We start from the raw sequence: 56,453 nt of genomic DNA on the forward strand, positions 1-56,453 counted from the left end.
CAAGGCCCTCGTCTTCTCGGTCAAGGGCGAGGACCTGCTGTTCCTCGACACCCCGAACGTCCACCTCGACGAGAAGCTCACCGGCGAATACCTCAAGCTGGGCCTGCCCGCCGAGCCCTTCGCGTCCGTCGGCTTCTACGCGCCGCCCACGCCGTCGGACACCACGGGGAAGCCTTACGTCACCGGGCGGACCTCGGGCGTGGGCGCGTTCTGGTGGACCATCGCGGAGTTCTGCGCCCAGGACCTGCTGCCCTACGTCTTCGCCGACGCCGAAGACGAGCGCAACCAGTACACGATGGTCATCCACCAGGTCGCGAACCGGCTGCGCCTCGACAGCACCCCGGCGGGCAAGGACGGCGCCGCGAACGTCGACGGCGTCCTGTGCCGCACCTACGCCGAGCTCGTCGACGTCATCTGCGAGCGCGTCACCGACGAGGAAACCCGCGCGAGCTGGGCGGGTGCGGTCACCGGGGCGGGCACGGTCAACGCCTTCATCCGCCGCCTGCGCTCGAGCCAGCGCGCCCTCTCCGGCCTCATCCGCGGCGACCTCGCCGACCACCCCGCGCGCCGGTTGTCCACGGAGAACCAGCAGGTGACCGTGGTGGACATCCACAACCTCGTCGAGCGCGCGCAGCGGTTCGTCGTCGGCGTGACGCTGGCCGCGGAGACCGCGCGCAAGGAGGCGGCCGGCCCGGGCGGGCTGCTGTTCACCATGCTGGACGAGCTCAACAAGTACGCGCCGCGGGAAGGCAGCAGCCCCATCAAGGAGGTGCTGCTGGACATCGCCGAGCGCGGCCGCTCCCTGGGCGTCATCCTGATCGGCGCGCAGCAGACCGCCAGCGAGGTCGAACGCCGCATCGTCAGCAACAGCTCGGTCCGCATCGTCGGGCGCCTCGACGCCGCCGAGGCTTCGCGGCCCGAGTACGGCTTCCTCCCGGCCAGCCAGCGGGTCCGCGCCACCCTGGCCACGCCGGGCACGATGTTCGTGAGCCAGCCGGAGATCCCGGTGCCGATCGCCGTCGGCTTCCCGTTCCCCGCCTGGGCCACGCGGCTTTCCGAGGCCGGGCAGATCCCCTCGGCCACGGCCACGGCCACGTCGAAGAAGAGCGATCCCTTCGCCGGCCTCCCTTCGCGGGGCAGCGATCCCTTCGGTGACGACCCGCCACCGTTCTGAGCCCACCGCGAGCCCACTGCCCACCACCCGAACGGAAGGACGAAGTGTGAAGTTCCTGCACACCTCCGACTGGCACGTCGGCAAGACGCTCAAGGGCCGCAACCGCCTCGACGAGCAGCGGGCCGTGCTCGGCGAGATCGTCCGGATCGCGCGGGAGGAGCAGTTCGACGCGATCCTCGTCGCGGGCGACCTGTACGAGACGTCGGCGCCGTCGGCGGCCGCGCAGGAACTCGTGGTGCGGGCGCTGATGGCACTGCGCGAAACCGGTGCCGAGGTCGTCGCCATCGCCGGGAACCACGACCACGCCGCGACGTTCGAGGCGTACCGGCCGCTGCTGCTGGCCGCGGGCATCCAGCTCACCGGCGATCCCCGCCCGGTCCACGACGGCGGTGTCTTCTCGTTCGACGCGCGTTCGACGGGCGAGCGCGTCAACGTCGCGGTGCTGCCCTTCCTTTCCCAGCGCTACGCGGTCCGCGTCGCGGAGCTGCTCACCGGCACCCCGGCGGACAACGTCGGTGAGTACGACCAGCGCGTGCGCGACATCCTGGAGCACCTCAAGACGGGTTTCACGCCCGGCGCGGTCAACCTCGTCATGGCGCACCTGACGGTGACCGGCGGGACGATGGGCGGCGGGGAACGCGCGGCGCAGTCCATCTTCGAGTACCACGTGCCCGCCACGGCGTTCGGCGCCGATCCGCACTACGTGGCGCTGGGCCACCTGCACCGGCGCCAGTCGCTGCCCGCCGCGTGCCCGGTGCACTACAGCGGATCGCCGTTCGCCGTCGACTTCGGCGAGCAGGACAACACGAGTGTCGTGCTGGCGGTGGAGGTGAGTCCTGCGACGCCGGCGAAGATCACCGACATCCCGCTGAAAGCGGGGCGGAAGCTGCGCACGGTCCACGGCACGGTGGCGGAACTGACCGGCCGCGCCGAGGAGTTCGGTGACGACTACCTGCGCGTCTACATCCGCGAAGCGACCAGGGCCGGCCTGCGCGAGGAGATCCAGGAAGCCCTGCCGAACGCCCTGGAAATCCGCATCGACCCGGAGTTCGCCGCGCCGGTGACGACGTCGAACGGCGACCGCGCGGTCGCGGACCGTTCGCCGGGGGAGCTGTTCGCGAGCTACTGCGCCGAACGCACGGTCGAGGACAAGCGCGTGCAGGCGCTCTTCGCGCGGCTGCACGACGAAGAGACGAGCGGGGTGTGACATGCGGCCAGTGCTGCTGGAGATGACCGGCTTCGCGTCCTTCCGCGAGAAGACCGAAGTCAGCTTCGAAGACACCGATTACTTCGCGCTCGTCGGGCCGACCGGCGCGGGCAAGAGCACGGTCATCGACGCGCTCACCTTCGCGTTGTACGGCTCGGTCGCCCGCTGGGACCACGAAGGGCTCGTCGCGCCCGCGCTCGCCCCGACGGTGAACCGCGCGACCGTGCGGCTGGTCTTCGACGCCGGCGGCGCCCGCTACCACGTGGTGCGGGAAGTCCGGCGCAGCGGCGGGAAGAAACCCACGGTCAGCGTCAAGAACGTGCGCCTGGAACGGCTGATCGACCCCGCCGCGTTCGGCGGGCCGGAGGACGACGCCGATCCCGTCGCCGCGGACTCCGAGGTCACCCCGGCGGTCGAACGCCTGCTCGGGTTGACGTTCAAGCACTTCTGCACCTGCGTGGCGCTGCCCCAGGGCGACTTCGCCGAGTTCCTGCACGCGAAGGCCGCCGACCGGCAGAAGATCCTCATCAAGCTGCTGGGCCTGGAGGTCTACGAGCGGATCGGCCGCCGGGCCGGCGTGACGGCGGAGCAGCAGAAGCAGCGCGCCGCCGTCCTCACCGAACAGCTCGGCAGCTACGCCGACGCCACCGAAGAAGCCGTCGCCGAGCTGGCCGCGCGGATGACGGCCCTGGAAGAACTGGACTCGCGGGTGAACGCGGCCCTGCCGGGGTTGACCGACGCCACCCGCGCGCACGACGAAGCCCGCCAACGCGTCGTCGCGCTCACGAGCGAGCTGGAAGTCCTCGACGGTGTAACACGCCCGGCCGGTGTCGAAGACCTCGAAACCCGGCGTCGCGCGGCAGCGGACGCGGCCACGGCCGCCCGGACCGCGCTGGAGGCGGCGGAAACGGCGGACGAAACCGCCCGGGCCGCCCTCGCCGCGGCACCCGACCGGGGCGAGCTGGAACGGATCCGGGCCGCTCGCACCGAACTCGCCGACATCGAGCAGGCCCTCCCGCGCCTCGACGAAGCGGCGAAAGCGGCGAAGCAGGCGAAGGAAGCTGCTGCCACGGCGGCGAGCGAAGCGGTGTCCGTCCTCGACGCGGCCCGGGCGAACCGGGACCGGACAGCCCGGGCGGCCGAGGACACCGCCGCCGAAGCCGCCCGCGCCCGGCAGGACCGCGACCGGCTCGCCGGCCTGCGGCCGCCGGCGGATCTCGGGGACCTGTCGGCGGAATCGGCGAAGGTGGCCCAGCGCGCGGCGGCCGCCGACGCGCGCCTGCGGACCGCGGAGGCCGCCGACGCCGAAGCACGCCAGGCCCTGGAAGCGCAGCCCGACGTCGCCCCGCTCGCGGCCGCGCGGTCCGATGCCCGCACGCTCTACACGATCTGCGACGCGCAGCGCAAAGCCGCGCCGGAGCAGGCCGCTCGCCGGGCCGGGCTCGCAACGGCGCGGGCGACCCTCGCCGCCGCCGACGCCGAGCTCACCGCGGCGAAGACCGCGCTGGCCGAAGCCGAGCGGGCCGGGCAGGCGCTGGTGCTGCGGGCCGGGCTCGCCGTCGGGCACCCGTGCCCGGTGTGCGAGCGGGAAGTCACGGCCCTGCCGGACGCCGGCGGCCACGCCCACCTGGCCGAGGCCCGCGAACGCCTCGAGCGTGCCGAACGGGACCGCACGGCCGCGGAGTCCGCGGTGCGCAAGCTGGAACGGGCGGTCGACCGCGACGCCGACTCGGCCGCGTCGGCGGCCGCGCAGGCGGAAGAACTGCGCGCGGTGCTCGCGGAGGTCGACGGCCCGCCGGCGTCGGCGGTGCTGCTGCGGCCGGTCGAGGCGGCTTTCGCCGAGCAGGATTTCGCGGACCTCGTCGCCGCGGTGCGCGAGCGGGGCGAGTGGCTGTCGAGGACGATCGACGGCCGCACCCGCGTCGCCGAAGCCGCGCGCGCCGCCGACGCGGAACTGGCCGCGGCCCGCGCCGAACGCACGAAGGCACAGCAAGCGGCCGAAGTCGTGGCGCAGTCGTTCGCGGCGGCCCGCGAGGCCTTGCGAGCCGCCCGCGATCCGCTGGTGGAGCTGGGGGCGCCCGCGCTCGACGGCGACGACGTCCCGGCGGGGTGGCAGCGCCTCACCACGTGGGCGGCTTCCGCGCTGGACGAACGGCGCACCGTGCTGGCCGCCCTCGAAGCGGCCGCCGAAGCCGCGGGCAAGGAAGCCGTCGTGGCGGCGGAGGACTTCCGGACCGCCGAGCGGGACGCCGAGCAGCGGCGCACCCGGGCGGTCGACACGGGGCTGGCCGAGCAGGCGGCGAGCACCGGACTGGCGGCCGCCCGGCAACGGCAGGCGGAACTGGCGGCGGCCCTCGACGGCGCGCCCGCCGCCGACGTGGTCGCCGAGCAGCTCGCCCGCGTCGCGGAACTCGAGCGGGCCGCGAAAACGGCGGACGCCGGGCTGCGGACGGCCCGCGCGACCGCGAAACAAGCCGCGGACAGCCAGGCGGAGGTCGCGAAGCAGGTCGACGCCGAACGGCAGAAGCTGTTCCGGGCGCGCGACCCGCTGGTCGGCCTGGGCGCCCCGCCGATCGACGGAGAAAGCCTCCTCGACGCCTGGACCGCCCTCACGGACTGGGCCGCCGGGCAGGCGAAGGCCCACCGCGAGCGGCTGGCCGTCGCGAAGACTGCCGAGGGCGAAGCCGCCGAAGCGTTGCAAGCGGCCGAACGCGCGGTCGCCGCCGACGTCACCGCGCTCGGGGTGACCCTGCCGGAGGGGCCGGTGCGCGACCGCGTCCCGGTCGCCGTCGCGGCCGCGCGCGCCCGGGCCGAAGCCGACCACGCCGACATGAAACGGCGGGTCGCGCACGTGGCCGGGCTGCACGAAGACATCGCGGCCGCGGAGTCCGACGCCCAGGTCGCGCGGCTGCTCGCGGATCTGCTGCGCTCGGACAAGTTCCCGCGCTGGCTGATCGCGGGGGCGCTCGACACGCTGGTCGCCGAGGCTTCCGCGTCGCTGCTCGAACTGTCCGGCGGCCAGTTCGAGCTGACCCACGACAAGGGCGACTTCCTGGTGGTGGACCACAACGAGGCCGACGCCCGGCGCCCGGTGAAGACCCTGTCCGGCGGCGAGACGTTCCAGGCGTCGCTCGCCCTGGCCCTGGCGCTGTCTTCGCAGCTCGGCGCCATGGCCGCCGAAGGAGCGACCAAGCTGGAGTCGATCTTCCTCGACGAGGGCTTCGGCACGCTGGACGAGGCCACCCTCGACGTCGTGGCGTCCACTTTGGAGAACCTCGCCGCGTCCGGCTCCCGGATGGTCGGGGTGATCACGCACGTGCCGGCGCTCGCCGAGCGCGTCCCGGTGCGGTTCCTGGTCACCCGGGACGGCACCGGCTCGCACATCGCCAGGGAGGGCGCGTGACCGCGATCGCCGGGATGAACTTCAGCATCGACGCCTGGGACCCGGGCTACGGCAGCTCGATGGAGGCCGAGGAGCTCGGCCGGTCCCAGGCCGAGGTGGAGCTCGACGTCGAGGTCCCCGAGGCCGAATGGGCGCCGATCGACCCGTCGCCGGTCCCGGCGCCGGAAGCGGTGCTGTTCGTCGACGGCGTCCGCCGGATCGACGCGCGCGTCTGGATCGACGACCCGGCCGGCACGAACTCGGCGTCCATCGGCATCTGCGCGTCCTACGCGGCGGGGGTCGTGTGCTGCTGCGAGGGACAGGCCCACGTCGTCGGCACCGACGTCCGGCGGGGGCTGTTCACCGTCGCCCCGCGGGCCGACGACATCGTCACCCCGGCCGGGATCTACACGGCGCACCGCGCGGCGGCCAAGGAGGACAAGCCGCTGCCGGTGGTGCTGTCCTCGGCGTTGCAGGAGCAGCTGGCGCTGGCCGAGGAGGAGACGGCGGTCAAGGCGCGCACGGCGGGGCACGCGCGCGACGACCTGCTCGTGGTCGACGGCCCGCTGCGCGGCCGCGCGCACCTCGACCGGGCGGTCGGGTTCATCAAGAGCCACCAGACGACGTACCTGCCCGGCGAGCTCAACGCGCTGGTCGGCAGCCTCGGCGCGCACCAGCGGACGCCGGTGTTCCTGATGGGCACGACGTGGGTGCGGCATTCGTGGTACCTGCGGCTGCCGTCGGCCGGCGGGCCGCCGTGGTCCGGGGTCGTGCGCGTGGAGGCGGCGCCGCACCTCGGCCGCGAGCAGGTTGCCGAGCTGGCGAACGTCACCCAGTCGGTGCTGGGGCGGTTTGCGTCGGTCGCCTACAAGGACTCCCGGGCGCCGCAGAACCTCTACCCGATCGCCGGGCTCGAGCGCGACCTGCGCCACCGCCTCGGCGACCAGCAGTTCGTCTACCGGGCGCTGCGGCTGGCCGCGGCCCGCTGACCCGGCCCCGGGGCGGCGATCTGGGGAATGCGCCGCCCCGGGTGTCCGGTGTGGAGGGTCAGGCCAGCGAGCCGTCCCCGGTCTGCGGCGCCCCCGCCGGCTTGACCGCGACCTGCGGTTTCGCGGGCTTGGCCGGTTTCGCCGGCTTCGGCTTGGTGGTGGGCGGCTTCGGCTTCGTCGTCGACGGCTTCGTCGTGGTGGGCGGCGGGGTGCCGGTGATCGTGAAGGAGCCGACCGCCTTCCGGCCGTCCTGGCACGGGAAGGAGGCGGTGTACTTGCCGGGCCGCTGGATCGCCGTCGTGCTGCCACCCATCCGGCCCCAGTTGCCCATGCCGACCATCGTGATCGGAGCGGTGAAGCCCGCCGACGTGACCGGCCCGGCCGGCGTGCACCCGTGGCTCATCCCCGTGTACACCTGCGCGTCGATCCGGCCGCCGGGCTCGACCTCCGAAGTCAGGATCCACCCGACCTCGTCGGCCGCACTGGCCGGAGCCGGCAGGGCGAGCGTTGCCGCGCTCGCGGCCAGCAGGCCGATCAGGGTCTTCTTGACCATGGTTCAGTCCCCTCTCGTTGGTGGTCTCTCCACGCTCGAGCCGGGGAAACGGTTGAGCCGCGGTCTCAGGCCCGGCAGCCGGGCGCGGTCGCGGCGGCCGTCATCAGCTCCGGGGACGCCGTCACGGCGCCGACCGGGTCGTAGGTGCCGTCGAGGTCACGCTGCGCCTGCTCGACGGCGTCGGCAGCCGGGGCCTGGGACGCTTCGTCGCCCCGCTTCGCGCGGTCGAGCTTGGCCTTCGCCTCGATGGCGCGGTCGCGGGCCTTCGTGAACTTCGCGACGAAGCCCTGCCGCACGGTCTCGCCGAGCGGCACCGGCGCGGGCGGCAGCGCGGTCAGCTTGTCCACCGCCTCGCCGGTGCGGGCCGCGATGCCGCCCAGCGTCGCGCTGAGCGCCTTCTGCGACTCGGCGATCGACTGGGGCGACGGCCGGCCGGTCTCGGCTTCCCGGTTGGTGCGCTCCCGGTAGCCGTGGACGGCGGCGCAGAAGCCGTCCATCCACCTGACGGCCGCCGGGTCGGCGGCCGGCTGGACCGGGATGGTCTGGACCGGGCTCGGCTTCTCGGCGGCAGGCGGCGGCGCCGGCGCGGCCGGATTGTTCCCGCACGCGGTCAGCAGCAGGCAGGCGCCGAGCAGAGCGGCAGCGATCTTCATTCCGAACCCCCTCGTGTTTGCCGGTACACGCGCGAGGGGCCCGGAAGGTTGCGTCAGGCCGCGGCGAGCGTACCGCCGAGTGCCCGGGCGCCGGCCTCGGTGAGCTCGGCCCGCGTCCACTGCCCGACGGCGACGACCCGCGCGGGCCGGATCAGCCCGGCCCGCGCCAGCTGGTGCGCGGTGGCCTGGTCGCAGCACGGCAGGCCGTCGACCCGCAGGTCGGGCTCGCAGCTGCAGGTGAGTTCGGCGCGGCCGGCCCCGACGGCCCGCAACATCGCCATCGCCCGGCGATTCAGTTCGGTGTCCATGGTCATCCCCCTCTGTGGTGCCGACTATGAGGAGACGTGGCCGGGGTCACCGAATACGCGATTTCGGCCAGGGTCACCCGAACGGGGGCAGGGTCAGAGCCGTTCCTGCAGCGCGTCGGCCGCGGCGAGCAGGTCGGCCGCCCACCGCGCGCCGGGCTTGCGGCCGATCCGCTCGATCGGGCCCGAAACCGACACCGCCGCGACGACCGTCCCCGCCGAGTCGCGGACCGGGGCCGAGATGCTCGCCACTCCCGGCTCGCGTTCGGCCACGCTCTGCGCCCAGCCGCGCCGGCGGACCTCCAGGAGCGTCCGCTCGCCGAAGACGGCGTCGGTCAGGATCGTGCGCTGCGTGTGCGGGTCGGCCCAGGCCGCGAGCACCTTCGCGCCCGAGCCGGCCGTCATCGGCAGGCGGGACCCGATCGGCACCGTGTCGCGCAGGCCGCTCGGCGGCTCCGCCGTGGCGACGCACACGCGCTGGACGCCGTCGCGCCGGTACAGCTGGACGCTTTCCCCGGTGACGTCGCGCAGCTTCGGCAGCACCACGCCCGCCGCGTCGAGGAGCGGGTCGGTCGAACCGCCCGCGAGCTCGGCCAGCGCCGTACCGGGGCGCCAGCGCCCGTCCGGACCGCGGCGCAGCAGCCGGTGCACCTCCAGGCCGACCGCGAGCCGGTGCGCGGTGGCCCGGGGGAGGCCGGTCCGCGTGCACAGTTCCGCGAGGCCGCAGGGGTCGTCCGCGACCGCCTGCAGGACGGCCACTGCTTTGTCCAGTACTCCGATACCGCTATGCTGTCCCACGACCCGATACTAGCGTCCCGCACTTTGGGAAGTCCAGCATCTGGGAAACCCTGAACTCGAGCTGCGCTCCTCCTTCGCGGCTCGCACCCGAATTCCGCAGGTGCGCGCCCGAGTTCGTCGACGAACCGTGGAAGGAGCCGGAGATGACCAGCCCGACCGGCAAGGCCCGCACGCTGGCGGAGAAGGTGTGGGAAAGCCACCTCGTGCGCCGAGGCGAAGGCGCCGAACCGGACCTGCTCTACATCGATCTCCACCTGCTGCACGAAGTCACCAGCCCGCAGGCCTTCGACGGCCTCCGCCTGGCCGGGCGGCAGCTGCGCCGTCCCGACCTGACCATCGCGACCGAGGACCACAACGTCCCGACCGTCGACATCGAGCTCCCCATCGCCGATCCGGTCTCGCGCACCCAGGTCGACACCCTTCGCCGCAACTGCAAGGAGTTCGGTGTCCGGCTGCACCCGATGGGTGACGCCGAGCAGGGCATCGTGCACGTCATCGGCCCCCAGCTGGGCCTGACCCAGCCCGGCATGACCGTCGTCTGCGGCGACAGCCACACCTCGACGCACGGCGCGTTCGGCGCCATCGCCTTCGGCATCGGCACGTCCGAGGTCGAGCACGTCATGGCCACCCAGACGCTGCCGCTGCGTCCTTTCAAGACGATGGCGATCACGGTCGACGGGCAGCTGCGCCCCGGCGTCACGGCGAAGGACATCATCCTCGCGGTGATCGCCAAGATCGGCACCGGCGGTGGCCAGGGTTACATCCTGGAGTACCGCGGTTCGGCCATCGAGGCCCTCTCGATGGAGGCCCGGATGACCGTCTGCAACATGTCGATCGAGGCCGGCGCCCGCGCCGGGATGATCGCCCCGGACGAGACGACGTTCGAGTACCTGAAGGGCCGCCCGCACGCGCCGCGGGGCGCGGACTGGGACGCCGCGGTCGCCGCGTGGAAGGAACTGCGCACCGACGACGGCGCCGAGTTCGACGCCGAGGTGCACCTGGACGCGAGCGCGCTGACGCCGTTCGTGACCTGGGGCACCAACCCCGGCCAGGGCCTCCCGCTGGGTGCCGAGGTGCCCGACCCGGAGGCGATCCCGGACGAGAACGACCGCATCGCCGCTGAAAAAGCCCTGTCCTACATGGATTTGAAGCCGGGCACGCCGCTGCGCGAGATCGCCGTCGACACCGTCTTCCTCGGCTCCTGCACCAACGGCCGGATCGAGGACCTGCGGGCCGCGGCCGAGGTGCTGCGCGGTCGGAAAGTGGCGGACTCGGTCCGCATGCTGGTGGTTCCCGGCTCGATGCGGGTCCGCAAGGCCGCCGAGGCCGAGGGGCTCGACCGGGTCTTCACCGAGGCGGGCGCGGAGTGGCGCCAGGCCGGCTGCTCGATGTGCCTGGGCATGAACCCGGACCAGCTGAAGCCGGGCGAGCGCAGCGCGTCGACGTCGAACCGCAACTTCGAGGGCCGGCAGGGCAAGGGCGGCCGGACGCACCTGGTGTCGCCGCTGGTGGCCGCCGCCACGGCCGTCCGGGGCACGCTTTCGTCGCCGGAAGACCTGCTGACCGCCGCCCGCTGACCTTTTTCGAGGAGTTATCGCCATGGAACCGTTCACCCAGCACACCGGCGTCGGCGTCCCGCTGCGCCGGTCCAACGTGGACACCGACCAGATCATCCCGGCGGTCTACCTCAAGCGGGTGACCCGCACGGGCTTCGAGGACGGCCTGTTCGCCGCCTGGCGCGGCGACGAGGACTTCATCCTCAACCAGGAGCCGTTCCGGAACGGGAGCGTGCTGGTCGCGGGACCGGACTTCGGAACCGGTTCCTCCCGCGAGCACGCCGTCTGGGCGCTGATGGACTACGGCTTCCGGGTCGTCATCTCCGCCCGGTTCGCCGACATCTTCCGCGGCAACTCCGGCAAGGGCGGCCTGGTGGCGGCCCAGTGCGAGCAGCACGACGTCGAGCTGCTCTGGAAGCTGCTGGAGAACGAGCCCGGCACCGAGGTCACGGTCGACCTCGAGACCAAGACCGTGCGGGCCAAGGACTTCACCGCGCCCTTCCAGATCGACGACTACGTCCGCTGGCGGCTGCTGGAGGGCCTCGACGACATCGCTCTCACGTTGCGCCATGCCGGTGAGATCGACAGCTACGAGGCGACCCGCCCGTCCTGGAAGCCGACGACGACGCCGGTGACCGCGGGCTGACCTGTTTTCGGGCGGGATCCCTTGATGTGCAAGGGATCCCGCCCGTTTTCATGGTTGCTGTTTTGTTCCCTGTCAGCGGGGTGCCGGACCCGTCCCGGGGTAAGGGAAAGTTCCGCAGGCCGTTGGAGTTTGTGCTGCGTTGGTAATACCGTGTCGCTAGCCGGCCGACGCGGCCGTGGAGCCTTCCTGGAGGACTGGACATGGCCAACAAGGCCCAGCTGATCGAGGCGCTGACCGAGCGCCTGGGCGACAAGAAGGCCGCTGCCGAGGCGGTCGACGGTCTGGTCGACATCATCATCCGGACGGTCAACAAGGGCGAAAAGGTCAACATCACCGGCTTCGGCGTGTTCGAGAAGCGGGCCCGCGCGGCACGGACGGCCCGCAACCCGCGCACCGGCGAAGCGGTGCGGGTCAAGAAGACGAACGTGCCGGCGTTCCGCGCCGGGACAACGTTCAAGGACGTGGTTTCCGGAGCGAAGAAGCTGCCGAAGGCAACCCCGGTCAAGCGCACGAGCACATCCCGCACGGCGGCGGCCCCGGCCCGCGCCGCGGCGAAGCCGGCCACCACGACACGCACCCGGACGACGGCGGCCAAGCCGGCGGCGACCACGAGGGCAGCGGCGGCCAAGGCGGCACCGAAGGCAGCGGCGGCGAAGCCGGCAACGACCCGGACACGGGCTACGGCGACGAAGGCTGCGACGACGGCGAAGCCGGCGGCGACGGCGAAGCCGGCGACGGCGAAGACCACCGCGGCGAAGACTGCGACGGCGGCGCCCGCCGCGAAGACCACGGCCGCGAAGACGACCACGGCTCGCAGGACCACGGCGGCCAAGACCACGGCGGCGAAGGCGCCTGCGGCGGCGAAGGCGACTCCGGCCAGGACCACCGCGGCCCGCAAGACCGCAGCGGCCAAGACGAGCGCGGCGGCCAGGACGGGTGCGGCAGCCAAGACGGGTGCGGCCAAGACCCCGGCGAGGCGGACCTCGGCCGCGGCGAAGAAGGACTGAGCCGCCCAAAACTGTCGGACCCCTGCGGTAACGTGAAATTCGGGGGACCCCCAGGGGGCGACCCCCTGTTGGACGAGCAGCTTTTCGGCAGGGCCCCGCGCGACGTGCGCGGGGCCCTGCCGCATGTCCGGGCGCTGCGGGAGAACCGGAAGGCCGGCAGCCCTTTCGAGAAGGTCGGTTGGGACGCCGGGAAGGTCGGCTCGCGTACCGGGAAGGTCGGCCGGCATGCACCGAAGGCCACATTGGGTGCGTTGGACGCACCGAAGGCCACATTGGGTGCGTTGAGCGCACCGAAGGCCACATTGGGGCGCTTGGAGCCGCGGTGGCGGGGGACTCGGTTGGCGTGCCGGAAGAGTCGGCTGGGGTACCTGGAGAGGCGGCTGGGCGCCCGAAGAGTCGGCCGGCGTGCCGGGAGCGTCGGTTCGCGTGCCCGGCCGTCCGATGCCCGGATCAAACCGAGACCGGGCACCACCCACTGTCCCGGCAACCAAACCGAGCCCCGCGAACCACCCGGCAAAGTCACCGACAGCCAACACCGGCGCTCCGCACCTCACCCGCCCGGCTCAACCAGCCCTCCGGCACCGGTTCCGTCCAATTTCGCAAAGTTGCTTGAGCGCCCGGCCGAGTGATGCCACGCTGCGTTCCTCGGGGCCCGCATGCGGCGCGGGCCTCGGCGGTGCGCAAGGCGAAACCTGGGGGCGACCACCATCGACATCCGGCTGCTCGGCCCGTTCCAGGTGCTCGTCGACTCTTCGCCGGTCGTGCTGACCAGTTCCCGGCAACGCGCGCTGCTCGCCACCCTCGCGCTCGCCGCCGGGCGGCTCGTTTCCATCGACTCCCTCGCCCGGGGCGTCTGGGGGGAAACGCCGCCCGCGCACATCCGGGGCAGCCTGCAAACCTATGTCATGCGCCTGCGCCGCCTCTGCGGCGAAGACTCCGTCGTCACCGAACCGGACGGCTACCGGCTCGTCGTCGACCCGTCCCGGGTGGACGCCCTGCGCTTCCTCCAGACCCTCGACCAGGCCGCCGCCGCCACCGAGCCCGCCCGGCGGCGCGAACTGCTCGCCGATGCGCTCGGCTGCTGGGGCGGTGTTCCCCTCGAAGGCGTCGGCTCGCCCGCGCTGGCCGCCGAATGGCAACCGCTGCTCACCGAGCGGTACCTCTTCGCCGTCGAACAGCGCATCGACCTCGATGTCGGCCTCGTTCCCGATGCTCGCCTCGTCGCCGAACTCACCGATCTCGTCGCCCAGCATCCGCTGCGGGAATCCCTGTGGGAACGGCTGGTGCGCGCGCTCGCCCGGTCCGGGCGCCGGGCCGAAGCCCTCGCGCGCTACGCCGGGTTGCGGGCGTTGCTGGCCGACGAACTCGGCGTCGAACCGGGGGAAGACCTCCGGCGCCTGCACGCCGAACTGCTCGCCGCCGACGCCGGTCCCACCGTGCCCGCCGTGCCGCGGCAGCTGCCCTTCGACGTCGCCGGCTTCACCGGGCGCGGCCCCGAACTCGCCGAGCTCGACCGGCTGCCGCCCGGTGGTGCCTCCGGCATCGTCGTCATCGAAGGCACCGCCGGTGTCGGGAAGACGTCGCTGGCCGTGCACTGGTCCCACCGCGTCCGTGACCGCTTCCCCGGCGGCCAGCTGTTCCTCGACCTGCGCGGCCACTCCGCCGACACCCCGGTCACGCCCGGCGCCGCGCTGGCCGGGTTCCTGCGCGCCCTCGGCGTCCCGGCCGAGACCGTGCCTTCCACAGTGGAGGAACGCTCGGCGCTGCTGCGCAGCAGGCTGGCCGGCAGCCGCACCCTCATGCTGCTCGACAACGCCCGCGACGCCGACCAGGTCCGCCCGCTCCTGCCCGGCCCCGGCAACCTCGTCGTGGTGACCAGCCGCAACCAGCTGCGCGGCCTCGTCGCCCGCGACGGCGCCCGCCGCATCGCCCTGCGCTCCTTCGACGACCGTGACGCCACCGCGCTGCTCGCCGGCAGCGTCGGGCCGCAGCGCCTCGCCGCCGAACCCGCCGCCGTCGCCGAACTCGTGCAGCTCTGCGGCCGCCTGCCGCTGGCACTGGCGCTGGCCGGGGAACGCGCGTCCCGGTTCTCCGGCGTCTCGCTCGCCGGCATCGTCGAAGAGCTCCGCGACCAGCGGCTGCGGCTCGACACCCTGCGCGACCCGCAGGACGCCGGCACCGACCTCCGCGCCGCGTTCTCCTGGTCCTACAAGGCACTGCGCCCGGCCGCCGCCCGCTTCTTCCGGCTGCTCGGCCTGCACCCCGGGCACGGGTTCAGCCTGGCGTCGGCCGCCGCGCTCGCCGGCGCCGACCTGCGCGAAGCCCGCGAACTCGCCGACCAGCTCGCCGCCACCCACCTCCTCAACCAGCCGGGCACCGACCGCTACCAGTTCCACGACCTGCTGCGCGTCTACGCCGGCGAGCTCGTCGAAACCGAGACGACGGAGGCCGAGCGCGCGGCGGCGCTGCGCCGGCTCGTCGACTGGTACCTCGCCAGCGTCGCCGAAGCGAACAAGCTCGTCCGCCCCGACCTGCTCACCGAGGACATCACGCTCGACCCGGCGCCGCTGCCCGCCGTCCGCTTCGCACAGCACGAGCAGACGATCGCCTGGTACACCACCGAACGCCAGGCGCTCACCGCGCTCGTCGGCATCGCCGCCGGGCACGGCTGGACCGCGCACGCCTGGAAGCTCGCCTGGCTCCTGCGCGGGTTCTTCGCCGAACGCCACGACCGCGACGACTGGATCACGACCGCGCGCGCGGCCGTCGCCGCCACCCGCGACGCCGGCGACCGCACGGGCCTGCAGTACAGCGCCAACAACCTCGGCTCCGCCTACCTGCGCACCCTCCAGCCGGACAAGGCGATCGCGGCGCTGGAGGAAGCACGCGCCGCGTCCGAGGGCGGCGACGGCACCGCGTTGACCGTCGCGATCCTGTCCAACCTCGCCGGCGCGTACTACGTCCGCGCCGAATACGCCGAAGCCGAGCGCCACGCCCTCCAAGCCGTCCACCTCGCCCGCGACCACGGCCAGCGCACGTTCGTCCCGCACGCGCTGCTCAACGTCAGCGCCAGCCGCATCGGCCTGCGCGACTACGACCACGCCGCCGAAGCCGCGCAGGCGGCCCACGAAGCCTTCGCCGAACTCGGCGACCGCTACCACGCGGCGCTCGCGCTGGGCAACGTCGCCGAAGCCCTCGAAGGAGCCGGACGGCACGACGAAGCGGAGAAGGCCGGCCTGGCCGCGCTCGCCGAGCTGAAGGAGCTGAACGCCGACTACGGCACCATCGACGTCCAGATCACCCTGGGCCGCCTGAAGCACCGCACCGGCCGGGCACACGAGGCGGGCGGCCACTGGGCCGAGGCGCTGACCGTCAGCCAGCGCCTCGGCGACCCCCGCGTCGCGGAGGTGCAGGCTCTGCTGGCCACGGTGCCGACAGATACCCCCTCGCCCGGGGATGCGCCGTACCCCTAGCCCGGCGCAGCCCAGCGGGACCCGGAACAAGTACACCAAGATCGACTGTCACGGCGCTGTCTCGTGCCGGCAGCGGCGAGGGCCCGTCGTTCAGGAGTGGCTGGGGGACGGTGCCGGGAGCGCGCTCGGGTGGTAGTCCGCCGACAGCAGCACCGGGCCCTCCTCGGCCGTCGGGGCGCGGAACGACAACACCCAGAACGAACCCTTCTTGCTCGGCACCACGCCGCCGCGCGCCGCCGAAAGCTCCACGCCGTCGCGGTCCGCCAAGGCACTCACCAGGTCCGGGATCACGCCGCCCTGGCTGCACACCACCGGCGTCCCGCCGTCGCCGGCCACCGCCAGCAGGCGGGCCACGCCCAGGACCGGGTCCGGCCAGTAGCCCTCTTCCGAGAACAACGGCTCGTGCCGGACCTCGGACGCGACGTCCTCCGCGACGCCGTGCACCGTCTGCACGCAGCGCAGCCGCGGGGCCGACAGCACCCGGTCCGGGCCGAACAACGCCAGCACCCGGCGCAGCGCCGCCGCCTGGCGCAGACCCGCTTCCGACAACGGCCGGAGGTCGTCGTCGCCGGACCACTCGTCGCGCTTGCCCGCTTTGGCGTGCCGCACCAGCAGCACTGTCGTCAGGCCGACCGGCAGCTCGCAGAACGCGCGCAGCACCCGCACGTCCTCCGGTCGTGTCAGCAGCTTCTCCGCCGCCGTCGGGTCGAGCCAGCGCAGCTCGTCGACCTCGTCGTTCGGCGCGAACGCGCCGGACACCGCTTCCGCGGCGAAGTAGTCGACGGTCTTCGGCACCGTCCCGGCGCCGTCCCGCGACGGCACCGGGTACGCGGTGCGGGCCAGGTACCGGCCGAGGACCGCGGTGAACCCGGTCTCCTCGCGCACTTCCCGCACCGCGGCCTCGGCGAGCGTCTCGCCCGGATCGAGCTTCCCCTTCGGCAGCGACCAGTCGTCGTACCGCGGGCGGTGCACCAGCGCGACCTCCGTCGCGCCCCCGGCGACGCGCCACAGCACCGCGCCGGCCGCCCGTACCTCCTGGGTCATCCGGCGGCTCCGTGCAGCTTCGCCAGCTCCAGCTGGTGATCACGCACCCGCGACCCGTCGGCCGGGAACGGCGACCACTCGCCGCTCGCGGTCAGCACCCAGCACCGCGTCGCCGGGTCGAGCGCCGAGTCGAAGATGTTGTCGAGCTGCGCGGTGAGCTTCGGGTCCTTGACGCGCACCAGCGCCTCGATCCGCCGGTCGAGGTTGCGGTGCATCATGTCCGCGCTGCCGAGCCAGTGCGTCCCGCCCGCGCGGAAGTGGAACACCCGCGAGTGCTCCAGGAACCGGCCCAGCACCGACCGGACGTGGATGTTCTCGGACAGCCCTTCGACACCCGGCTTCAGCGTGCAGATGCCGCGCACGACGATCTCGACCGGCACCCCGGCCTGCGACGCGTGGTAGAGCGCGTCGATCACCTGCTCGTCGACCAGCGAGTTGCACTTGATCCGGATCCCGGCCTGCTGCCCGGCCCGCGCCAGCTCGATCTCCTCGCCGATCGCGCGGACGATGCCGCGCCGGATCCCGTGCGGCGACGTCAGGATCGTCCGGTAGGTGTCCTGCCGCGAGTAGCCGGTCAGCACGTTGAACAGGTCGGTGACGTCCGCGCCGATGCTCGGGTCGGCGGTGAACAGGCCGAGGTCTTCGTAGAGCCGCGCGGTCTTCGGGTTGTAGTTGCCGGTGCCGATGTGGCAGTAGCGCCGGATCGTCGAGCCCTCCTGGCGCACCACCATCGACACCTTGCAGTGCGTCTTCAGCCCGACCAGGCCGTAGACGACGTGCACGCCCGCGCGCTCCAGCGTCCGCGCCCAGGTGATGTTGGCCTGCTCGTCGAACCGCGCCTTGATCTCCACCAGCGCGACGACCTGCTTGCCGGCCTCCGCGGCGTCGATCAGCGCGTCGACGATCGGGGAGTCACCGGACGTGCGGTACAGCGTCTGCTTGATCGCGAGGACCTTCGAGTCGGCCGCCGCCTGCTCGATGAACCGCTGCACGCTCGTGGAGAACGAGTCGTACGGGTGGTGGACCAGCACGTCGCCCTCGCGCAGCGTCGCGAAGACGCTCTTGGGCGTCTCGCGCTCGCCGAACGCCGGGTGCGTCGCCGGCACGAACGGCCGGTCCTTCAGCTCCTTGCGGTCCACAGCGGACAGCTGGTGCAGGCAGGTCAGGTCGAGCAGGCCGGGCACCTCGACGACGTCGGCCGGGTCGACGTCCAGCTCGCGCAGCAGCAGCTCGAGCATGTGCTCGCTCATGTCCTGCGCGACCTCGAGCCGCACCGGCGGGCCGAAGCGGCGCTGCGCCAGCTCGCGCTCGAGGGCCTGCAGGAGGTCTTCGTCACGGTCCTCGTCGACCTCGAAGTCGGCGTTGCGGGTGACGCGGAAGACGTGGTGCTCGGTGACGTCCATGCCGGTGAACAGCTCGCCGAGGTGGGCGGCGATGAGCTCTTCGAGGGGGAGGAAGGTCGCCGTGCGGCTGGTGCGTTCGGTCTCGACGCGCATCAGGCGCGGCACGTTGCTCGGCACCTTCACCCGGGCGAAGCGCTCGGTGCCGCCCTCGGGGTCGCGGACGGTGACCGCGAGGTTGAGCGAGAGGCCCGAGATGTAGGGGAACGGGTGCGCCGGGTCGACGGCCAGTGGCGTCAGGACGGGGAAGATCTGCTCGGAGAAGTAGCTCGACAGCCGCAGCTGGTCGGCGCCGGCCAGGTCGGCCCAGCCGACGATGTGGATGTCCTGCTCGGCCAGCTGGGGGCGCAGGTGCTTCTCGAAGGCGCCGGTCTGCCGCTCGACCAGGTCCTGGTTGCGCTTGGCGATGTAGCCGAGCTGCTCGCGCGGGGTGAGCCCGTCCGCGCTGCGCACCAGCAGGCCGGTCTCGTCGCGGCGCTTGAGGCCGGCGACGCGGACCATGTAGAACTCGTCCAGATTGGACGCGAAGATCGCGAGGAACTTCGCGCGTTCGAGCAGCGGCTGCGACTCGTCCTCGGCCAGGGCGAGCACGCGGGCGTTGAAGTCCTGCCACGAGAGCTCGCGGTTGAAGTACCGGTCGTCGGGCAGCGTCTCGACGGCGGTCGGCGCGACGGTGACCGCGGGCGGCGCCGACGGGACGGCCCGGAACTCCTCGGCGTTGCGGGGGTTGCCCTGCGTCGAGCTGCGGCGCCGTGGGGTGGCCGCGGCGGCCGTGGTCTTGCTTGTTCTGGCCTTGCCGGCGGTGGCACGGGCGGCGGTGTCGCGTGCGGTGGACTTCGACGGGACCTTCTTGGCGGTGGTTGTCTTCTTCGCCGCTCCCGAAGTTCCGTTGGCCGGGTTCCGTCGCCTCCGCGGTGCGGGCGTGCCGCCGTCGTCTGTGCTCACGGCCCCCATTCTTCACTACGGGACGCGGAATTGCGCAGACCGCGGTGAAGGTCAGATGAACAGCTCAGCGCGGTACGCCGAGGTGTGTTTCCCGACACCCAGGGCGCGGACGTGCGCGAGATCATCGGGGGTGTCGACGTCGCTGCGGAGGGTCGGCAGGGCTTGGCGCAGCGGGATCGCGCCGGACTCCGCGTGGCTTCGCGCCGAGCCGGGCCCGAACCGGGGATCGAGCGGCTCGCCGGGCGCGGCGAGCAGCAGGGTGGTGCCGGTGCCCTGCCGATCGGCGACGAAGGCCCTTTTCCCGGCGGCTTCGGCCAGCGCGGCGGTGAGATCACCGGCGCGCAGGGCGGGGAGGTCGGCCTGGAGGGCGCCGACGATCGTGTCCGGATCGTCGGCTTTGAGCAGGGCCGCGCCGTGCCGGAAGGCGGCGTTGAGGGTCTTTTCGGCGGGTTCTTCGACGATCTCGACCCCGAGCTCGGCGAGTTCTTTGACGGCATCCGGGTCGGCGGCGACGAGGAGGACGCGCCTGACCTGCGCGCTCGAGACGACGGCGGCCAGGGTGTCCTTGGCGAGGGCGAGGACAAGGCCGGGGTGGTGGGCGGGTTCGACGGCACCACGCAGCCGCGACTTGCCGTCGCGGGGGTGTTTCATCGGCACGACCAGATCCACGTCCACGTGTCCATCTTTACCCGAAACCCGGGGTGGGCGGTGGTGGGCGGGGTGGGTTGTCCACAGGCGACGGGGGTTGTGGACAGGGGTTGGGTGGGTGGGCTTGGGGTGGGGGTTTTGTCGGGTGGGGGCGGTAGCGTCAAAATCGGGGGTGCCCCGGTGGGGGATGGCGGCCCCCTTGGGTGGGCGGGCTGTGTCTGGGGCCCGCGGGCTGCACATCACCCCTGGCCAGGCGGAACCGACCCTCCCTGGACTGCCCCGAGCCCGGCGCGGCAGGATCAACCCTCGGACGTGACGTGAGCGAGGAGGAGATCGTGGCCCGGCGTGAGAAGGGCGGCTTCTGGGTGGGGCTCGCCGCCGTACTGTTCTACCCGCTCACCGCCATCGGGCGGCGGGTTTACGTCGGGGCCGAAAAGATCCCGCGGCAGGGGCCCGCGCTGCTCGTCATGAATCACATCTCCCACTTCGATCCCGCCGTGGACGCCGTCTTCGTGCACCGGCAGAAGCGCGTCCCCCGGTTCCTCTTCAAAGAGAGCCTGATGCGCGCGCCGATCCTGGGCCCGATCGTCGCCGGGTCCGGGCAGATCCCTGTCTCGCGGGGCTCGGCCGCCGCCGGGGACAGTCTCAAGGCCGCTCACCAAGCTCTCGAAGAGGGCAAGATCGTCGTCATCTACCCCGAGGGCACCATCACCAAGGACCCCGCCGGCTGGCCGAAGGAGTCCTTCACCGGCGCCGCGCGGCTCGCCCTGCAAAACGACGTCCCGATCATCCCGATCGCGCGGTGGGGCACCAGCCAGATCTTCAACGGCTACACGAAGAAGTTCACGCCCTTCCCGCGCAAGACGATCACCCACTCGGTCGGCGACCCGCTCGACCTGTCCGCCTACCGGGGCGGCAACACCCGCAGCGCCACGAAACTGCGGGAAGTCACCCAGGTCATGATGGACGAGGTGACCCGGCTGCTGGCCGAAATCCGGCAGGAAGAACCGCCGGCGAAGAAGCCGGAGGACCTCTCCTGATGCGCGCCGACGTGCAGCGGGTCACCGTGCTCGGGGCCGGGTCGTGGGGCACCGCCTTCGCCAAGGTGCTCGGCGACGCCGGACGGGACGTCACCGTCTGGGCGCGCCGCGAACAGGTCGCCGAGGACATCCGGGAGCGGCACACCAACAGCGCCTACCTGCCCGGCGTCACCCTGCCCGGGAACATCACCGCCACCAGCGACCCCGCGAAGGCACTGGAAAACGCCGAAGCCGTCGTCCTGGCCGTGCCCAGCCAGAGCCTGCGGGCCAACCTGACCGCGTGGCGCGAGCTGCTGCCCGAAGACGCCATCCTCGTCAGCCTCGCCAAGGGCGTCGAGCTCGGCACGCTCAAGCGGATGAGCGAGGTGATCGGCGAGATCGTCGGGATCGACGCCGGCGACGTCGTCGTCGTCACCGGGCCGAACCTGGCCAAGGAGATCGCCGCCGGGCAGCCGTCGGCCTCCGTCCTGGCCTGCGCCGACCACGAACGCGCCGTCGCGATCCAGCGGGCCTGCGCCAACTCCTACTTCCGCCCGTACACCAACACCGACGTCGTCGGCTGCGAGCTCGGCGGCGCCTGCAAGAACGTCATCGCGCTCAGCACCGGGATGGCCGCCGGCCTCGGCCTCGGCACCAACACGATGGCGACGCTCATCACCCGCGGCCTCGCCGAGATGGCCCGGCTCGGCGCGAAGCTGGGCGCCGACCCGCTCACCTTCGCCGGGCTCGCCGGCGTGGGCGACCTGGTCGCGACCTGCTCGTCGCCGCTTTCGCGCAACCGCACCTTCGGCGAACGCCTCGGCCGCGGCGAGACCCTCGAACAGGCGCAGGCGGCGGCCGGCGGGCAGGTCGCCGAGGGCGTGATGTCGTGCTCGTCGATCCGGGCGCTGGCCCAGAGCCTCGGTGTCGACATGCCGATCACCGACGCCATGCACCGCGTCTGCCACGAGGGCGTCGACCCCCGCCAGGCCGGCGCGGAGCTGCTCGGGCGGTCCCAGAAACACGAATGGTCCTGATCCGTGGGACGGCTTGACCGGGGAGGACGCGGCTGGGACTCTGGTCGCATGTTCGCGTACGCCATGTCCGAGTCGAGGGGCCGCACCGGCCTCGGCTCCGTCGTGCGCGCGTGTCGCTGTTGTCGGTGAACCCAGCCCCGGCCCAGCTCGACACCCCTTTCTTCCCGTGAGGACCCGCATGTTCGCCGTTCCCGACAACACCCTGCTGCGTCCCGAGAACCCCGCGCTGCGCCACCCCGTGCGCGTCGCCCTCGAGGTCGCCGCCGACCGCGACCGCTGGAAGCACCTCCTGCGCTACGACCCCGACGAGCGGTTCGCGACGCTCGTGTCGAAGGACGAGCAGCAGGAGGTGTGGCTGATGAGCTGGCTGCCCGGCCAGCACACCGACCTGCACGACCACGCGTTCGCCAGCGGCGCGTTCACCGTGGTCAGCGGCCACCTGACCGAGGCCGTGGCGCGCCGCGCGCCGGACGGCCGCGCGGTCACCGAGCTGCACGCGCTCTCGGCGGGGCAGTCGCGGGTGTTCGGGCCGGGGTACGTGCACGAGGTCCGCAACGACGGCCCGGACCCGGCGATCTCGGTCCACGTCTACCGGGACGCGGGCCGCGCGATGCGCCCGTACCACCTGGACCCGATCGGCGGCCCGGTGCTGGACTGACCGGCGACCGCTGTTGTCCCGTCGCCAGCGCCCCAATGTGGCCTTCGGTGCGTTGAACGCACCCAAGGCCACATTGGGGCGCTCGGGGCGGGCCGCCGCCTCAGTCCAGGTCGCCGCGAGCGCGGAACTCCCGCTCGATCCGGGCGCGGTCCGCGCCGGACGCCAGCAGCGCGTGCAGCAGGATCCGGGACTTCCTGGCGTCCAGCCAGCCCGCCATCGTCGCGCCCATCGCGATCAAGCTCGACTCCGAGCCGTGGAAGCCGTACGTCGACCGCAGCGTGGGGCCCGCGCCCGTCCGCGACGCGACGACCACCGGCAGCGACGGCACCAGCCGGGCGATCACGTCGGCCGTGCCGGACGAGACGTGACCCACACCCGTCGCGGCGACGACGACCCCGCGCACCTCCGGCTGCGCGGCCACGGCGGAAAGCACCGACCCCGAGTCGTCCAGCCCCGCCTCGACCACCGGGACCAAGCCGCCGAAGTCGTCACCGGACAGCGAAGGCAGCCGCGGCGGTGACGGGTGGAACCAGTGCACCGCGTGCTCGACGACCATGCCCAGCGGCCCCGCCGGCGCCGACGAGAACGCCTCCAGGTGGCTCGAATGCGCCTTCCGCACCCAGCGCGCCGCGTGGACGTCGTCGTTGAGCGTCACCAGCGCACCCCGGCCGCGGCTGCGCGGGTCGGCCGCGACCGTCAGGGCGTTGCGCAGGTTCGCCGGGCCGTCCGGGCTGAACAGGCCGGCGTTGCGCATCGCCCCGGTGACCACCACCGGGATGTCCGACGGCCAGTGCAGGTCCAGGAAGTACGCCGTCTCCTCCAAGGTGTCCGTGCCCTGGACGACGACGAACCCGTCGGCGTCCTGGCGCAGGCCCCAGTCGCGGCACCGCAGCAGCGTCGCGAAGTCGAGTGACGCGCTGCCGATCCCGGCGAGCGTCTCCGCCAGGACGTCCATCGGCAGGTCGCCGAGGGCGCCGAGCAGGTCGGCCGCGCCGAACCGCGGGACGGCGCCGCCTTCGCCGTCCGCCGGGGCCATCGAAATGGTGCCGCCGAGCATGGCGACCGCGATCAAGGGCATGCGGCCACCCTATTCAGCCGGTCTTGACCGCCTGGAGCGTGTAGCTCGCCGCCAGCCGTGCCGGCGTGTCCTTCAGCCGCCACTCGCCGGTGGCCTCGTCGTGGACCATCTGCCCGGGCAGGGCGTTCCACGGCACGCTGTCGTGCTCGGTGAACGCGGTCAGCGTCAGGCCGTGGTCCAGCAGGGCCGTGATGATCTCGCCCAGCGAGTGGTTCCACTCGTGGGTGACGGTGTGCTCCAGCGGCCGGTCGACGGCGACGTAGGTCTCGGGGTCGTCGAAGACCAGTGGCTCGGCGTGCTCGAAGTACGGGTACCGCGGCACCGCCGTCTCGTCGAGCGCCCACAGCATGGGGTGCCCTTCGCGGATGAAGAGCCGCCCGCCCGGCCGCAGCAGCCCGGCGACCACCGCCGCCCAGCGCGCCGCCGAAGGCAGCCAGCACAGCGCGCCGATCCCGGTGTAGACCAGGTCGAACCGGCCGGCGCCCAGCACGTCGACGGCGTCGTACACGGCGGCCTCGTGGAAGCCGATCGCCGCGCCGGCCGCCTCGGCGAACCGGCGAGCCTCGGCCAGCGCCGCGCCCGAGAAGTCCAGGCCCGTCATGGTCGCGCCCAGGCGGGAGAGCGAAACCGTGTCGGTGCCGAGGTGGCACTGCAGGTGCACCGCGCGCAGCCCGGTGAGGTCACCGAGCCGGGGCCGGTCGAACCGCACGACACCGCTCAGGTGCGCCGGATCCGCCACGAACCGGGCGAAGGCGTAGTCCGGCGACGCCGCGTGCAGGACCGCGCGCTCGTCCCAGTTGGCCTTGTTGATCGCGAACGAGTCCGTCACGGTTTTTCCGCGCGCTCGGCCGCGCTCCGCAGCACGCAGAACTCGTTGCCCTCCGGGTCGGCGAGCACCGCCCAGCCGGTGCCGTCCGGGTTGCGCAGGTCGTGGAGGAAGGTGGCGCCCAGGCCCAGCAGCCGCTCGACCTCTTCGTCGCGCGGGATGTCCGGCTGCAGGCACAGGTGGAGGCGGTTCTTCACCGTCTTCGGCTCGGGCACGCGCAGGAAGAGCAGCGTGGTGCCGTCGTTGAGCTCGAAGCCGACCTCGTCGTCGCCGGGGGAGTCGGTGTCCGGGATCGGCTTCCCGGTGACCTCGCTCCAGAACTGGCACAGCTTGTACGGGTCGGCGCAGTCGACGGACACGTTGAGCACGGACGACGGCATGGCACTCCTCGGAAAGCGACGTATCGGACCGTCCGAGTGTGGCCCCGCCCGCGCCCGGGGGCGAACCGTTTTTACGACGCCAGCGCCAGCCCCGCCGTCCGGTGCACGCGGCGGCTGTCGTCGACGATGAGGATCTCGCAGTCCGGCCGGTCGGCCGCCCAGGTGATGCCCTCCGCGCCCATCGCGAACGCCGCCGTGGCCAGCGCGTCCGCCGTCACCAGGTCGCCGGCCACCACGGTGACGCTCATCAGGCCCGTCGCCGGGGTGCCGGAGCGGCCGTCGAGGATGTGGGAGCCGCGCTCGTACGCCGCCGACGTCGCGATCGCGCCGTTGCGCGACTCCAGGACCGCGCACACGGCCAGGGGCTGCTCGGGATGGCGCACCCCGACCCGCCACGGACGGCCCGGCTCCGGCTCGCCGGCGGTGACGACGTCGCCGCCGGCGTTGAGGCAGAACGTCGTCGCGCCCTCGGCCTTCAGCATGTCGGCCGCGCGCTGCACCGCCCAGCCCTTGACGACCGCGCACGGGTCGAGGCCGCGGCCGGGCAGCCGCGCGCGGAACGCGCCGCCGGAGAGCTGCTCGTAGTACGCGCAGAGCTCCAGCACCTCCAGGAGGTCGTCGCTGAGCCCGTCGGCCGTCAGCTCGCCGCGGTCGTACCGGCTGACCTCGCTGCCGGGCTTGAACGGGCTGAACCGGGCGTCGACGTCGCGGAACCACGCGAAGACGTCGTCGACGACCTCGGCGAAGTCGCCCTCGTCCCGCAGGTCGAGGGAGATCGGCAGGCCCATCACCTGTTCGACGCGGGTGGTCATCGCTGCTTTCCTCTCGCGTCGATCGCGGCCTGCAGGGACGTCTTGTACGACTCGCTCGTCTCGGTGGCACCGGTCACCGTGTCGATGTCGGCGCTCTGCGCCTTGATCGCTTCCGCCTGCAGCTTCGGCAGCGCGGTGAGCGACCGGCCGCTGTCCGGGGCCTGCAGCAGCGTGATGGCGGTGAGCCGGGCGCCGGTGAAGGTCACCTGGACCTGCACGGTGCCGTACCGGCTGGACTCCGCGGTGCCCTGCGTGGTCACCGTCTCGTTCGCGGTGTCGCTGGTGGCCGGCGCGTCCGAAGTGGACGAAGGCGGCGGACCGGCCGAAGTGGACGGTGGCGGCGGCTCGGTCGTCGGAACGGCCGATGTGGACGGTGCCGTGACGGCGGGCGGCGCCTCGGCGATGGCCGAGGTGTTCTGCACCGGCCCCGGCTCGAACCGCCAGACCGCGATGAACCCGGCGATCGACAGCGCGACGACGAAAATGGTCTTCTTCACGACAACTTCCCCCTAGGCCGCGAGGCTGAAACGTTCGGCGTGGACCTGGGAGTTCGGCACGCGCAGCTCGCGCAGGCTGCGCAGCACCGCCGAAGTCATCCCCGGCGGGCCGCAGACGAACACGTCACGCTCGTGCACGTCCGGCACCATCATGTGCAGGTTCGCCGGCCCGAGCATCACCCCGCGCGGCCCGACCGCCTGGTCCGGTCCGGTGAGGACACTCACGCTGGCGCCGCGTGCCTTGGCCAGCTCGTTCAGCTCCGGCAGCAGCACCGCGTCCTGCTGTGACCGCACCCGGTACAGCACGACGACGTGGCCTTCGATGTCCTCCAGCAGCGCGCGGATCGGCGTGATGCCGACGCCGCCCGCCACGAGCAGCGCGTTGGGCCGCGTCTGGTGGATCGTGGTGAAGGCGCCGTACGGGCCTTCGGCGAACACGCGCGTCCCGACGCGCAGGCTGCGCAGCCCGGCGCTGGAGTCGCCGAGCGCCTTCGCGGTCAGCCGCAGGGAACGGCCGTCGGGCGCGGCCGACAGCGAGAAGGGATTGGCCTGCCACCACCGGTCCTTGGTCAGGAACCGCCAGAGGAAGAACTGCCCGGCCTTGGCAGGCAGCTTGTCCAGGTGCTTGCCGGACATGTACACCGAGACGACGTCCGGCGACTCGGAAACCACCGCCGTGACGCGCAGCTGGTGGCGCAGGTTCCGCCACATCGGCAGCACGACGCGCCCGGCGAGCACGGCGGCGCCGGCCCCGAGCCAGAGCGTCCACCAGTACGCCTTCGCCGTCTCCGAGCCGGCGAACGACTGGCCCAGCGCGATCTGGTGCGAGAAGGCCAGGAACACCGCCGCGTAGGTGTAGAGGTGGATGAAGTGCCACGTCTCGTAGGCGAGCCGCTTGCGCGCGAACTTCGCCGAAGCCGCACCGACGACGAGGATCACGGCGAAGGCGACCAGCGCCCGCAGGATCCCTTCGAGCGTGTTGGCCATCTCGACCAGCTCGTCGACGACGCCCTTGTCCGTGACCTCCGCGTAGCCCATGGTGATGAACACCAGGTGCGCCAGCAGGGTCCAGAGGATCGTGAAGCCGGTCCAGCGGTGCCAGGTGGTCAGCCGGTCCATCCCGAGCCGCCGGTCCAGCCAGGGCAGCCGGGCCACCAGCAGCAGCTGGAACGCCATCGCCAGCGCGCCGTACATCCCGGCGAGCCTGCCGATCGTGATCAGCACGTTCTGCGAAACCCCGGCCTGCGCGAACAGCACGGTGACGGCGGCCACGTTGGCGCCGAGGAAGAGGAAGAGGCCGGATTTCGCGGCGATCCGGGGGCGGATCGCCGGGCGCGCGGCCTCGGCGGTCTGCGTCATGGTGGTCACACGGATTCCCCTTCGGTTCGGTTCACGAAGGCCAGACTCGCCGCCCGTCCTGTGGCGAGTCTGGGTACCGGCTGTCGGAATCCTGTCGGCCGCCGTCTCGGGTCGCCCGGCACGCTCGCGGCGGGAGAAGATGCGGGGGTGCAGACTTCCGACCCCGTGCGCCTGCTCGTCGTCGACGATGAACCGCACATCGCCGACCTCGTCGCCACCGTCGCCCGGTACGAGGGCTGGCAGGCGGTCACGGCCGGCACCGGCCAGGCCGCGCTGAGCCGGGCCGCGGAGTTCGGGCCGGACATCGTCGTGCTCGACCTCATGCTGCCCGACCTGGACGGCTTCACCGTGCTCGACCGCCTGCGCGAGAACGGCAGCGCCGTGCCCGTGGTCTTCCTCACGGCCAAGGACGCGACGGCCGACCGGATCGCCGGGCTCACCCGCGGGGGTGACGACTACCTCGTGAAGCCGTTTTCGGTCGAGGAGCTGATGGCGCGGCTGCGGGCGGTGCTGCGGCGCAGCGCCGGCCTCGCCCACCAGCCCGAGGCACGCGGCGCCGTGCTGCGGGTCGGGGATCTGACGCTGGACGAGGACACCCGCGAGGTCCGCCGCGGCGACGTCCTGGCCGAGCTGACGCCGACCGAGTACGAGCTGCTGCGCTACCTGATGCGCCGCTCGCCCGCGGTGCTGACCAAGGCGCAGATCCTCGACCACGTCTGGGAGTACGACTTCGGCGGCCGGTCCAATGTGGTCGAACTGGTCATTTCGCACCTGCGGCGCAAGGTCGATGCGGGCGACGGCGAGCCGCTGATCCACACCGTGCGCGGCGTCGGCTACGTCGTGCGGCAGGCGCACCGGTGAAGCGCTTCTTCCGCCGGTGGTACGGGGCCTGGCAGCGCACCCGGCTGGGCACCCGGATCACCCTCGGCCTCGGCGCGCTCGCGCTGGTGGTGTTCGCGGCCGTCGGTGTCACGACGGTCGGGATCATGCACGGCTACCTCGACCGGCGGCTCGACGAACAGCTGTCCAAGAGCCAGAACACGCAGGTGCCGATGTTGCGCCAGACGCACGGCTCGCCGCAGTCGGTGTACTCCTGGTATTCGGCGCTGTACAAGGTCTCCGGCGGGGTCGCCGTCCCGGAGCCGGGCGGCCGGCTGCCGGGCGACGCCAAGCAGCTGGCGAAGATCGCCGCCGAGGCGGTGAACGGCGACGTCACCCGCACCGTCTACCTGCGCGACGACGGCCCGTACCGGGTGCGGGCGTGCCCGGTCGACACCGATTCGGTGCTGCTGTCCGCCGCGCCGCAGAAGGACCTCGAGGGCACGGTCCGGCAGCTGATCTGGGTGGAGGTCGGCGCGTTCGCGCTCGCGCTGGCCGTGCTGGTGATCGTGGGGCGGCTGGTGCTGCGCCGCGGCCTGCGTCCGCTGGCCGACATGGCGGGCACCGCGCACGACATCGCCTCGCACGACCTCACCGCGAACCCGGACCTGCCGGTGCGCGCGGCGGGCACCGGCGGCGGCGCCGAAGTCGAGGAGCTGCGGACGGCGTTCAACGTGATGCTGGCCCACATCGACACGTCACTGGCCGCGAAGACCGAGGCCAACGAGCGGCTGCGCCGGTTCGTCGCGGACGCCTCGCACGAGCTGCGGACGCCGCTGACGTCGATCCGCGGCTACGCCGACCTCTTCCGCTACGCGGCGGCGAACGAGCCGGCGGAGCGCGAGGCGCACCTGGCGAAGATCCGCGAGGAGACCGCGCGGATGACCGTGCTCGTCGACGACCTTCTGCTGCTGGCCCGGCTCGACGCGCGGGCCGCCGAGACGCCGTTGCGGCCCGAGCGCGTCGACCTGGCCGAGCTGGCCGGGGACGCGGCGGACGCGTTCGCCGCCGGGCGGCCGGACCACCCGCTGACCTCGTCGTTTTCTTCCGCGTCGGTGGACGCCGACCCGGTCCGGTTGCGGCAGGTGCTGGACAACCTGCTGGCCAACGCGGCCGTGCACACCCCGCCCGGGACGTCGGTGCACGTCTCGGTGGCCGCTTCGGACGGTTCCGCCGTGGTGCAGGTGACCGACACCGGGCCCGGGATCGCCGTGGCGGACCAGGAGCGGATCTTCGACCGGTTCTTCCGCGTCGACGACTCCCGCACCCGCGGCAACGGCGGCACCGGGCTCGGGCTGTCGGTGGTCCATTCCCTGGTCGCGGCACACGGCGGCACGGTCTCGGTGGCTTCGGCGCCGGGCCGGACCACGTTCACCGTCCGGTTGCCGCTCGCGCGGTGACGTGCTCCGGGGTGGTCCAGCCGGGGGAGAGGTCCGCGGACGGCTCGGGCGCGCCGTAGACCGTCCGCACCGGCAGCACGCCGGCCCAGGCGACGTCGGCTTCGACGTCCTCGGGTTCGTCGTCCGGGCCCTCGGCACGCATCTTCACCGACGCCTCCGCGAGGTCCAGCGCGAGCACGGACACCGCGGCGAACTCCTTGGCGTTGACCTCGCGGGCGTGCTCCCACGAGCCCGGCGCGAGGTGGTCGGTGAGCACCTTGAGGCCGTGCGTCTTCGCTTCGGCGTCGAGCACCGGCTTGGCCTGGCCGAGGATGACGGCGCTGCGGTAGTTCATCGAGTGGTTGTTGACCGAGCGTGAATAGACGATGCCGTCGAGGAGCGTCACGGTCACGCAGACGTCGAGACCGTGCGCGGCGGTGCGGAGGCTGGCCGCGCCGGTCGAGCCGTGCAGGTAGAGCGTGTCGCCGTCGCGGCCGTAACCGGTGGGCAGGACCAGCGGCACGCCGTCGCGGACGATCCCGAGGTGGCAGATCAGGCCTTCGTCCAGGACGGCGTGCAGCGCGGAGCGGTCGGTGACGGCGCGGTGCTTCTTGCGGCCGAGCGTGGTGCGGGGCGTGGTCGACAACATGCGACCAGCGTCTCCCGGGTCAGTGGCCTCGGAGAACGGCCACTTCTCGTACACTTGGGAAGTCCACTCTCGCAGGAGGTCCCGTGTCCGACACCGCGCTTCCGGTCAGCTTGGACCGCGCGGCGGTCACACCGCTGGCGGTGCAGCTGGCGGACGCGCTGCGCGAAGCGGCGGCGAGTGGCCACCTGCGCGGCGGCGACCGGCTGCCTTCGACGCGGGCCCTGGCCGGCCGCCTCGGCGTCAGCCGCACGGTGACGTCGGCGGCGTACGAGCAGCTGCACGCCGAGGGCTGGATAGCGGGCCGGCACGGCTCCGGGACGTACGTGACGACACCGCCTTCGTCCTCGGCTTCCTCGGTCCCGGCGCCGGCTGTCCCGGCGGTCGAGGCGGTGTCCCCGGTGCTGCTGGACCTCGGCCCGGGAACGCCGTGGGCGGCGGGGCTGGACCGCGCGGCCTGGCGCCGGGCCTGGCGGGCGGCGGCCGACCCGGAGCCACTGGTGCGGGCCCACCGTGCGGGGCTGCCGGAGTACCGCGCGGCGGTGTCGGAGCACCTGCTGCGCCACCGCGGGCTGGCGGCGGGATCGGTGCTGGCCACGGGCGGCACGACGGCGGCGGTGGTCGAGCTGGCGGCGGCGGTGCTGGAGCGCGGGGACGTCGTCGCCGTGGAGGAACCGGGGTACCAGCGGGCGGTGCAGGCGTTCCGGCGGGCGGGCATGCGGGTGGTGGGCGTGCCGGTGGATGACGAAGGGCTGCGTCCTTCCGCGATTCCGCCCGATGCCAGGGCGGTGTACTGCTCGCCGGCGCACCAGTACCCGATGGGCAGCAGGCTGAGCGCGGCGCGGCGGGTGTCGCTGGTGGAGCGGGCGCGTGCCTCTTCGATGCTGGTCATCGAGGACGACTACGACGGCGAGCTGCGGTTCGACGTGGCACCGCTGCCGATGCTGGCTTCGCTGGCGCCGGACGTGGTGGTGCATTTGGGGACGACGTCGAAGATCCTGACGCCTACTTTGGGCGCGGGCTGGATGGTGGCGCCGGAAGCGATCACTTCGGCGGTGCTGGCGTACCGCGATTTGACCGGAACGCGGCCATCGCCGGCGGGGCAGCGGGTGTTGTACGAGTTCGCGCGGAACGGGGACCTGGGCCGTCACCTGCGGAAACTGCGCCGCGAGATGGCGGAGCGGCGGACCCTGCTGGCGGGAGCGTTGTCGGCGGCGGGGGTACCGGTGCGCGGGGACGACGCCGGGGCGCACCTGGTGGCGCCGTTTTCGTCGGCCGCGGTGGAGGCGTCGGTGATCGCGGCGGCCGAGCGGCGGGGGATCCGGCTTGACGGGCTGGCGCGGCACTTCGCGGGGCCGCCGTCGGCGCACGGGGTGGCGATCGGGTACGCGGGTTGTTCGCGGGAGGCTTTGGTGGCGGCTTTGCCGACGCTGGTGGCTTTGCTGCGCTGAGGTTTGTTCCGGGCCGTTGTCCACAGGGTGGCCGTGATGTGGAGAAGCTCGCTTTGGGCGGGGGCTTTTCGGGGGTTTTTGTCGGGCGGGGGCGATATTGTCAATTCGGTGGTGGTTCCCCCTGGGTGGGCGGGTCCTGTCTTGGGGGCGGGGGCGTGGGACGAGAGGGTTCCGGCCGGCGGATGTGGCGCGGCTGGAGCCGGCCCGGTGAGTCCGGCCCAGCCGACCGAGCCCAGCCAAGGGCCTGCCAAGCCCTCCGATACACAAGACGTGCCAAGCCCGTCACCGGTTGCGTTCACCGCTCACCACCGCCCGCCCGCCGCACCGGGCTCGGCTGTTCCCTGAGGTCACCGGGTACGGTGGCTCACCATGAGCGAGAAGATCCGGGTGGCCGTCGTGTTCGGCGGGCGCAGCAGCGAGCACACCATCTCGTGCCTGTCCGCCGGTAGCGTCCTCGGCCACCTCGATCCCGACCGGTTCGAGGCCGTGCCCGTCGGGATCACGCGCGAAGGCCGGTGGGTGCTCGGCACCGGTGACTCCGCTCAGCTCGCCATCCGCGGCCGGGAACTGCCGTCCGTCGACGACGGTAAGGGGCTCGTCCTCGCCGGGGATCCCTCCAGTCAGGGCCTCGTCGCCGTGGAACCCGGGCGGGAAAGCGAAATGCTCTCCCGGGTCGATGTCGTCTTCCCCGTCCTGCACGGTGCCTTCGGTGAAGACGGCACCATCCAGGGCCTGCTCGAACTCGCCGGCATCCCGTACGTCGGGCCCGGCGTGCTCGCCAGCGCTGCCGCCATGGACAAGGAAACCGCCAAGAAACTCCTTGCCGCCGAAGGGCTTCCGGTCGGGACCTACTCCGCTCTCAAGCGGGGGCAGTCCACTTTGGACGAGCGCGAGAAAAGCAAGCTCGGGCTGCCCGTGTTCGTCAAGCCCTCGCGGGCGGGCAGCTCCGTCGGGATCTCGCGGGTCGCCGACTGGGCCGAACTCGACGCCGCCATCGAACTCGCGCGTGCCACCGATCCGAAGGTGCTCGTCGAGGCCGCCGTCGTCGGGCGGGAGGTCGAGTGCGGGGTCCTCGAATTCCCCGACGGCCGCGTCGAGGCTTCGCTGCCCGCCGAGATCCGCGTGCTCTCCGAGGACGAAAACGCCTGGTACGACTTCGAAACCAAGTACCTCGGCGACGACGCCGAACTCGACATCCCCGCCAAGCTCGACGACGCCCTCACCGAGAAGCTCCGCGCGATGGCCGTCGAAGCCTTCCGGGCGCTCGACTGCCAGGGGCTCGCGCGCGTCGACTTCTTCGTCACCGAAAACCACGAACTGATCATCAACGAGGTCAACACCATGCCGGGCTTCACGACGAAGTCCGCCTACCCGAAGATGTGGGAGGTCACCGGCATGGACTACGCGACGCTGCTGACCACCCTCGTCGAGACCGCGATCGCCCGGGGAACCGGTCTCCGCTAGGAGAACCGCAGCGGCTTCGGAGCCAGCTTCGCGGCCACGGTGTCCGAAATCGCCTGCAGCGGGCCGGTCCCGGCGCTGTCCGGCACGGTCAGCGCCGCGTAGACCTCCCGGTCCACCACGTACCACGTCGACGCGCCCTCGCCCGGCACCTGCAGCCACTGCACCTTGTTCACCAGCCGCAGCTGGGCCGTCGGCGTCAGCTCCGGCGGCCGGTCGAGGCCGCAGCGCAACACCACGGGATCGCCGGAACCCCAGGCCACCGTCGCGGGCGGGGCCGGGTCGGCCAGCGCGCGCACCTTCAGGGAAGCGCCGTTCGACGTCAGCTCGGTGGGCACCGCCCCGAGCAACGTCGTACACCCCGGCGACCCCGCGAACGGCGCCGGCACGGCAACGAGCGGCAGCGGCCCCGCGGAGTCCGCGGGGGACGGCCGGGTCAGGGCGAACACGGCGACGGCGACCGCCAGGGCCACGGCCAGCGCGGCCGCCGTGACGAGCACCACTCGCGGCGGCGCACCAGTGTCGGAGTCAGGCACCCGACCACTACACCACTGCTCAGAGGTGGACGACCGGGCAGGTCAGCGTCCGGGTGATCCCTTCCACGTTCTGCACCTTCGCCACCACGAGCTGGCCCAGCTGGTCGACGTTGTCGGCGGCCGCGCGGACGATGACGTCGTACGGTCCGGTGACATCCTCCGAGCTGGTCACTCCCGGGATGCTGGAGATCTCGGCTGCCACCGCGGCCGCCTTGCCGACCTCGGTCTGGATGAGGATGTATGCGTGGACCACGGCGCGCCCTTTCGTCGGGATCGATCGGCTCAAGGTAGGAACGTCATCAGCAACGTATCGCCAGCTCACGGAAAAACATAGGGCATCCGACTATCGGTGATCGATCTTTGTCCCGGTAGAGAAAGCAGAGGTGACCGGTGTCACCGAACGACGGAACGGTCGCCGAGACCGGCGAGTTCGCGCTCATCAGAGCCGTCACCGAAGGACGGCGCCAGCCCCCGGGCACCCTGCTCGGCCCGGGCGACGACGCCGCCGTGGTCGCCGCCCCGGACGGGCGGGTGGTCGCCAGCACCGACGTCCTCGTCCAAGGTGTCCACTTCCGCCTGGACTGGTCCTCGCCCGAGCACGTCGGGCGCAAGGCCGTCGCGGTCAACCTGGCCGACGTCGCCGCCATGGGCGCCACCCCGACCACCGTCCTGGTCGGGCTCGCCTGTCCGCCCGACACCCCGCGCGCGGTCGTCACCGGGCTGGCCGACGGCATGTGGGCCGAGGCCGAGCGCGCCGGCGTCGGCGTCTCCGGTGGCGACATGGTCCGCGCCGACCAGCTCGTGATCAGCGTCACGGCCCTCGGCGACCTCGGCGACCGCGAGCCGGTGACGCGCTCGGGGGCCCGGCCCGGTGACGTCGTCGCCGTCAACGGGCGGCTCGGCTGGGCCGCGGCCGGCCTGGCCGTGCTCGGCCGCGGCTTCCGGTCCCCGGTCGGTGTGGTCAACGCCCAGCGCTGCCCGGAACCGCCCTACGAAGCCGGGCCGCGTGCCGCGCTCGCCGGGGCCACGGCCATGATCGACGTCTCCGACGGCCTGCTCGCCGACCTGGGCCACATCGGCGAGGCCTCCGGCGTCGGCATCGACGTCCGCACCGCCGACCTCGACATCCCCGCCCGGCTCACCGAGGTCGGCGCCGCCCTCGGCGCAGACCCCCTGGACTGGGTGCTCACCGGCGGTGAGGACCACGCCCTGGCGGCCACGTTCCCGCCGTTCACCGAGCTGCCCGACGGCTGGCGCGTGATCGGCGTCGTCACCATGGCCGAGTCCGGCATCACCGTCGACGGGAAACCGTTTTCGCGAGAAGGCGGCTGGACGCACTGGCGCTGATCTAGGCTGCGGAAGCGTGAGAATCGTTCCGGTCCCCTACGACCACCCCGACGCGGCCAAGCTCATGGCCGCGGTGCAGCAGGTGTACGTCGAGCGTTACGGCAGCGAGGACGCCACCCCGATGAGTCCCGCGGACTTCGACCCGCCGGAGGGCGTGTTCCTCGTCGGCTACCAGGGCGAGGAAGCGGTCGCCTGCGGGGCGTGGCGCGCCCACGACGGCCCGGCGCCCGACTTCCAGGACGGCGACGCCGAGTTCAAGCGCATGTACGTCGCCGATTCCGCCCGCGGCCGCGGCTTCGCGCGGATGATCCTGTCCGAGCTGGAGCGCACGGCCGCGCTGTGCGGCCGCAAGCGCGCGGTCCTGGAAACCGGGACGAAGCAGCCGGAAGCGATCGCGCTCTACACGTCGTCGGGCTACACGGAGATCCCGAAGTTCGGCGTCTACAAGAACGAGCCGGAAAGCCTCTGCTTCGGCAAGGAACTCACCGGGGTGTGAGCTTCAGCAGGGCCGCCTGATGCGGCCGCAGGGTCGCCGAGACGTCGGTGCCGACGTCTCGGTGGGCCCACAGGTCCCGGACGTTCCACGACCCCGGGATCGACGCGGAGACGGTCGCGGGGGGGGTGGCGGGGGTTTGCAGCACCACCCCCGAACCCCCCTCCCCCCCGGGGGTACCCCCCACCTGGTAGCCGGGGCCCGCGTCGAGCCGCCGTCCCTGGCCGCCCGCGAAGTCCTGGTCGACGGCGATCGCCTCGGCGTTGCCCAGGGTCGCGAGGTCGGCGTCGCTCAGCTTCGCCGGGTCGGTGCCGGCGAACAGCGGCGCGTTCAGCACCGCCCAGACGCTGAAGTGTGCGCGGGACTCGTCGGCGGTCAGCGTGCCGTTGCCCACCTGGAGCATGTCCGGGTCGTTCCAGCCGCCGGGGGAGCCGCTGTGGACGGCGACGGCGGCCTGCTGGTCGATCGTCGCCAGCACGGAATCCCAGGTCGCGACCAGGTCGTTCGTGGTGCGCCAGAGGTTCGCCACCGGCCGCGCCCAGGTCCACGGGCTGGAGACGCCGTACTCGGAGATCGCGTAGACGATCGGGCGGGGCAACGCGGCCAGCTCGTCGCGCATCTTCTCGAACGCCGCTTTCCGGTCGAGGCCGTCGACGGTGTCGGCGTTGCACCAGTCGTACTTCAGGTAGTCGACGCCCCAGCGGTCGAACGTCTCGGCGTCCTGGCGCTCGTGGCCGAGCGAGCCGATGCCCGACGCCGGGTAGGCGTCGTTCGCCATCGCGCAGGTCCGGCTGCCGGGCACGGCGTAGATGCCGAACAGCAGGCCGCGCGAGTGCACGTAGTCGGCGAGTTCGGCGATCCCGTGCGGGAACCGCGTCGGGTCCGCCCGCAGCGAGCCGTCGGCGGCCCGGGTGGGCGCCTGCCAGCAGTCGTCGACGACGACGTACTGGTAACCCGCGTCACGCAGGCCGGTGTCGGCGAGCGCGTCGGCGGCCTTGCGGACGACGTCCTCGGTGAGGTCGTGACAGCGGACCTGGTTCCAGCTGTTCCAGCCCATCGGCGGGGTGCCGGCCAGGCCGTTCGCCAGTGCGGGGGCCGCCGTGGGCAGGCTGAGCAGCCACGTCAGTACGACGAGGAGGAGCACGAGCGGGCTGGTTTTCTGCTTCGCGGCGATGCCGTGATCCAATCGCACGGGAAGTGAAACCGCGGTCACCCCCGGAGGCGGCATGCCGATCTACGCACTCGGATCTCTCGAGCCGACGATCCACCCCGACGCCTACGTCCACCCGGACGCCACGGTCATCGGTGACGTCCGGATCGGCGCGCACGCGTCGGTGTGGCCGCAGACCGTGCTGCGCGGCGACCACGGGTACATCGAGATCGGCGAGCGGTCGAACGTCCAGGACGGTTGCGTCCTGCACTGCACCGAGCGGCACCCGACGATCCTCGGGCCGTCGTCGGCGATCGGGCACGCGGTGCACGTCGAGGGCGCGACGATCGGCACCGGCTGCCTGATCGCGTCCGGCTCGGTGGTGCTCAACGGCTCGGTCGTCGAGGACGGCGGCATGGTCGGCGCGGGCGCGGTGCTCTCGTACGGCAGCCGCGTCAAGACCGGCGAGATCGCGCTGGGCGTGCCGGCGAAGGTGCGGGAGAACAAGTCGTTCGGGCCGGAAAGCATCGCGATGGTCGTGGATTCCTACGTGGAACGCGGGAAGCGGTTCCGGACCGAGCTGAGGCGGCTCGACCCGCTCGGGTGACGCCGGCCACGCCCGGTAGGCTTGCGCGCCGTGACCGCACGACCGCTGCAGGACATCGTCGAGGCAGGCTGGGCGCAAGCCCTCGAACCGGTGGCGCCGCAGGTCGCCGCGATGGGGGAGTTCCTCCGCGCGGAGATCGCCGCGGGCCGGACCTACCTGCCGGCGGGCGAACACGTGCTGCGGGCGTTCAAGCAGCCGTTCCACGACGTCCGCGTGCTGATCGTCGGCCAGGACCCGTACCCGACGCCGGGGCACGCGGTGGGCCTGAGCTTTTCGGTGGCGCCGGACGTCCGGCCGATCCCGAAGAGCCTGGTCAACATCTACAAGGAGTACTGCGACGACCTCGGCCACCCGCTGCCGGCCAACGGCGACCTGACGCCGTGGGCCGAGCAGGGCGTGCTGCTGCTCAACCGGTCGCTGACCGTGCAGCCCGGGAAGTCGAACTCGCACCAGGGCAAGGGCTGGGAAGCGGTCACCGAGCAGGCGATCAAGGCCCTCGCGGCCCGGCCGGAGCCGATGGTGGCGATCCTGTGGGGCCGCAACGCGCGGAACCTGCGCCCGATGCTGGGCGAAGTGCCGTGCATCGAGTCGGCGCACCCGAGCCCGCTTTCGGCGCACAACGGCTTCTTCGGCTCGCGGCCGTTCAGCCGGGCCAATCAGCTGCTGGAGCAGCAGGGCGCGGCACCGGTAGACTGGAAACTTCCCTAGCGGCCGTCGGGCACGCGGGTGACCATGGCTCCGACGGGGTGCCGAAGGAGCGTCGATTCCCAGAGTCTACACTACGGGTAGGCGGCAGAGGGTCCTCCGAGAGGACGGCGATGATCTGCGCCTGGGACGCGTATTGAAACGGAGAGCTCGATGTCTAAACGCTGTGACGTATGCGGCAAGGAACCTGCCTTCGGCAGGCAGGTGGCGCGTCTCGGTGTCCGTGCCCAAAAGCGGCGGATCAAGGGCCGCTCGGCTCGGATGTTTTACCCGAACATTCAGGCGATGAAAGCCGTCATCAATGGCACCCCGGTTCGGTTGAAGGTCTGCACTTCGTGCCTGAAGAAGGGCAAGGTTGCCCGGAAGCCTTCGGCAGCCTGATTCAAGCTTTCGGGCCGGTGAGCCGGCCTGCGCACAATTACGCCCGGCTTTGACGTACGGGTCCGGCGTGCGCGGGCATGGCGGCCGGCCCGTGTGGTGGCGCGGGCGGTGGGCGTGAGGCTGGTCGGGCTGGGGGCGCGGCCCGGCGGCAGCCACGGCCGGCCCCGGTTCGATCCGCCTGACGCACCTGCCCGACCGGCCGGGCACCGCCGTCGCCGGTGCGGCCGGTCTCGTCGCCGGCGGATTTCGATCACGGCCGGGCGCCCCGCGTCCCCTTCTCCGCCGTTTCGCGCCGCGCCTCACCATTCTCGGTTCACCGGCATTCGGCGACCACGGTCACTTCGTGCCTGTTGTGGTGCAGCTGCCGTGCGGTGCGCACCCGGTAACGCCGGCGCAGCAGGTCGAGGCAGTCGCGCACGGTCTTCACCGGCCGGTGTGCGGAAAGCTTCAACGTCATGACGGTCAAGGCGCCCGGCTGCAGCCGCTCCGCCGCGTCCAGCATCAGCTTGCACGACAGCTGCGGATCCATCTTCATGTCGTTGACGACCATGTCGAACCGCTGTCGTTCGCTCCTGAAGAAGGCGCCCGCGGTCATCCGCACATGACGCACGCCACGATCGTGGCGCAGTTTGTCGTCGAGGTCGCCGGGATCGACCGCCCACACCGTGATTCCGTAGCGGCGGAGAACGTGGGTCCAGCCACCGGGGCTCGCGCCGAGGTCGAGCGCCGTTCCCGATGCCGGGGGACGGATGCCGAACGCCTGGAACGCCTCCTCCAGCTTGAACTCGGCCCGGGAGACCTGGTCGTCGCTCCGGGCCAGCCGGGTCCGGCCGCCCGGCCAGTCGCTCAGCTGCTCGGCGGGGGAGGCGAGGCCGACCAGCAACCCGGTCTTGGTGAGGCAGAGGGACAGCGTTCGCGGCAGACCGGCGTGCCCGGTCTTCTTCCCCAGGTCGGCCAGCGCCGCCGTGCAGCGCCGAGCCAGCTCTCCCGACCCGTAGGGCACGGGGTTCTGCCCGCTCACCCACGCCTGGATCGCGAATTCGTCGCCACCGGCCGCGGTGGCCACCTGCTGGACGGCGGCGGCCGCGGCCTCCAGGTCGCGGGCCACCGGCAGCGGCAGGCTCGCCCGCTCGGCGGTCAGGTGCTTCACGAAAACCACCGGCTGGTCGCGGCACATCCCGGCGAGCTGTCCGAGCTGGACTCCCGGGCCGGACAGCCTGCCGAGGTCCGGGCCGAGCCGGTGCACGCTGACGGGCCCGGCCTGGTTCGCGGCGTAGGCGCCGAGCAGCTCCGTTTTGGCGTCCTGGAAGTACTCCGGAGAGGTCGAAAACAGCACTGGCTCTCCGTCTTGGGTCATGGAAAAGCATGCTAGTCGGCACCGGCCGCCCGGCTCGGCCCGGTCTCGCTGTCGTCCGTCCGCCGCGCCGCGGTTGCCGTGAAGCCGAATTGGGCGGTTCCCTGCGGGAGCCGGCAGGCGACCACCGCACCGGCCGCGGTCGTGGCGACGAGCAGCCCGAAGGCCGCCGTGTAGGAGAAGCGGTCGACCAGCCAGCCCATCAGCAGCGGGGAGACGGCGGCCGCGAGGTCCGCGCCGAAATCCCGCCCGGCCCGGACCGTCGGCTCGGCGGTCGTCAAGGCGACGTAGCCGTAGGAGTTCTTCGAGCGCACGAGCTGGCGGACGTCGTCCGGCATTGCGGCCGTCTCCTCGTTCTGGGTCAGCCGGGTGAATCGAGCCAGATGTCCTGTGCCGGGAAGGCGCCGACCACCCGCAGCCCGGCCTCGGCGAGCACCTTCGCCATCGGATTGGCGCCGGCGAAAAGAATTTCGTGGCCCGCGGACCGTAGGCCGGCAATGCCACAAAAAGGATTCGCGTCGGCTCAAAACAGCCGCCATTTCACATATCGGCCAGTGTGCGAATCAGGGCGGGTTTTCTTTTCCGGCGGGCGCCTGAGATGATGTGTCACGAACGTGCTCCGCATCCTCGCCCGGCTGAGCGGGCGCGGGCACCGGGTCGATACGCTGCCCCGTGACCGGTCAGGAGGTTGCGGGGTGCGGGTGCTGGACGCGGCGGCGGTGTCGGCCTGGGCGGCAGGCTGCGTGCGCAGTCTCGCGAGCCTGCGGCCGGCCATCGACGAGATCAACGTCTACCCCGTCGCCGATTCCGACACCGGCTCCAACATGCTCTTCACGATGACCGGCGCGGCCGCCGAGCTGGAAAGCGCGCAACCGGAAACCGCCGCCGGCGCGCTGAAGATCCTCGCGCGCGGCGCGGTCGCCGCCGCCAAGGGCAACTCCGGGGTGATCCTCTCCCAGGTCGTACGCGGGCTGGCCGACCGTGCCGAGGGCGACCTGGACGGCGCGTGGCTGGCCCGGGCGCTCGGCCACGCCGACGAGGTCGCCACCGGTGCCGTGAGCCGGCCGGTCGCCGGGACCATCCTGACCGTCCTGCACGCCGTCGCCCTCGCCGTCCGCGGCGACACGGCGCCCCTCGGCGAAGTCGCGCGGAAGGCCGCGGAAGAGGCCGCCCACGCCCTGGAGAAGACGCCCGAGCAGCTGCCCGCGCTGGCCAAGGCGGGGGTCGTCGACGCCGGGGCGCGCGGCCTGGTCGCCGTGCTCGACGCGCTGGTCGGCGTGCTCACCGGCGCCCCCGTCGAGCAGGACCACGCCCTCGAAGCCCCCGCGCACGCCGAGGCCTACGCCTGGGAGGTCATGTACCTGCTCGACGGCGTCGACGAGGCGAGCCTGCCGACCCTGCGCAAGGAGCTGAGCGGCCTCGGCGACAGCGTCACCGTGGCCGGCGACGGCTCGGGCAGCCACGCCGTGCACGTCCACTGCGCCGACATCGGGGCCGCCATCGAGGCCGGGCTCGCGCTCGGCCGCCCGCGCAGGATCCGCGTCGAGCCGCTGCTCACGCCGACGCCGATCGAGCCGGGCGGCGGGATCGACCGCACGGTCGTCGCCGTCGTCCACGGCGGCGCGCTGGCCGAGCTGCTGCGCGCCGAAAGCATCCCGGTGCTGGCGGTGCCCGAGGGCGCGACACCGAGCGTCGAAGACATGATCGGCCTGCTCAACGAGGCCGCCGGGCAGCAGGTGACCGTGCTGCCCGGCAGCGTCGCGCTCACCGCCGCGGCCGACGCCGCGGCCGGGCACGCCATGGCCGCGGGCCGCGACGTCGTGGTCATCCCGTGCGCGTCGCCGGTGCAGGTGCTGGCCGCCCTCGCCGTGCACGACGCCGGCCGCCGCACCAACGACGACGTCGTCGCGATGGCCGAAGCGGCCGCCGCGACCAGGCGTGGCGAACTGCGGATCGCGCAGGAGGAGTCGCTAACCTGGGTGGGCCGGGCCCAGTCCGGTGACGTGGTCGGCCTGGTCGACGACGAGGTGGTGCTGATCGAGCCGGCGCCCGCGTCCGAGACGAACCTGGTCGCGGCCGCGATGAAGGTGCTGAACCGGATGCTGGCGCTCGGCGGGGAGCTGGTGACGGTGCTGAGCGGGGCGGCGGCCCCGCCGGGCGTCGCCGAGGAGCTCGCGGAGCAGCTGCGGGTGGAGCACCCGGAGGTGGAGCTGGCCGGCTACGCCAGCGGCCAGACCGGCGCCGTGCTGCTGATGGGAGTCGAATAGCGAGATGGCCGGACTGCGCGACAAGCTGCCGCTGCTCCTGGGCGCCAAGACGGCTAAGGCGCTCGCCACGTCGTTGGACATCGAGACGGTCAGCGACCTGCTGCGCCACTACCCACGCCGTTACGCCGAGCGCGGCGAGCTCACCGACATCCACGGCCTCGAGCTGGGCGAGCACGCCACCGTGCTGGCGCGCATCGAAAAGGTGAGCAAGCGGCGGATGAAGGCCCGCAACGGGACCATCCTCGACATGGTCATCACCGACGGGAAACGCCGGTTGACCTGCGCGTTCTTCAACCAGGCCTGGCGGGAGAAGGACCTCGTGCCCGGCAAGACCGGCCTGTTCGCCGGCAAGGTGTCGGCGTTTCGCGACACCCTGCAGCTGACCAACCCCGAGTACGAGCTGTTCGAGGCCGACCGCGCCGAAGAGGCGATGGACGACTTCCTCGCCGCGATCATCCCGGTCTACCCGGCGGCCCAGGGCATGCCGACCTGGTCGATCGCCAAGTGCGTCCGGCAGGTCCTCGACGTCCTCGAGGTCGACGAGGACCCGATGCCCGCGGAGCTGCGGCGGCTGCACAAGCTGGCCGACCTCGACAACGCGCTGCGCGGCATCCACCGCCCGGAGAACTGGGCGCACCTGGAGGCGTCGAAGAAGCGGCTCAAGTGGGACGAGGCCATGGCCGTCCAGCTGATCTTCGCGCAGCGGCGGCACTCGGCGATCTCGCGCCCGGCGAAGGCGAACCCGCACGTCAGCGGCGGTCTCCTGGATGCCTTCGACAAGCGGCTGCCCTTCGACCTCACCGCCGGCCAGCGGGGGATCGGCGACGAGATCGCCGCGGACCTGGCGTCCGAGCACCCGATGAACCGGCTGCTGCAGGGCGAGGTCGGCTCGGGCAAGACGGTCGTCGCGCTGCGGGCGATGCTGCAGGTCGTCGACAACGGGCGGCAGGCCGCGATGCTCGCGCCGACCGAGGTCCTGGCCGCGCAGCACGCCCGGTCGCTGCGGGAGATGCTCGGCGACCTCGGCCAGGCGGGCGAGCTGGGCGCGGCGGAGACTGCCACCCGCGTCACGCTGCTCACCGGGTCGATGGGCGCGAAGGAGCGCAAGAAGTCGCTGCTGGAGATCGTCAGCGGCGAGGCGGGCATCGTCGTCGGCACGCACGCGCTGATCCAGGACCACGTCGAGTTCGCCGATCTCGGCCTCGCCGTCGTCGACGAGCAGCACCGCTTCGGCGTCGAGCAGCGGGACGCGCTGCGCACCCGCGGGTCCGGCGACACCAGCCCGCACGTGCTCGTCATGACCGCGACACCGATCCCGCGCACGGTCGCGATGACCGTCTACGGCGACTTGGAGGTGTCGGCGCTGCGCGAGATGCCGGTCGGGCGGTCGCCGATCGCCACCACGGTCGTGCCGGTCGCCGAGAAGCCGGCCTGGTTCGAGCGGATCTGGCAGCGGGTGCGCGAAGAGGTCGGCAAGGGGCACCAGGCGTACGTCGTGTGCCCGCGGATCGGCGACGAGCCGCCGTCGGACAAGAGCGACAAGCGGCCGCCGCTCGCGGTCCTCGAAGTCGCCCCCGAGCTGGAGCACGGCCCGCTGCAGGGCCTGAAGATCGGCGTGCTGCACGGCCGGATGCCCCCGGACGACAAGGACGCGGTGATGCGCGCGTTCTCGGCGGCCAAGCTGGACGTTCTCGTGGCCACCACGGTGATCGAGGTCGGCGTCAACGTGCCGAACGCGACCGCGATGGTGATCATGGACGCCGACCGCTTCGGCGTCAGCCAGCTGCACCAGCTGCGCGGCCGCGTCGGCCGGGGCAGCGTGCCGGGGCTGTGCCTGCTGGTCACCGAGGCCCTCGACGGCACGGCGACCCGCGAGCGGCTGGCGGCGGTCGAGTCCACCACGGACGGTTTCGAGCTCTCGCGGCTGGACCTGGAGCTGCGTCGCGAAGGCGACATCCTCGGCGCCGCGCAGTCCGGGAAGCGGTCCACGCTGAAGCTGCTGTCGCTGCTGCGCGACGAGGACGTCATCGCCGCGTCCCGGGCGCTGGCGCAGGAGCTCGTCACGCAGGACCCGGAGCTGACGAAGTACCGCGGCCTGGCCCAGATGGTCGCCGACGTCGTCGACGTCGAGCGCGCGGAGTACCTGGAGAAGAGCTGATCCGCCCGGCCACGGCCGCCGACGCCGACGCGATCGGTGACGTCCACGTGCGGTCGTGGCAGGCGGCGTACGCGGGCCTGCTGCCCGAGGACTTCCTCGCGCGCCTCTCGGCCGGGGAACGGGCGGCTTCGTGGGAGCAGCGCATCCGCGAGGGCGCCGGGCAGGTGCTGGTCGTCGAGGAGGACGGCGTCGTTGTGGGCTTCGCCGCCTTCGGGCCTTCGCAGCTGTACGCGCTGTACCTGCTGCCGGAGTTCTGGGGGCGGGGGCTCGGCCAGGCGTTGCACGACCGGGTGGTCGCCGCGATGCCCGGCGAGACCGCTGTGCTGTGGGTGCTCGCGACCAACGAGCGGGCGAAGGCCTTCTACCTGCGGCAGGGCTGGGTGGACGACGGCGAAAGCGCGACCGAGCAGCTCGACGACGTCACCCTCGACGTGGTGCGGTTCAGCCGTCCGTTGCCGTGAACACGCCGGCTTTCGCGGCCACCGCCGCGGCTCTCGCGGCGACGCCGGCGTCCTCCGGCGTGACGCCCTCCCGGGAGATCAGCAGCCGGTAGAAAACCGGCCCGCAGGCCACCCGCACCACTTCCACCGGGTCGGTGCCGGGCGGGACCTCGCCACGCTCGAGCGCGCGGTGCACGGCGGCCGCCGAACGGGCGTGGCGGTCGACGTAGAACTCGCGCAGGGCCTCGGCCGCGCGCGGGGAGAGGAACGCCGCCGAGATCGACGCCATCGGCAGCTCGCGCTCGCCCGGGGTGGTGAAGTAGCGCACCAGCTCCAGGTTGATCGCCCGCAGGTCGCCTTCGAGGGAACCGGTGTCCGGCACGGCCCAGTCCTGCTCGGCGCCCAGCAGCAGGGCCGCCGCGACCAGGCCTTCGGCCGACTCCCAGCGGCGGTAGAGCGTCGTCTTGTGCACGCCGGAGCGCTCGGCGACCGCCTCGACGGTCAGCTCCGCGTACCCGCGTTCGCCGAGCAGCTCCAAGGTGGCGTTGAGCGCGGCCAGGCGGGTCCGCTCGGTGCGGCCGCCCGGGCGCTTCGTCCCGGAAATCTCGGTTGCCAACTGCTACTCCTGTTGCGTTAGTGTGCTCAGTATGCCAGACACCGTCACCGTCGCCGCCCTCGCCGACCTGATCGGCGACGCCGAGGTCGTCGCCATCGGCGAGAACAACCATCACATCCGCGAGTTCGGCGTGTTGCGCGACCGCCTCCTGCGCCACCTCGTCACCGAGCGCGGCTTCACCGTGCTCGGGTTCGAAGGGGGCTTCCCCGAGGGGCACCTGGTCGACGCGTGGCTGCGGGGCGGCCCGGGCGAGGTCGCCGACATCGCGCGGGACGGCTTCACCTTCGGCCTCGGCGACTCGGCCGAGGTGCACGAGATGCTGACGTGGCTGCGCGGCCGGGACGTCCGGTTCTTCGGCCTCGACGTGCCGAGCTCGGCCGGCTCGCCGGTACCGGCGCTGCGGGCGTTGCGGGCGGAGGTCCTGCGCGTGGACCCGGCCAACGTGTCCCTTGTGGACAACGCGCTGGCCGCGTGCGAGCCGTACGCGTCGGTGAGCAGCGCGGTCGCGCCCGGTCGCTACGGGGAGATGAGCCAGGAGGCCCGGGACGCGGCGACGACCGCGCTGACCGTCCTCAAGGGACACGTGGAGTCCCTCCGGTACGGTGCCGTCGCCGAGCACCACGCGGACGGCGCCCTGCGCGTCGACCTGTACCTGCGGGAGCTGGCCGCGCTGATGGCGGGCCGCGCGCCGGAGCCGCAGAGTTCGTCGCGGGACACCTACATGGCGGCCACCGTGCGGCTGCTGCGGCGGCAGTTCCCCGGCGAGAAGATCGTGCTGATGATCCACAACGGACACCTGCAGCGCGTACCGTTCTCGCCGATGCCGGGCATGACGGCGCCGTCGGCGGGCACGCACCTGGCCGCGGAGCTGGGCGACAGGTACTTCGCGCTCGCGTTGACCGCCGTCTCGGGGACGACGACCGGGCTGGTGCCCGACCCGGCTTTCCCGCTGGGGTTCCGGATGTTCGAGCAGGCACTGGAAGAACCGGCGGAAGGCAGCGTGGAGGCGGAGCTGGCTTCGCGGGCGCCGTGCGTGGTCGCGCGTCCCGCGGCGTCGGGCATCCGGCACGCGCACATGGCCGTGTCGGTCGATGTCGCTTCGGCGTTCGACGCGGTGGTTTGCCTGGAAAAGCAGGAAACGATTTTCGCGGGCCGAGCCGAACAGGTGCGCCCGTTCGGCTGATTGCCGCACTGCGCCGGGCGGGCGTTTCCTACCGATATGGCCGGGCGGAGGCGGGCGCTGATCGTCGCCAACGGCGAGTACGACAACGCGGGGCTGCAGCGGCTGGGCTCACCCGCGGCGGACGCCGACGCCCTGGCCGCGGTGCTCGGCGACCGGGCGATCAGCGACTTCGAGGTGTGCGTGGTGCGGAACGAAACCGCGCACGTCGTCCAGGCGGAGATCGAGGACCTCTGTGCGGAGGGCCGCCCCGACGACGTCCTGCTGATGCACTTCTCGTGCCACGGCCTGAAGGACGACTCGGGCGGGCTGTACTTCGCCGCCCGCAACACGCGGCCGGACCGCCTGCGGTCGACGGCGGTGCCGGCGCAGTTCGTGCAGCAGTGCATCCGGCAGAGCCGGTCCCGCAGCATCGTCCTGCTGCTGGACTGTTGTTACGGCGGGGCGTTCGGCCAGGGCGTGGCGGTCCGGGCCTCCGGTGACGCGAACGTCCTCGACAGCTTCCGCGGCGGCCGCGGCCGGGCGGTCATCACGGCGTCGAACTCGATCGAGTACGCGTTCGAGGGGGCGAAGCTGGCCTCGGACGAGCCGGCCCAGCCGTCGGTGTTCACGTCGGCACTGGTCGAGGGCCTGCGCACGGGCGAAGCCGACCGTGACGAGGACGGCTGGATCGCGCTGGGTGAGCTGTACGAGTACTTGTTCGACCGCGTCCGCGAGCGCAACCCGAAGCAGACACCGAGCCGCGACATCGAGATGCAGGGCGAGCTGTACCTGGCGAAGAGCAGAAGGCGGCGCATCAAGCCATCCCCGATCCCGGCCGACCTGGCGGCGGCGATCGGCGCGGAGAACCCGTTCACCAGGCTGGGCGCGGTGGCGGAGCTGCGCCGCCGGTTGTCGAGCCCGAACCTGCCGGTGGCGGTGGGCGCGTTCGAGGCACTGCGGGCGATGGCATCGACGGACATCGAGCACGTGGCCGCGGCGGCATCGGAGGCGATGTCGTCCGCGGTGGTGCGACCGGACGTCGAGTCGGTGCGCTTGTCGGCGCCGGCGGGTGGGTCGGCGGCGGGGTCGTTGCGGGTGCTGGGACCGCCGGTGGCGCGGGAGGTGCGGTTCGAGGCGTCCCACCCGTGGATAGCGGTGACGGAGGTTCCGGGCGGAGCTGCGCTTGCCGTGACGGCGGGGGAAGCGGGCGTGCGGCGCGGCAAGGTCGTGGTGAGCGGGCCGACCGGGGACGCCGTGGTGACGGTGGAGATCGAGGCCCTGCCGGTGGCGGAGGTCGAGCCGGGCTCGGCAGCCGGGGCCGGCCGGGCTGCGGCGGGGGCCGGCTCGGCGGTGGCTGCGGGGCCCACACCGGAGCCGGAGCCGACCGCGGAGCGGGAGCCGAAGCGCGGGCCGCAACCGGACGAGGTCCCCCGGCCGGCCCCGGCGCGCCCCGGACCGGAGCCGGCCGACCACCCCAATGTGGCGTTGGTTGCGTCTGACGCACCCAATGTGGCGGGGGGGGGGGGCGGCCCCCCCCCCCCCCCCCGGGGGGCCCCCCCCCCGGGCGCCGCGGCCGCCCCCCCCCCCATGTGGGTTTGTTGGCTTCTTCCCCCCACTGGGGGGGGTGGGGGCCCCCCCCCCCCCCCCCCGCCACATTGGGGCGCACTGCCGATGCCGAGCCTGCCGCCCGGACCGGCGCCGTGGATCCCGTCGGCGGGTTCGCCGGGGTCCTCGCGATCGCCGGCACCGTCTTCGCCGTGGCCGGATGGCCGCTGAAGTACCGCTGGGACAGCTACACCCTCGCCGAATACCGCCCCGGCATGGAGTACTACGTCGGGCTCGTGGCCGCCTGCGCGTTGCTCGCCGGGGTGCTGACCCTCGTGCCGCGAACGCGCGCGCGGACCGGGCCCGCGCTGCTGACCGGCGTGGGGCTGGCGGCGCTGTTCGGGCTGGCGCGGTTCGTCGGCGAGAGCGTCACCCTGTCCACGGCTTCGGCCGCCGGGTACACCTTGGCCGGGTTCGCCGGCGAAAGGGCCGCCGAATCTTCGGGCACCGGGCTGAACGCCGGCTTCACCTTCGTTCTCCTCGCGCACCTGGCGTGGGTGCTCGCCGGGGCCTGCGCGCTGGTGGCCCTGCGCCGGAACCCCGCCGTCGGCCTGGGTACCGGGCCGGTGCGCGGCTGGGCGGCCTGGGCGGCGATCGGGCTGGGCGTGCTGCTCGGCGCCGGGTGGATCGCCCAGCTGGTGGAACTGTCCGCCTACGACTCCGACGGCGCCGGCCGCAACGCCGCCTACTTCGTCCTCGGCGCGCTCCTGGCCGTCGTCGTGCCCGTCGTCGCCGTGGTGCTGAGCCCGCGTCCGGTCGGCTGCGCGGTGCTGGCGGCGGGCCTCGCCGGCCTGGCCGGCGTGCTGGCGCCGACCTCCGCCGCGCTGGAGGACCACTCCTCGCTGACCTACGCGGGCCAGGTGATCGCCATCGTGGCGCTCGTGCTGCTCGTGATCGACACGGTCGTCCTGTCCCGGAATCAGCCGATCGGGCGACAGCCCTGAGTTGTCACCCGGTCACCGCCGGGGTACCACGACGATCATGAAGATGCTTCTCGCGGCCGTCGCCGTGCTCGCCGGGCAGGTTTCGGCCGGCGGGGTGCAGCCGGACCCGCCCAGCTGGGGGCTGGACCGGATCGACCAGCGGACCGGGCTCGACCACGCCTACCACTACGCGAGCGACGCGTCGGGCGTCACGATCTACGTGATCGACAGCGGCGTCGACGCGAAGCACCCCGACTTCCAGGGCCGCGTCGCGCCGGGCCGGGACTTCCTCAACGGCGGCTCCGACACCACCGACAGCAACGGCCACGGCACCCGCCTCGCCGGCATCGCCGCGGGCAAGGACTACGGCGTCGCGAAGGGCGCGCAGATCGTGCCGGTGCGGGTGCTCGACTCCGGCGGCGGGGGCGCGACCGACCAGATCATCGCCGGGATCGACTGGGTCGCGCAGAACGCCCAGCAGCCGGCGGTCGCGCTCCTCGGCATCGGCGGCGTGCCGAACGACCAGCTCGACGCCGCGGTGAAGCGGCTGGCGGCGGTGATGCCGATCGCGGTCCCGGCGGGCAGCGAGACGGCCGACGCGAGCGGCTTCTCGCCGGGCCGGGTGCCCGAGGCCCTGACGGTGGCGGCGTCCGACGCCCAGGACCGGCCGGACAAGTCGTCGAACTCGGGCCAGGACGTCGACCTGTACGCCCCGGGCACGGACATCCCGTCCCCGATAGCGGGCGGCACGACGGCGGGCCCGGAATCGGGCACCTCGGTGGCGGCGGCCTTCGCGGCCGGCGTGGCGGCGCTGTACCGCGCGCAACACCCGGAGGACACGCCGGCCCAGGTCGGCGAGGCCCTCGTGAAAGCCGCGACGCCGGACGTGCTCAAGGGCGTGCCGGAGGGCACGGCGAACCGGTTGCTGTACGCGCCGCCGAGCAGCTGAGACGCTGGGTTGTCCACAACCCGGCAGGGGTGTGGACACCTTGTCTGATCTGCGGCTTTGCCGGCTGGTTTGTCGGCCGGTCCCGATAGGATGGATTTGGGACCGGCCCCCTGGGAGGGTGGGTGCTGCGTCGGGGCCGCTGGTGCGCGGGGGCCCAGGGCGGCCGCGGCCCGGCTCCGGAAAGCCGACCCACGAGGAGGTGCACATCGTGCAGCGACGGCAACCCTCGTTCGACCTGGCCGAGCTGGTCGGCCGGAAGACCGAAGACGTCAGGGAACGCTGTGCGCGCGACGGCTTCCAGGTGCAGGTCATCGACCTGGACCGGCACCCGTGGGTCACCCTGGAGCTCAACCCCCACCGCATCCGGCTCTCCACGCGCCGAGGCGTCGTCGAAGAGTGCCACCAGGGGTGACCACCGAACCTCCTGGTCCGCATGATGTCCATCACCCGGGACTCAACTCCCGCAGAGCGGGAAAAACCGGGTAACGTGCGTTGACTTACCGATCCAAGAGGGAAGGACCGGGCATGTTCCGCAAGGTTCTGGTGGCCAACCGCGGGGAGATCGCGATCCGGGCGTTCCGCGCCGGCTACGAACTCGGTGCCGGCACGGTTGCCGTGTTTCCGCACGAAGACCGCAACTCGCTGCACCGGCTGAAGGCCGACGAGGCGTACGAGATCGGCGAACCCGGTCACCCCGTGCGCGCCTACCTCTCGGTCGACGAGATCGTCGCCGCCGCCAAGAAGGCCAAGGCCGACGCCGTCTACCCCGGCTACGGCTTCCTCTCGGAGAACCCCGATCTCGCGCGCGCGTGCGAAGAGGCCGGCATCACCTTCGTCGGGCCGAGCGCCGAGATCCTCGAACTCACCGGTAACAAGGCCCGCGCGGTCAAGGCCGCGCGCGAGGCCGGCGTGCCCGTGCTCGGGTCGTCCGAACCCTCCAGCGACGTCGACGCCCTGGTCGCGGCGGCCGGCGAACTCGGCTTCCCCGTCTTCGTCAAGGCCGTCGCGGGCGGCGGCGGGCGCGGGATGCGCCGGGTCGAGGACCCCGCCCTGCTGCGCGAGTCGATCGAGGCCGCCGCGCGCGAGGCCGAGTCCGCCTTCGGCGACCCGACCGTCTTCCTCGAAAAGGCCGTCGTCGAGCCGCGGCACATCGAGGTGCAGATCCTCGCCGACGGCGAAGGCAACGTCATCCACCTCTTCGAACGTGACTGCTCCGTGCAGCGGCGCCACCAGAAGGTCGTCGAGCTCGCCCCGGCGCCCAACCTCGACCCCGAGCTGCGCGACCGCATCTGCGCCGACGCCGTCAAGTTCGCCCGGCAGATCGGCTACCGCAACGCCGGCACCGTCGAGTTCCTGCTCGACAAGCGCGGCAACCACGTCTTCATCGAGATGAACCCGCGCATCCAGGTCGAGCACACGGTCACCGAAGAGGTCACCGACGTCGACCTCGTGCAGTCGCAGCTGCGGATCGCCTCCGGCGAGACCCTCGCCGACCTCGGGCTCAGCCAGGACCGGATCTACCTGCGCGGCGCCGCCCTGCAGTGCCGCATCACCACCGAAGACCCGGCCAACGGCTTCCGCCCGGACACCGGCATGATCTCCGCCTACCGCTCGCCGGGCGGCTCCGGCATCCGGCTCGACGGCGGCACCGCCTTCTCCGGCACCGAGATCAGCGCGCACTTCGACTCGCTGCTGGTCAAGCTCACCTGCCGCGGCCGGGACTTCTCCACGGCCGTCGGCCGCGCGCGCCGCGCCGTCGCCGAGTTCCGGATCCGCGGCGTGGCCACGAACATCCCGTTCCTGCAGGCCGTCCTCGACGACCCGGACTTCCGCGCCGGCCGCGTCACGACGTCGTTCATCGAAGAGCGCCCGCACCTGCTCACCGCGCGGCACTCCGCCGACCGCGGCACGCGGCTGCTGACCTACCTCGCCGACCAGACGGTCAACAAGCCGCACGGCGAGCGCCCGAAGACGCCGGACGCCACGCTCAAGCTGCCGAAGCTGCCCAAGGACGCCGAGCCGGCACCGGGCTCGAAGCAGAAGCTCGTCGAGCTGGGCCCGGCCGGGTTCGCCGAGTGGCTGCGGAAGTCGCCGCACATCGGCGTCACCGACACGACGTTCCGCGACGCGCACCAGTCGCTGCTCGCCACCCGCGTCCGGTCGAAGGACCTCCTCGCGGTGGCGCCGGTCGTCGCGAACACGCTGCCGGAGCTGCTTTCGCTGGAGTGCTGGGGCGGCGCCACCTACGACGTCGCGCTGCGGTTCCTCGCCGAGGACCCGTGGGAGCGCCTCGCCGCGCTGCGCGAGGCCGTCCCGAACATCTGCCTCCAGATGCTGCTGCGCGGGCGCAACACCGTGGGGTACACGCCGTACCCGACCGAGGTGACCACCGCGTTCGTCCAGGAGGCGACGAAGACCGGCATCGACATCTTCCGGATCTTCGACGCGCTCAACGACGTCGAGCAGATGCGCCCGGCCATCGAAGCCGTGCGCGAGACCGGGACCGCCGTCGCCGAGGTCGCGCTCTGTTACACCTCGGACCTGTCCGACCCGGCCGAAAAGCTCTACACGCTCGACTACTACCTCAAGCTGGCCGAGCAGATCGTCGGCGCCGGGGCGCACGTCCTGGCGATCAAGGACATGGCCGGGCTGCTGCGCGCGCCCGCGGCGACCAAGCTGGTCACCGCGCTGCGCAAGGAGTTCGACCTGCCGGTGCACATCCACACCCACGACACCGCGGGCGGCCAGCTGGCCACCTACCTCGCGGCGATCAACGCGGGCGCGGACGCCGTCGACGGCGCGGTGTCGTCGATGGCGGGCACGACGTCGCAGCCGTCGCTGTCGTCGATCGTGGCGGCCACCGACCACTCGGCCCGGACCACCGGGCTCGACCTGCGGGCGATCGGCGACCTGGAGCCGTACTGGGAGAGCGTGCGCAAGATCTACGCGCCGTTCGAGGCCGGGCTCGCGTCGCCGACCGGGCGCGTCTACGACCACGAAATCCCGGGCGGGCAGCTGTCGAACCTGCGCACGCAGGCCATCGCGCTGGGCCTGGGCGACCGGTTCGAGGACATCGAGGCGATGTACGCGGCCGCGGACAAGATCCTCGGCCACCTGGTGAAGGTGACGCCGTCGTCGAAGGTCGTCGGCGACCTCGCGCTGCACCTGGTCGGCGCGGGCGTCTCGCCGGCCGACTTCGAGGCGGAGCCGAACAAGTTCGACATCCCCGACTCGGTGATCGGCTTCCTGCGCGGCGAGCTGGGCGACCCGCCGGGCGGCTGGCCGGAACCGTTCCGCACCAAGGCCCTGGAGGGCCGCGCGGCGGCGAAGCCGGTCGCCGAACTGTCCGAAGAGGACCGCGCCGCGCTGGCGGCGGAACCGCGCCGGACGTTGAACCGGCTGCTGTTCCCCGGGCCGACGAAGGAGTTCGAGGCGCACCGCGAGGCCTACGGCGACACGTCGGTGCTGCCCAGCAAGGACTTCTTCTACGGGCTGCGGCCGGGGGAGGAGTACCCGGTCGACCTGGAGCCGGGCGTGCGGCTGCTCATCGAGCTGGAGGCCATCGGCGAGGCCGACGAGCGCGGCGTGCGCACGGTGATGTCGACGCTCAACGGCCAGCTGCGCCCGATCCAGATCCGCGACCGCTCGATCGCCTCGGACATCCCGGCGACCGAGAAGGCCGAGAAGGGCAACCCGAAGCAGGTCGCGGCGCCGTTCGCGGGCGTGGTGACGCTGCAGGTCGCCGAGGGCGACACGGTCGAAGCCGGGGCGACGGTCGCGACGATCGAGGCGATGAAGATGGAGGCCTCGATCACGGCGTCGAACGGCGGCAAGGTGGCCAGGCTGGCGATCACGTCGGTGCAGCAGGTCGAGGGCGGTGACCTTCTGCTGGTCCTGGAATGAGCGATACGCTCGGCGGATGCTGATCAACGCGGTACCGCAACGGCAGGGCGCGGCCGGACCGCGCGCGGCGGAGCTGCCGGACGGCTGTGTGGCCCTGTCCGAGCTGGCCGGGCACGTGCTCGGCCGGCCGGTGCACCACGTCCGGCAGACGCGCTCGGTGTCCGAAGTGGACCGTGGAATCGCCTCCCGGGCGGTGCTGACGGGCCCGAACCGCGCGGCCCAGCTGGCGGCCCTGGAGGCGCCGGCCGGCCCGGTACTGACGATCGGCGGCGACTGCGGCGTCGAGCTGGTGCCGATCGGCGTCGCGCGGTTCAGGTACGGCCCCGGACTGGGCGTCGTGTGGTTCGACGCCCACGCGGACCTGAACACGGCGGAATCGTCGCCGTCGGGCGCGTTCCACGGCATGGTGCTGCGGTCACTGTTCGGCGAGGGCGACCCGGAGTTCGCGGCCGCACCGGCCTTGGAGCCCGGCAAGGTGGCACTGGCCGGGACGCGCGTGTTCGACCCGGAGGAGCGGGCGGCGGTGGCGCGGGGCCTGGCGGTGACGTCCGTGGGCGAGCTGGCGGGCGTGGAGAAGCTGTACGTGCACGTGGACCTGGACGTGCTGGACCCGGCCGAGTTCGCGGGCCAGAACTACCCGGAGCCGGACGGCTGGACGATCGCGAGGCTGGTGTCGGAGCTGGACGCCCTGGCCCGGTTCGACGTCGTGGGCGCGGGGATCACGGAGTGCGTGGGCACGCCGCGCGAGGTCGAGGTCCTGGAACCGGTGGTGGCCGCGATCGGGCGGCTGCTCATGAGTGGCAATTAGGGTTCCAACCCGAATTACCACTCACGACGGGTAGGCCGCGCGGACGGCCTCCAGCGCTGTGTGGAGGTCGGCGCCGAGGTCGCTCGCCTGGGCCGCGAACTCCGCCGCGGCCGCCGCCAGCAGGGCCGAGCGGTCCGGGCGGCCCGACGGCATCGTCACCACCGTGCCGCGGGCCCGGGCCGTCGCCACCCAGCCCGCCGCCTCCAGCTCGCGGTAGGCCCGCGCCACCGTTCCCGACGCCAACCCCAGATCTCGCGCCAGCTGGCGGATCGGCGGCAGCCTGGCCCCCTCCGGCAACGCTCCCGCCGTCACCGCGCGGATCACCTGGTCGTGCACCTGCCGCCACGGCGCGACGCCGTTCTCCGTGTCGACGACGATCTTCACGCCGCCGCCTGCCGGTGTTTCGCCGGGGCCGTCACTGCCAGGAACGCCGCCAGGCCCGCCGCCACCGCCAGGAACGACCCGAAGCCGCCCACCGGCCAGCCGACGGCTGTGCAGGCGCCGATGCCCAGGCCAATGGCCACACGCGCGCTGCGGGTGCGCAGCGCCAGGTCGGCCCGCGCCGCACCCGACGGTGGGCGGCGGACCGCCAGCAGCGTGATCGCCGCGCTGACCAGCGCCGTGCCCGCGGCCACCGCCAGCAGCCGCCACTGCGCCGTCAGGCCCAGGTGCAGCAGCGAGCCCGCGGCCGCCAGCCCGCCCAGCACCACGATCCACGCCGGGACGACCCCCAGCAGCGTTCGCGGCGCCAGCTCGGCTTCCCGCCGCGGGCCACGGGCCGGGCGCTGCGCGAGCAGTTCCGCGATCAGGCCGCCCAGCAGCAGCGTGGCGAGGATCGTGCCGGCCGACGTGTCGTCGAGCAGCGGCGGGAGCGCGAGGAACAGCCACGGGTACCAGAGCCGGCGCCGCTTCAGGTAGCGGACGGCGAGCGCCACCTCCCCGGCGTCCGGGGCCGAAACGCCCCACCGCTCCAGCAAGCGCTTACCGTGCTTCTCGCCCGGCCAGAGCACGATCAGGATCGCCAGCCCGAACAGGCCCATGATCAGGGCCACCCCGAGCACGTTGTCCCACGGCATGCGGTTCCTCCTCCGCTTGTATCAAGCACATGATACAAGATTCGGGCGTAACCGCAGCGCGGCCGGGTCGTTGAGGGTTCGTCCGTTCGTACGCACGTGAACGTGCAGTCGGCGGGATACCTGTCAGCTGATCGCAGCCAAGCCGCAGAAAATTGTCACGACAATGACAACAAATCGGTTTTCCTTCACGGGTGTGACACGTTTGGCGTTAGTTTTTCGATGTGTCGGTTGTCACCCCGCAACAGGCGCGGGGTGCCCGGCCGCGGGGTGCCCGCGACCGGAGTCCCGGGGCGGAGCGAAGGAGCTGCGATGTCGGTGGAGCGCGGATTCGATCACGCTGCGCCGCCACCCACCGCCGCACTACCGCGCAAGCTGGCCGACATCCTGCGGCCGGAACTGGCGAGTCTCGCTGCTGAAATCGTCGAAGAAATCCGCGCGACCATCCCGGCGTACGCGCGTCCGCTCGACGGGCCGTACGGCAAGTCGATCCGGGCCGGCGTCGAATACGCGATCACGCTGTTCGTCGCGCAGATCGCCGATCCCACGGTGTCGAAGGAACAGTCCCACGAGGTGCACCACCGGCTGGGGCAGAACGAAATGCGCGAAGGCCGCAGCCTCGACACGCTGCAGTCGGCCTACCGCGTCGGCGCGCGGGTGTCGTGGCGGCGCATCATGCGCGTCGGACGGCGCAGCGGCCTTTCCTCGGCGGTG

53 protein-coding genes (2 of these 53 running past the window's edge) are annotated in these 56,453 nt (G+C 72.6%); 31 read left to right on the forward strand and 22 right to left on the reverse strand.

What is annotated here, in order from left to right:
- The 4 genes in view from I4Q55_RS24170 to I4Q55_RS24185 are tightly spaced (at most 46 nt apart) and all read left to right on the forward strand, a layout consistent with a single transcriptional unit that may run on beyond the window.
- Window positions 1-1,174: the 3' portion of an ATP-binding protein gene (locus I4Q55_RS24170; protein ID WP_206790747.1), read on the forward strand. It extends 575 nt beyond the left edge of the window; 1,174 of the gene's 1,749 nt are visible here — the last part of the coding sequence; its start codon lies off the left edge, out of view; its stop codon occupies window positions 1,172-1,174.
- A 46-nt stretch (window positions 1,175-1,220) separates the two neighbouring features.
- Window positions 1,221-2,381: an exonuclease SbcCD subunit D gene (locus I4Q55_RS24175; RefSeq protein WP_206790749.1), complete on the forward strand. Its 1,161-nt coding sequence runs from the start codon at window positions 1,221-1,223 to the stop codon at window positions 2,379-2,381.
- A 1-nt stretch (window position 2,382) separates the two neighbouring features.
- Window positions 2,383-5,784: an AAA family ATPase gene (locus tag I4Q55_RS24180; RefSeq protein WP_206790751.1), complete on the forward strand. Its 3,402-nt coding sequence runs from the start codon at window positions 2,383-2,385 to the stop codon at window positions 5,782-5,784.
- Complete coding sequence (locus tag I4Q55_RS24185) at window positions 5,781-6,752, forward strand: hypothetical protein (protein WP_206790753.1); 972 nt, start codon at window positions 5,781-5,783, stop codon at window positions 6,750-6,752. The genes I4Q55_RS24180 and I4Q55_RS24185 overlap by 4 nt, the downstream gene beginning before the upstream one ends.
- Window positions 6,753-6,810: 58 nt before the next feature.
- Here the strand turns inward: I4Q55_RS24185 and I4Q55_RS24190 are convergent, their stop codons facing one another.
- The 4 genes from I4Q55_RS24190 to I4Q55_RS24205 all read right to left on the reverse strand — a co-directional run bounded on the left by I4Q55_RS24190 (window position 6,811) and on the right by I4Q55_RS24205 (window position 9,061).
- Window positions 6,811-7,305: a hypothetical protein gene (locus I4Q55_RS24190; RefSeq protein WP_206790754.1), complete on the reverse strand. Its 495-nt coding sequence runs from the start codon at window positions 7,303-7,305 to the stop codon at window positions 6,811-6,813.
- A gap of 65 nt (window positions 7,306-7,370) precedes the next feature.
- Window positions 7,371-7,958, reverse strand: a complete 588-nt coding sequence (locus I4Q55_RS24195; protein ID WP_206790755.1) for a hypothetical protein — start codon at window positions 7,956-7,958, stop codon at window positions 7,371-7,373.
- A gap of 53 nt (window positions 7,959-8,011) precedes the next feature.
- Window positions 8,012-8,266, reverse strand: a complete 255-nt coding sequence (locus I4Q55_RS24200; protein WP_206790756.1) for a hypothetical protein — start codon at window positions 8,264-8,266, stop codon at window positions 8,012-8,014.
- Between the two features lie 93 nt (window positions 8,267-8,359).
- Window positions 8,360-9,061, reverse strand: a complete 702-nt coding sequence (locus I4Q55_RS24205; RefSeq protein WP_206790757.1) for an IclR family transcriptional regulator — start codon at window positions 9,059-9,061, stop codon at window positions 8,360-8,362.
- 143 nt (window positions 9,062-9,204) lie between these two features.
- Here I4Q55_RS24205 and leuC point away from each other — a divergent pair, with 143 nt between their 5' ends.
- From leuC to I4Q55_RS24225, 4 genes are all read left to right on the forward strand, one after another.
- Window positions 9,205-10,638: a 3-isopropylmalate dehydratase large subunit gene (gene leuC, locus I4Q55_RS24210; protein WP_206790758.1), complete on the forward strand. Its 1,434-nt coding sequence runs from the start codon at window positions 9,205-9,207 to the stop codon at window positions 10,636-10,638.
- Window positions 10,639-10,660: 22 nt separating this feature from the next.
- On the forward strand, window positions 10,661-11,263 hold the full coding sequence (gene leuD / locus I4Q55_RS24215) for a 3-isopropylmalate dehydratase small subunit (protein ID WP_206790759.1): 603 nt from the start codon (window positions 10,661-10,663) through the stop codon (window positions 11,261-11,263).
- Between the two features lie 200 nt (window positions 11,264-11,463).
- Complete coding sequence (locus I4Q55_RS24220; protein WP_206790760.1) at window positions 11,464-12,270, forward strand: HU family DNA-binding protein; 807 nt, start codon at window positions 11,464-11,466, stop codon at window positions 12,268-12,270.
- A gap of 656 nt (window positions 12,271-12,926) precedes the next feature.
- On the forward strand, window positions 12,927-15,743 hold the full coding sequence (locus I4Q55_RS24225; protein ID WP_206790761.1) for a BTAD domain-containing putative transcriptional regulator: 2,817 nt from the start codon (window positions 12,927-12,929) through the stop codon (window positions 15,741-15,743).
- 90 nt (window positions 15,744-15,833) lie between these two features.
- On the opposite strand, the gene I4Q55_RS24230 is transcribed toward I4Q55_RS24225, so the two are convergent.
- From I4Q55_RS24230 to cofC, 3 genes are read right to left on the reverse strand one after another with little or no spacing between them, the layout of a single operon-like run.
- Window positions 15,834-16,787 carry an NUDIX hydrolase gene (locus I4Q55_RS24230; RefSeq protein WP_206790763.1) on the reverse strand — a complete coding sequence of 318 codons (954 nt, stop codon included), beginning with the start codon at window positions 16,785-16,787 and terminating at the stop codon, window positions 15,834-15,836.
- A complete protein-coding gene (locus I4Q55_RS24235) occupies window positions 16,784-19,132 on the reverse strand; it encodes an RNA degradosome polyphosphate kinase (protein WP_374194486.1) in 2,349 nt (782 codons plus the stop codon). Before I4Q55_RS24235 ends, I4Q55_RS24230 begins: the two co-directional genes overlap by 4 nt.
- Before the next feature lie 51 nt (window positions 19,133-19,183).
- A complete protein-coding gene (cofC, locus tag I4Q55_RS24240) occupies window positions 19,184-19,807 on the reverse strand; it encodes a 2-phospho-L-lactate guanylyltransferase (protein WP_206790767.1) in 624 nt (207 codons plus the stop codon).
- Between the two features lie 308 nt (window positions 19,808-20,115).
- On the opposite strand from cofC, the gene I4Q55_RS24245 reads away from it, so the two are divergent.
- The 3 genes from I4Q55_RS24245 to I4Q55_RS24255 all read left to right on the forward strand — a co-directional run bounded on the left by I4Q55_RS24245 (window position 20,116) and on the right by I4Q55_RS24255 (window position 22,494).
- Window positions 20,116-20,820: a 1-acyl-sn-glycerol-3-phosphate acyltransferase gene (locus I4Q55_RS24245; RefSeq protein WP_206790841.1), complete on the forward strand. Its 705-nt coding sequence runs from the start codon at window positions 20,116-20,118 to the stop codon at window positions 20,818-20,820.
- Window positions 20,820-21,836: an NAD(P)H-dependent glycerol-3-phosphate dehydrogenase gene (locus tag I4Q55_RS24250; protein WP_206790768.1), complete on the forward strand. Its 1,017-nt coding sequence runs from the start codon at window positions 20,820-20,822 to the stop codon at window positions 21,834-21,836. The genes I4Q55_RS24245 and I4Q55_RS24250 overlap by 1 nt, the downstream gene beginning before the upstream one ends.
- 178 nt (window positions 21,837-22,014) lie before the next feature.
- Window positions 22,015-22,494, forward strand: coding sequence for a cysteine dioxygenase family protein (locus I4Q55_RS24255; protein WP_206790769.1), 480 nt, complete (start codon window positions 22,015-22,017; stop codon window positions 22,492-22,494).
- A gap of 100 nt (window positions 22,495-22,594) precedes the next feature.
- On the opposite strand, the gene I4Q55_RS24260 is transcribed toward I4Q55_RS24255, so the two are convergent.
- The 6 genes from I4Q55_RS24260 to I4Q55_RS24285 form a co-directional block, all read right to left on the reverse strand.
- Window positions 22,595-23,572, reverse strand: a complete 978-nt coding sequence (locus I4Q55_RS24260) for an asparaginase (RefSeq protein WP_206790770.1) — start codon at window positions 23,570-23,572, stop codon at window positions 22,595-22,597.
- A gap of 13 nt (window positions 23,573-23,585) precedes the next feature.
- On the reverse strand, window positions 23,586-24,401 hold the full coding sequence (locus tag I4Q55_RS24265; RefSeq protein ID WP_206790771.1) for a bifunctional 2-polyprenyl-6-hydroxyphenol methylase/3-demethylubiquinol 3-O-methyltransferase UbiG: 816 nt from the start codon (window positions 24,399-24,401) through the stop codon (window positions 23,586-23,588).
- Complete coding sequence (locus tag I4Q55_RS24270; protein WP_206790772.1) at window positions 24,398-24,778, reverse strand: VOC family protein; 381 nt, start codon at window positions 24,776-24,778, stop codon at window positions 24,398-24,400. The genes I4Q55_RS24265 and I4Q55_RS24270 overlap by 4 nt, the downstream gene beginning before the upstream one ends.
- Before the next feature lie 71 nt (window positions 24,779-24,849).
- A complete protein-coding gene (locus I4Q55_RS24275; RefSeq protein WP_206790773.1) occupies window positions 24,850-25,590 on the reverse strand; it encodes an FAD:protein FMN transferase in 741 nt (246 codons plus the stop codon).
- Window positions 25,587-26,087, reverse strand: a complete 501-nt coding sequence (locus I4Q55_RS24280; RefSeq protein WP_206790774.1) for an FMN-binding protein — start codon at window positions 26,085-26,087, stop codon at window positions 25,587-25,589. Before I4Q55_RS24280 ends, I4Q55_RS24275 begins: the two co-directional genes overlap by 4 nt.
- 12 nt (window positions 26,088-26,099) lie before the next feature.
- Window positions 26,100-27,446 (reverse strand): ferric reductase-like transmembrane domain-containing protein, encoded by a 1,347-nt coding sequence (locus tag I4Q55_RS24285; RefSeq protein ID WP_206790842.1) that lies wholly within the window; start codon window positions 27,444-27,446, stop codon window positions 26,100-26,102.
- Window positions 27,447-27,593: 147 nt separating this feature from the next.
- Here I4Q55_RS24285 and I4Q55_RS24290 point away from each other — a divergent pair, with 147 nt between their 5' ends.
- Window positions 27,594-28,307, forward strand: coding sequence for a response regulator transcription factor (locus I4Q55_RS24290; RefSeq protein WP_206790775.1), 714 nt, complete (start codon window positions 27,594-27,596; stop codon window positions 28,305-28,307).
- Window positions 28,304-29,725, forward strand: a complete 1,422-nt coding sequence (locus tag I4Q55_RS24295) for a cell wall metabolism sensor histidine kinase WalK (protein ID WP_206790777.1) — start codon at window positions 28,304-28,306, stop codon at window positions 29,723-29,725. The genes I4Q55_RS24290 and I4Q55_RS24295 overlap by 4 nt, the downstream gene beginning before the upstream one ends.
- Here I4Q55_RS24295 and I4Q55_RS24300 read toward each other — a convergent pair.
- On the reverse strand, window positions 29,697-30,353 hold the full coding sequence (locus I4Q55_RS24300) for a pyridoxamine 5'-phosphate oxidase family protein (RefSeq protein WP_206790779.1): 657 nt from the start codon (window positions 30,351-30,353) through the stop codon (window positions 29,697-29,699). The two genes, I4Q55_RS24295 and I4Q55_RS24300, sit on opposite strands and share 29 nt — an antisense overlap.
- A gap of 83 nt (window positions 30,354-30,436) precedes the next feature.
- On the opposite strand from I4Q55_RS24300, the gene I4Q55_RS24305 reads away from it, so the two are divergent.
- A complete protein-coding gene (locus I4Q55_RS24305; RefSeq protein ID WP_206790780.1) occupies window positions 30,437-31,801 on the forward strand; it encodes a PLP-dependent aminotransferase family protein in 1,365 nt (454 codons plus the stop codon).
- Between the two features lie 369 nt (window positions 31,802-32,170).
- Window positions 32,171-33,265, forward strand: a complete 1,095-nt coding sequence (locus I4Q55_RS24310) for a D-alanine--D-alanine ligase family protein (RefSeq protein ID WP_206790781.1) — start codon at window positions 32,171-32,173, stop codon at window positions 33,263-33,265.
- Here the strand turns inward: I4Q55_RS24310 and I4Q55_RS24315 are convergent.
- Both I4Q55_RS24315 and I4Q55_RS24320 read right to left on the reverse strand, forming a co-directional pair.
- Complete coding sequence (locus tag I4Q55_RS24315) at window positions 33,262-33,798, reverse strand: DUF3515 domain-containing protein (protein ID WP_206790782.1); 537 nt, start codon at window positions 33,796-33,798, stop codon at window positions 33,262-33,264. The genes I4Q55_RS24310 and I4Q55_RS24315 overlap by 4 nt on opposite strands.
- A 19-nt stretch (window positions 33,799-33,817) precedes the next feature.
- A complete protein-coding gene (locus I4Q55_RS24320; protein WP_003091994.1) occupies window positions 33,818-34,051 on the reverse strand; it encodes an Lrp/AsnC family transcriptional regulator in 234 nt (77 codons plus the stop codon).
- 137 nt (window positions 34,052-34,188) lie between these two features.
- On the opposite strand from I4Q55_RS24320, the gene I4Q55_RS24325 reads away from it, so the two are divergent.
- Together I4Q55_RS24325 and I4Q55_RS24330 are read left to right on the forward strand one after the other, a co-directional pair.
- On the forward strand, window positions 34,189-35,145 hold the full coding sequence (locus I4Q55_RS24325; protein WP_206790783.1) for a thiamine-phosphate kinase: 957 nt from the start codon (window positions 34,189-34,191) through the stop codon (window positions 35,143-35,145).
- A 16-nt stretch (window positions 35,146-35,161) separates the two neighbouring features.
- Window positions 35,162-35,641, forward strand: a complete 480-nt coding sequence (locus I4Q55_RS24330; protein WP_206790784.1) for a GNAT family N-acetyltransferase — start codon at window positions 35,162-35,164, stop codon at window positions 35,639-35,641.
- Here the strand turns inward: I4Q55_RS24330 and I4Q55_RS24335 are convergent.
- A complete protein-coding gene (locus I4Q55_RS24335) occupies window positions 35,628-36,830 on the reverse strand; it encodes a glycoside hydrolase family 27 protein (RefSeq protein ID WP_307793290.1) in 1,203 nt (400 codons plus the stop codon). The genes I4Q55_RS24330 and I4Q55_RS24335 overlap by 14 nt on opposite strands.
- A 34-nt stretch (window positions 36,831-36,864) precedes the next feature.
- Between I4Q55_RS24335 and I4Q55_RS24340 the strand changes: the two genes are divergently transcribed.
- The 3 genes from I4Q55_RS24340 to rpmB all read left to right on the forward strand — a co-directional run bounded on the left by I4Q55_RS24340 (window position 36,865) and on the right by rpmB (window position 38,481).
- Window positions 36,865-37,395 (forward strand): gamma carbonic anhydrase family protein, encoded by a 531-nt coding sequence (locus I4Q55_RS24340; RefSeq protein ID WP_206790785.1) that lies wholly within the window; start codon window positions 36,865-36,867, stop codon window positions 37,393-37,395.
- A gap of 30 nt (window positions 37,396-37,425) precedes the next feature.
- A complete protein-coding gene (locus I4Q55_RS24345; RefSeq protein WP_206790787.1) occupies window positions 37,426-38,103 on the forward strand; it encodes a uracil-DNA glycosylase in 678 nt (225 codons plus the stop codon).
- Between the two features lie 150 nt (window positions 38,104-38,253).
- Window positions 38,254-38,481 (forward strand): 50S ribosomal protein L28, encoded by a 228-nt coding sequence (rpmB, locus tag I4Q55_RS24350; RefSeq protein ID WP_206790788.1) that lies wholly within the window; start codon window positions 38,254-38,256, stop codon window positions 38,479-38,481.
- A 313-nt stretch (window positions 38,482-38,794) separates the two neighbouring features.
- Here the strand turns inward: rpmB and I4Q55_RS24355 are convergent, their stop codons facing one another.
- Both I4Q55_RS24355 and I4Q55_RS24360 read right to left on the reverse strand, forming a co-directional pair.
- A complete protein-coding gene (locus I4Q55_RS24355) occupies window positions 38,795-39,838 on the reverse strand; it encodes an SAM-dependent methyltransferase (RefSeq protein WP_242546607.1) in 1,044 nt (347 codons plus the stop codon).
- An 11-nt stretch (window positions 39,839-39,849) separates the two neighbouring features.
- Complete coding sequence (locus I4Q55_RS24360; RefSeq protein ID WP_206790789.1) at window positions 39,850-40,173, reverse strand: hypothetical protein; 324 nt, start codon at window positions 40,171-40,173, stop codon at window positions 39,850-39,852.
- Between the two features lie 357 nt (window positions 40,174-40,530).
- Here I4Q55_RS24360 and I4Q55_RS24365 point away from each other — a divergent pair, with 357 nt between their 5' ends.
- From I4Q55_RS24365 to I4Q55_RS24375, 3 genes are read left to right on the forward strand one after another with little or no spacing between them, the layout of a single operon-like run.
- On the forward strand, window positions 40,531-42,102 hold the full coding sequence (locus I4Q55_RS24365) for a DAK2 domain-containing protein (protein ID WP_206790790.1): 1,572 nt from the start codon (window positions 40,531-40,533) through the stop codon (window positions 42,100-42,102).
- Window positions 42,103-42,106: 4 nt separating this feature from the next.
- Entirely contained in the window at window positions 42,107-44,260 is a 2,154-nt protein-coding gene (recG, locus tag I4Q55_RS24370) for an ATP-dependent DNA helicase RecG (protein ID WP_206790791.1), read from the forward strand.
- 47 nt (window positions 44,261-44,307) lie between these two features.
- Window positions 44,308-44,721 (forward strand): GNAT family N-acetyltransferase, encoded by a 414-nt coding sequence (locus I4Q55_RS24375; protein ID WP_307793291.1) that lies wholly within the window; start codon window positions 44,308-44,310, stop codon window positions 44,719-44,721.
- Here the strand turns inward: I4Q55_RS24375 and I4Q55_RS24380 are convergent.
- On the reverse strand, window positions 44,702-45,316 hold the full coding sequence (locus I4Q55_RS24380) for a TetR/AcrR family transcriptional regulator (protein WP_206790792.1): 615 nt from the start codon (window positions 45,314-45,316) through the stop codon (window positions 44,702-44,704). The genes I4Q55_RS24375 and I4Q55_RS24380 overlap by 20 nt on opposite strands.
- A 31-nt stretch (window positions 45,317-45,347) precedes the next feature.
- Here I4Q55_RS24380 and I4Q55_RS24385 point away from each other — a divergent pair, with 31 nt between their 5' ends.
- The 7 genes from I4Q55_RS24385 to I4Q55_RS24410 all read left to right on the forward strand — a co-directional run bounded on the left by I4Q55_RS24385 (window position 45,348) and on the right by I4Q55_RS24410 (window position 54,666).
- Entirely contained in the window at window positions 45,348-46,499 is a 1,152-nt protein-coding gene (locus I4Q55_RS24385; protein WP_206790793.1) for an erythromycin esterase family protein, read from the forward strand.
- 36 nt (window positions 46,500-46,535) lie between these two features.
- Complete coding sequence (locus I4Q55_RS24390) at window positions 46,536-48,254, forward strand: caspase family protein (RefSeq protein ID WP_242546608.1); 1,719 nt, start codon at window positions 46,536-46,538, stop codon at window positions 48,252-48,254.
- Complete coding sequence (locus I4Q55_RS49360; protein WP_242546609.1) at window positions 48,179-49,027, forward strand: hypothetical protein; 849 nt, start codon at window positions 48,179-48,181, stop codon at window positions 49,025-49,027. The genes I4Q55_RS24390 and I4Q55_RS49360 overlap by 76 nt, the downstream gene beginning before the upstream one ends.
- Before the next feature lie 43 nt (window positions 49,028-49,070).
- On the forward strand, window positions 49,071-49,955 hold the full coding sequence (locus I4Q55_RS24395; protein WP_206790847.1) for a S8 family peptidase: 885 nt from the start codon (window positions 49,071-49,073) through the stop codon (window positions 49,953-49,955).
- Window positions 49,956-50,163: 208 nt separating this feature from the next.
- Window positions 50,164-50,367 carry a hypothetical protein gene (locus I4Q55_RS24400; RefSeq protein WP_242546665.1) on the forward strand — a complete coding sequence of 68 codons (204 nt, stop codon included), beginning with the start codon at window positions 50,164-50,166 and terminating at the stop codon, window positions 50,365-50,367.
- A 113-nt stretch (window positions 50,368-50,480) separates the two neighbouring features.
- Complete coding sequence (locus I4Q55_RS24405) at window positions 50,481-53,858, forward strand: pyruvate carboxylase (RefSeq protein WP_206790797.1); 3,378 nt, start codon at window positions 50,481-50,483, stop codon at window positions 53,856-53,858.
- 16 nt (window positions 53,859-53,874) lie between these two features.
- The gene (locus I4Q55_RS24410; RefSeq protein ID WP_206790799.1) at window positions 53,875-54,666 is read left to right on the forward strand and encodes an arginase family protein; all 792 of its coding nucleotides are present in this window, start codon (window positions 53,875-53,877) and stop codon (window positions 54,664-54,666) included.
- 21 nt (window positions 54,667-54,687) lie between these two features.
- Here I4Q55_RS24410 and I4Q55_RS50220 read toward each other — a convergent pair whose 3' ends face one another.
- Together I4Q55_RS50220 and I4Q55_RS24420 are read right to left on the reverse strand one after the other, a co-directional pair.
- Window positions 54,688-55,050, reverse strand: a complete 363-nt coding sequence (locus I4Q55_RS50220) for a GntR family transcriptional regulator (RefSeq protein WP_206790800.1) — start codon at window positions 55,048-55,050, stop codon at window positions 54,688-54,690.
- A complete protein-coding gene (locus I4Q55_RS24420; RefSeq protein ID WP_206790801.1) occupies window positions 55,047-55,742 on the reverse strand; it encodes a hypothetical protein in 696 nt (231 codons plus the stop codon). The genes I4Q55_RS50220 and I4Q55_RS24420 overlap by 4 nt, the downstream gene beginning before the upstream one ends.
- Window positions 55,743-56,051: 309 nt before the next feature.
- On the opposite strand from I4Q55_RS24420, the gene I4Q55_RS24425 reads away from it, so the two are divergent.
- On the forward strand, window positions 56,052-56,453 hold the 5' portion of the coding sequence (locus I4Q55_RS24425) for a CdaR family transcriptional regulator (RefSeq protein WP_206790802.1). Its footprint extends 882 nt past the window's final position; the window shows 402 of its 1,284 coding nt (coding positions 1-402); its start codon is at window positions 56,052-56,054; its stop codon lies off the right edge, out of view.

Source organism: Amycolatopsis sp. MtRt-6, assembly GCF_017308975.1.
Classification (GTDB): Bacteria; Actinomycetota; Actinomycetes; order Mycobacteriales; family Pseudonocardiaceae; genus Amycolatopsis.

Bases quoted from the DNA above. Each gene is read 5' to 3' on its own strand.
- I4Q55_RS24300 (WP_206790779.1), bottom strand. From the start codon at position 30,353: ATGTTGTCGACCACGCCCCGCACCACGCTCGGCCGCAAGAAGCACCGC.
- I4Q55_RS24390 (WP_242546608.1), top strand. From the start codon at position 46,536: ATGGCCGGGCGGAGGCGGGCGCTGATCGTCGCCAACGGCGAGTACGAC.
- I4Q55_RS24285 (WP_206790842.1), bottom strand. From the start codon at position 27,446: ATGACGCAGACCGCCGAGGCCGCGCGCCCGGCGATCCGCCCCCGGATC.
- I4Q55_RS24270 (WP_206790772.1), bottom strand. From the start codon at position 24,778: ATGCCGTCGTCCGTGCTCAACGTGTCCGTCGACTGCGCCGACCCGTAC.
- I4Q55_RS24200 (WP_206790756.1), bottom strand. From the start codon at position 8,266: ATGGACACCGAACTGAATCGCCGGGCGATGGCGATGTTGCGGGCCGTC.
- I4Q55_RS24250 (WP_206790768.1), top strand. From the start codon at position 20,820: ATGCGCGCCGACGTGCAGCGGGTCACCGTGCTCGGGGCCGGGTCGTGG.
- leuC (WP_206790758.1), top strand. From the start codon at position 9,205: ATGACCAGCCCGACCGGCAAGGCCCGCACGCTGGCGGAGAAGGTGTGG.
- recG (WP_206790791.1), top strand. From the start codon at position 42,107: ATGGCCGGACTGCGCGACAAGCTGCCGCTGCTCCTGGGCGCCAAGACG.
- I4Q55_RS24385 (WP_206790793.1), top strand. From the start codon at position 45,348: ATGCCAGACACCGTCACCGTCGCCGCCCTCGCCGACCTGATCGGCGAC.
- I4Q55_RS24260 (WP_206790770.1), bottom strand. From the start codon at position 23,572: ATGCCCTTGATCGCGGTCGCCATGCTCGGCGGCACCATTTCGATGGCC.
- I4Q55_RS24255 (WP_206790769.1), top strand. From the start codon at position 22,015: ATGTTCGCCGTTCCCGACAACACCCTGCTGCGTCCCGAGAACCCCGCG.
- I4Q55_RS24405 (WP_206790797.1), top strand. From the start codon at position 50,481: ATGTTCCGCAAGGTTCTGGTGGCCAACCGCGGGGAGATCGCGATCCGG.
- I4Q55_RS24395 (WP_206790847.1), top strand. From the start codon at position 49,071: ATGCTTCTCGCGGCCGTCGCCGTGCTCGCCGGGCAGGTTTCGGCCGGC.
- I4Q55_RS24420 (WP_206790801.1), bottom strand. From the start codon at position 55,742: ATGCCGTGGGACAACGTGCTCGGGGTGGCCCTGATCATGGGCCTGTTC.
- I4Q55_RS24230 (WP_206790763.1), bottom strand. From the start codon at position 16,787: ATGACCCAGGAGGTACGGGCGGCCGGCGCGGTGCTGTGGCGCGTCGCC.
- I4Q55_RS24195 (WP_206790755.1), bottom strand. From the start codon at position 7,958: ATGAAGATCGCTGCCGCTCTGCTCGGCGCCTGCCTGCTGCTGACCGCG.
- rpmB (WP_206790788.1), top strand. From the start codon at position 38,254: ATGTCTAAACGCTGTGACGTATGCGGCAAGGAACCTGCCTTCGGCAGG.
- I4Q55_RS24220 (WP_206790760.1), top strand. From the start codon at position 11,464: ATGGCCAACAAGGCCCAGCTGATCGAGGCGCTGACCGAGCGCCTGGGC.
- I4Q55_RS24340 (WP_206790785.1), top strand. From the start codon at position 36,865: ATGCCGATCTACGCACTCGGATCTCTCGAGCCGACGATCCACCCCGAC.
- I4Q55_RS24355 (WP_242546607.1), bottom strand. From the start codon at position 39,838: ATGACCCAAGACGGAGAGCCAGTGCTGTTTTCGACCTCTCCGGAGTAC.
- I4Q55_RS24275 (WP_206790773.1), bottom strand. From the start codon at position 25,590: ATGACCACCCGCGTCGAACAGGTGATGGGCCTGCCGATCTCCCTCGAC.
- I4Q55_RS24225 (WP_206790761.1), top strand. From the start codon at position 12,927: ATGCGGCGCGGGCCTCGGCGGTGCGCAAGGCGAAACCTGGGGGCGACC.
- I4Q55_RS24190 (WP_206790754.1), bottom strand. From the start codon at position 7,305: ATGGTCAAGAAGACCCTGATCGGCCTGCTGGCCGCGAGCGCGGCAACG.
- I4Q55_RS24360 (WP_206790789.1), bottom strand. From the start codon at position 40,173: ATGCCGGACGACGTCCGCCAGCTCGTGCGCTCGAAGAACTCCTACGGC.
- leuD (WP_206790759.1), top strand. From the start codon at position 10,661: ATGGAACCGTTCACCCAGCACACCGGCGTCGGCGTCCCGCTGCGCCGG.
- I4Q55_RS24180 (WP_206790751.1), top strand. From the start codon at position 2,383: ATGCGGCCAGTGCTGCTGGAGATGACCGGCTTCGCGTCCTTCCGCGAG.
- I4Q55_RS24410 (WP_206790799.1), top strand. From the start codon at position 53,875: ATGCTGATCAACGCGGTACCGCAACGGCAGGGCGCGGCCGGACCGCGC.
- I4Q55_RS24310 (WP_206790781.1), top strand. From the start codon at position 32,171: ATGAGCGAGAAGATCCGGGTGGCCGTCGTGTTCGGCGGGCGCAGCAGC.